Genomic DNA, 57,671 nt, shown 5'->3' with positions numbered 1-57,671 from the left:
CGGTGTATTCCTCACCCGTCTCCGGTGATGTATATATATTTCCCAATAACAGCAATACAACAACTGCAGCAATTGCCAGATAAAAAACTTTATTTGTTAATATCTTAGTTAGTTCTTCTCTAAACATTTGACACCTCTTTCGTTTTCTTCTCAATTAATTTACAGCTTCATATTGTATTCTACCTGTCTGCATATCAACATAAAAAATATAGTTTGTATCATCATTATCATTAGTGCATTCCACTTTCCATGCAGGCTTGCCTTCCCAATTTTCAGTATTAAGTATATTTCCATCTAATGCATTTCTAAGATAAATCATCTCAATTGATTTAACCTCATATCTGGAATTACTTCCGATATTCTCTGATAATGCCTGTAAAGCACTATCAAGTGATACTATCTCTGTAATAGCCTTAGATGTCTTTATTAATTTATTATAATTATTAGGATTACCTATATATTCATCAATGTCATCCGTATCCACCATAATCGCCTTAAAATCATCAGTTTTATGACTACTTATTACACCAACAGAATTTATAGTTCCTGTATTAAATATTAATCCCTCATAACATCTTGTTAAAGAGAATTCAAGACATATCTTTCCTTCTTCCACTTCAAATACTTCTATTTTTGCTACTTTCCTTTTAACATCAGGCATACTATCATATGGAAGTCTGTTATTAAAATAATCTTCCGTAAAATCTATTGCCTGTTTTATTGTGATTGATTTTCCATCGAATAATGTGTAACTGTCATCTAAATTCTTATCATTTGGATAATATATCTCTATAGGCTCATAATCTTCTTCCGGATCTTCCGGAAAACCATTTTCTTTATTACGGAATGTAACTTCATATAATTTTCCTTTTATGAGTGTAACATTGAATTCCGGCGATACATAAATATATCTGTTATCACCCTTGTCCGACCATATTTTAGTGTATGCCAGACTTGGTAAATTATATTTTACCTCTTCCTTAGCCTTATAAGTTCCATTTTTAATCTTTTCTTTTAACTCATCATAAGTAATATAGATATAACCATTTTCCTCGGCAGTTAAAGTTGATACATCTATAAGTTCCTCCGGATCCAGAGTATCCATATCAAAGTAATGTTCAATTACCTTAACCTCTTCCTCCAATATGGTTTCTTCATCCTTAATTCCTCTATACGGTTCCGTATTCTCCGTCTCTTTAATCTCATATAATTTATCCACACCTTCTTCTGCTAAATTTATTGCAACATCTTTACCATGTAAATTTTCATAATAACCTTCTTCTATCTTATTAATAGCCTCATCTTTCTTATCTCGTATTTCTGATAGTGTCAGATATTCTAAATCGTCATTTCTTTCAACCTGATTATAATAATTCGAATATGATATTTCTTTATTATTCTTTATAATATATCCACCTATGTATATGCCCCATAACAGAACTAATATGGTTGTAATTCCGGTTATAATGTATCTTTTCTTCATACTGCTTTTTACCCTATACTGTATTGTATATTTCCTTTATTTTTACTAATTTATGTCTCTAAAAGATGTTCTTATTTCTTGCATATAATATGTTTCCATTTTTCATTTCCACATAAAAATATGTCTCTTTTGAATCATTACTATTTATTCCAGTTATTTTATAGCAAGGAATACCTGTATGTTCTGTACCCTCGCTTAAAGTGTCATTTATAATCTTAAGCCTATATATTACTTCTATTTTTGTGATGGTATATGATGAGTTATTGCCTATTTTATCTGACACTATATTTAATGCCTCTTCTGGCGAAACAATATTTTCTATAAGATTTTCTTTTGCCTCAACCCTGTCTGTGTTTCCATCATAAGTACCACAATATACATCTATATCATCTGTATTAATCATATATGCTATTGCCCTGTCCTTAGCATATTTATCATCACTATCCGTATCCCAGACAGTTCCGCCATATTCAAATGGTATTCCCTGATATTCTCTTGCTAAGTAAAACTGTAAAATATTCAAATCATCTGAGACCTTCAATACTTTAACATGGCAAACTTTCATTTTTACCTCTTTATTTGTTTCATAAGGCAGTTCTTCATTGAAATATTTTTCTGTTCTTTCTATTGCTTTTCTAATAGTTGCAGTTCCATCTTTTAATTGATATTCATCATCAATGTTTCCATCTAATTCATATTCTTTTATTACTTCAAAAACATTTTCCGGCTCTGCACTCTTATTATCCTTTTCTAAAGAATATATCTCGCCTTTATCAAACCATATTATATTAAATCCCGCATATACATGCGCATACTTATATGGCTTACTTTCATCTTCTATGTAATATGTAAGTCCCGGCATCTCTTTATTATCTTTATCAAAATATGTACCCTCTTTTATCTTTTCTATCATTTCCTTATATTCTAATCCAATCATATCATATAAATACTTTTCATCATAGTCTGTTCCTATATAATGCTTTATAAACTTTATCTCTTCATCAACTAATTCCTTAGGATCTTTTATATTTTTGTAAGGATATACACCTTTTACGGATATTTCATTAATTTTATCAACCGATGGGATAATGACCGATAAATCATTATCATATGAAATATTGTTATATTTATATTCTTTTATTTTATTACTGTCATATCTTCCATTTTTTAATTCATCAACACTTATATACTCTATGTTATTATTATTTTTTACTGTATTATTATCTTTTACTGATTTGTCTTTTTTATTATTAAATAAATTAAATGAAATATATCCCACTATAAATACACTTACTAATAATAAAATAAATATTATACTTTTTTTCTTCACACTAATCCTCCATGTCTGAATATTATAGGTACAGAATCAATTTCATTAATTATGTACCTATGTTAATGCATAGCTATCTTGTTATTGTTCCATATATATGTGTAGGCTTCGAATAGTTATTTAAACTAACAGAAAACTGTGCTGTTCCATTAGTGGAACTTTCAACAACAGTTACACTTGCTTTTTTTGCAGCATTACTTACAATCATACCTGATGACCCACTAAATTTTGTTCCATTCATAGGTAAAATTTTATTATATCCATTACCACCAATTGATGTAATTTCTGCTGTATACTTGCCTCTTGAGTATGATACTGTGCAATAACTATTTAATTGCTTATTTCTAGCATCATTATAATATGTATACCAATCATCACTTGCTGCATATGCATTTACCTTTGTTAATCCACCAACCATCAAAACAGCTAATAACATTCCACTAATTATTTTTTTATAAGCTTTCTTCATACGTCTCCTACCTTTCATTTTCATTTTTCTGATTATAATAGTTCATTAACTTCTCTGATACTTCAGGTTCACCCCACCAAGCCAAACATTCATCTCCAATAACGAATTTATCGCTTGTCTTTTTTGATGCATTGTTTAAGAGATTAATGATATTCTCTTTTATGTTCATCATAGATTTCACCTCCTTGTCCTAATATTTCTGAGCAATTACATTTTCCGACTCTGATTCAATTTATAATTGCATAAGTCAGAATTACTATAACTGCTTTGAATGAAAGTATTTACATTCAAATACCTTTATATGATGATTAGAATATTATATGTACATCTTCTTCGTATTCTGTTCATCACACACTTACTAATAACATAAATTTTGTTGAAATTCTATAATTCGGACTCAATCTGCCCTGAACTGCAATTCTCATGCCCTGAACGACAATTTTTTTATTTTTATAACTTTTATTTACCTCATACCATCAAAACAGCTAATAACATTTGCCTAATAATTTTTCATAGTTCTTTTTCATAAGTAGCCTCCTTTTTCTTCACATCTCTAAACAGTTTTATGCACTCATACGCAATATTTTCCACTAATATAAGGATTAATGACCAGCTTATAAGATTACTGTATTTCATCAAAATAATCTCTGATATCCAGATTAGTATAAAGCTGATTGTCACTTTAATTTTTAGCAGAATAATCTTCTTTTTATCCGTTATATGTCTTAATCTCGACTCAATTGGTGTATGAATTAAAACTGCCATATACGAAAATGCCTGTAATATAATACTTAGTTCTGATGATAGATATATTTTTTCTGACAGAAAAATTACACTATAGAAATATATGAATGTAACTATAAAACACTGATATTCTTTCTTCATATGAATCCCACCTGCATACAGCCTTATTGCCTTTAGCACAATCATTGAAATAATTAATTCCTTAAGACTTCCTCTTATAGCAAAAAATACTCCTATAAGTAATGTTTCTTCTACCTTACTAAGCAATATGCTAAGTCCAAATGATATTCTTTCGTAGTCAATATCAGTCATCTCTTTCGCATCTTTCGATGTTTTTTTCGATGCTTTAATTTTCCTTATATAGTTGTCCGTAATATGTCTGTTTATTCTATTCATCATACCCTTACTAATAACATAATTTTTTCTAAAATTCTATATTTTGACATCAATCTGCCCTGAACTGCAATTCTCATGCCCTGAACGACAACTTTTTAGATTTGACCTGTCTTTTAAAATCGAATATACTATTGGTTAATCTTAATACATTATCAATTTTTTACATTATTGATTCTCAATATGGTTTCAGGGAGGTATTTTGCTTAATGGAAATGTTTACTGATATAATTTTTAACGAATTTAATATTATTATAGAAATCATCTGCTTTTGTTTATTAATTTCAAATATGGCAAAGGAACATATACATTTTAATATTTCTAAATTAATTTTATTTTCATTATCTTTTCAGTCATATGTACTAATTGAATATTTTACTAATACATTTATTTCAAGAATCTTTACTATTCCATTTTTATTTCTGATTATATATGTAATATACAGGAAGAAATTTTTGCAAACGCTATATCTTGTTATTATTTCGTATTCAATGTTTGCTATATTAGGAGCATTTCTAATTGTCCCTTTTGGATTTCTGTTAACGGATATTTCTAATAGTTCGACAATGATTTTCGGTAATATTGCTTCATTGATAATTATTTTAGCAGCAACTCATTTTCTTGATTTTAGTCCTATTTACCAATTTATCCTAAAAAGGGATTTTTGGTTTAATGCTGTAATTCTTAATATTTTCATTGCTTTATTTGTTGTTATTACGGTTTCGAAGGTCGATTTAAAACTAACAATTGCTTATTATCCACTTATATTTTTCTATGTTGTTATAGCTGTACTTTTTAATATTGCTTTAATCAACTCAAAACATAAGATTATTGTCCAGGAGCAGATTATCAGACAATATAATGAATATTTACCCGTAATTGATAAATTAGTTGACCAGGTACGTGCCAGACAACATCAATATAAAAATGACTTAAATGCACTTAATTCCCTTGCTCTTACATGCGATAATCCTGATGAACTAAAATCAGAGATTCTCAAAAATATCTCTGTTTTATCTAATGAAAATACTCCATATTTTCTATTGGATTTTAATCTTAAATTAATTGCCGGATTTATTTATACCGAACACCTTAAAGCGGTTGCTAAGCAAATTAATATTTCTTATAATATACATAACTTTAATATTATTACTATTGTACCCGAGTACGTTCTTGTCGAATTATTAGGTATATTAATTGACAACGCAATTGAAAATTCATATACTAATGATATAATTTATATAGATATTAACTGTAGTAATAATAAGCTTAATTTCTCAATATCTAATCCCGGACCAGCTGTTACTCCGGAGATTGTGAAAAATTTCTTTAAAAAGGGCTACACTACGAAAAATATGGATGTAAACTCTCATGGTTACGGGCTATTTAACCTGAAAAATGCACTTGACGAATACAATGGAACAATAACTCTGGATAATGAAATTCTTGAACATAAACAATATATTAAATTTACTATTGTTGTATAATATCGATTTATCATATGTACTATACAACTATGAAATGGGGCTGAAATAATATCAATAGGATTATTTATTGCTTACTCATTTATATTAAAGATGCATTGTATTGAGGAAATGGAGATTAATATGAATATTTTAATAGTAGAAGATGATAATTTACAGGCAGAAGCATTGAAAATGATAATTTCAGAATATAATTCTTCATGGAATTTTTTCATTGCTAATGATACTATAATTGCTACTTCTTTATTTACAAATAATACGATAGATATATTTTTTCTTGATATTGAATTTACAAAAGAACCGGAAACTGATGGATTAATTCTTGCTGAATCAATACGAGCTAATCCTTTATATCAATCAACACCTATACTATTTATAACAGGGTATAAGGATAAAATATATAATGCCGTAAATACTATTCACTGCTTTGATTATATATTGAAACCATATTCAAAATCAGCTATTTTCAAAACACTTGATGACTTGTCTGCACCTAAGGCACCTTCTGCAAAATCCATTACTATTAAGGATTTTAATGGTGTTTATATTGTAATCTATTTTGAGAAGCTGATTTATGCAGAATCATATAATCATGGTGTTATGTTTCATACCGTTGATGGTGATTTTCACTATATCCGCCACTGCATAGCTGATTTAACTGATATTTTAGATTCTTCCTTTTTACAAATCCATAAAAAATATATTGTTAACAAATCATTTATAACCAGCTATGACAAAACCACCCGATATCTACATATAAATGGTGTGGCACTACCTGTGGGTCGAGTCTATAAACCTGAAGTTGACTATTATATTGATGAAAGAATACAGAATTAATATATTGTATTTGTACTATATGAAATTTTTTGAAATTTTTCATTTTTTTCACAAAAAGTACTTGCTTTTTTATTAATGTTAAGATATAATAAACTTCGCGTTAAAAAATGCGCTTCTAGCTCAGTTGGTAGAGCACCTGACTCTTAATCAGGGTGTCCAGGGTTCGAACCCCTGGAGGCGCACTAGAAGTACCAGTTTTGGAAGCTCGACTTCCGGGGCAGGTGCTTTTTTTGTGTTGTAATGAGAAGGATAAGGGGAAATGAGTGTCGAACGAGGAACTTGTTCACCAGGCGACTGCTTGTTTTCCCTTTAAATGCGGCGAATGCCGCAGAAGCGAGAAGAAGCGAAGCGGATTCGAGCTTGTCGTTCTCATGGATTGTTTCTCACTACTTTTTAGCCTCTTTTGCGAGATTTTAGATTAAAATAAATTAACTCTCATTTTTGTTCACATATTGTCTATATCCGATTTTGCCCACAAATTTGCATACAAATCTGTGGGCAAGCCCTTTATCTATGCTCTATTCAGTGTGATTTAATTTTCAAAATTTTTTCTTATCCCACTCCATGAATTGCATTTTCAAAGATTCCGACAGCTCGTTTTCTCGTCTGTCTTGTTACATGAGAATAAGTATTCAGCGTAATCTTAATATCAGAATGTCCTAATAACTCCTGTACTTCCTTCACATTTGCTCCTGCTGTCACTAAAGTAGTCGCATAAGTATGTCTCAAACAATGGAAATGAAAATGGCTGCTATCTGCCGTTGTAGCCGCTGCATACAGAAGCAGTGAAAAAATGACCAGTGACTACGATGGCATCACTCACGATTACACAAAAAAACGTGGTGTAGTGATGACAGAGATTTTATTATCAAGGAATGCTCCAATTCAATATTATAACCGTTCCCGATTGTGGAATGCCGTTGAAAAAGTTGAAAAAGCAAAGAACGCACAACTTGCAAGAGAAATAGAGGTTTCGATACCAAAAGAACTGAAATTCAGGGAAGGGTATAATCTTGTAAATGAGTTCTGCAATAGCAACTTTGTAGACAAGGGAATGATTGCAGATATCTGTTTTTATGATAAGGGTGACGGTAATCCCCATGCTCATATCATGCTTACAGTCCGACCGTTTAATGAAGATAGAAGTTGGGAAAGTAAGCAGAAAAAAGAGTACATTCTTGATGAGAATGGAGAGAAAATTTATGACAAAAAGAAACGTCAGTATAAATGCAAATCCGTTCCGACAACGGACTGGAATGACAGGGGGAACGTTGAAAAATGGAGGATGAGCTGGGCGGAGTGTAACAAATATCTTGAAAAGTCAGGACATGATGAGAGGATAGACCACCGTTCTTATGAACGGCAGGGACTTGAAATTTTACCGACAAAGCATTTGGGAACTGTGGCATCCCAGATGGAGAAAAAGAACATTAAAACTGACAGAGGGGAAGCCAACAGACACATCAAAATGGTTAATAAGATGATTCGGTTCTGCAATGAAGGGATTTTAAAACTCAAGGAAGAAGCAAAGCAGTTGGCACAAAGTGTTAAGGATAAAGTCATCAAAGTTGCAAGAAATCTGGAACAGTTAAGAAAAAATCTTTTGTGCATTATGTATTCAGAAAAGGATAATGATAAAAAGATTGAACAGTTCCGAAAATTTGTTCCAAAGGATATGGATGTTATTAAAAGAGCATACGACCTGATTAGAAAGAGAGAACGATTAAACGAAGAAAAGCGTTCCTATGAAACGGTGGTTAATGCCAGAAAGGAAAAGGAAAAACGCAAGGAACAGGCAGGGAAAGCGTTAAGAGAAGTTCAGATGGAGCTTTATCAGATAGACAGACAGTTAAGGGATTTGCCACAATTTTATAAGATGTATTCCATGTATGAAATGGAAGAATGTATCGAAAATAAAGAGCGGTATGGCAATGTAATATTAAGACTGGAAAAGATGGCAGATAAGATTGAAAGGAATCAGGCTATTGCATATCCGGAATATGATATTGCAAAGGATAAAGTTGAGCCGGAGGATACAGAAAAAGTTTCAGAAGAACGTTATAAAATCCGATCGGAGATGAATACGCAGGCAAGAGTCGAGCTTACGGATATTTACGGTAAAGAATTTGATGCAGAGTTGTTTGATGTAACTATGAAAGAAATGGATGAGTTACTGGAAGGAAAAGTGGTTGCAAGAGCGGAGAAAGAAAAAATTGAAGAAGATATAATGAACTTATCAAACGTTTATGTAAAATAAATCAACGTTGGTGCAAAAACTATTTACAGAAAAAATAAAAAAGGTATCCTATCAGTTGTCCGGGCAATACAAAAGTATATACGGAAAGGATTTACCTTTGTTTGGAAGATGGTATAAGTGGTTTTTTAGTTGGTTTTAAGCAAATAACCATAAATTTCCCAGATTGCATAAAATATGCTATAATTATATATTATATTTTACAATCTGGGAGGAATAATGAGTATACTTTGTAAAGTCATTACTGATATTTTACATATACTAGGAATAGTGTTGATATGTAAAGTTTATTTGAAGTTAAGAGAAAAAACAGGTGATAAATATAGGTATCTAAAAATACTGATAGTATCCGTTGTTGTTTCACTGATTATTAGTGTGATAAAAAACCAGACAATCGCATTAATAATCTATTTGTTATGCGTTGTAATAATCATGCAAATATGTTATGAAGAAAATAATAAGAAAATAATTGTATGTGCTATATGGGTATCTGTTATTGTAGAAATACTTGACATGTTGTCAATTTTACTGGTAGATATAGCAAGCGCAGTCATGAATTATAATAATGATTCTTTAGAAAATCTTTTTGCGGCATTGTTATCATTGAGTTTTATTAGTATGGTAAGTATACTTTTAAGAAGAATAACAGATGAAGGCATAAGAAAGGTTCATATAAAGTATCTGGCTCTTTTTACATTAAATTTATTTGCAGATTTCTGCATATTAGCGTTGATGACCCGTGTCACTCTTGAGGAAATTGCATATCAAAATAAAATTGCATATATCATTATATACATATCGGTAACCATAGGACTATTGATACAAATGGCATGTGTAATATTACTGTTGGTTTCAAGAAATATACACAAAGAAAAAGAATTAATTATTAAACAGTATCTTGAGGAACAGGTAAAACAGTATGAATATCTGAATGAGAGAGAAAAGGAAACAAAAAAATTCAGACATGATATCAGAGGACATCTTTATTTCTTAAATAAATTAAAGCAAGAAGGAAGAGACCAAGAGTTTGAGGAGTATTTTCAGGATATTATTGGAAAAGTAGATAATCTGGGGAGCAACATTAATGTAGGAAATGATATCGTTAATGCTGTTCTAAATAAAGCTTTTGTAGAAGCAAAGAGTAAAAATATAAAAATAAATGTAGCCGGGCATTTTCCTTCACAGTGTAATATTAGTGCTTACAATTTATGCACAATATTTTTTAATTTGTTGAGCAATGCAATAGAGGCAGCAGATAAAACAACGAAAAGGGAAATATGGGTGATATGCCGATATACGATAAAAGAAATAATTGTAGAAATAGGTAATTACTATTGTATTAACGATAAACTGGATAAGAACAGATTGCAGACAACGAAAAGTGAAAAAGAATATCATGGATGGGGGATGAAAAATGTAGAGGATAGCGTTGTGGATTGCAAAGGATTGATGGATATAGAAATTGTGGATGATAAGTTTATAATTTCCATAACGTTAAAAAATGAAGAAAGGGCATAGAAAAATGAAAATAGCAATTGTTGATGATGAAGTAAAATGGAGGAATTTGGCTTCAGATGTTGTAAAAGGCTATACAGAGAAAACGGATAAAATAGATACTTTTGAATCAGGTGTAGAATTTATCAAAAATAACGGAGAATATAATGTAGTATTAATGGATGTTGACATGCCGGAAATGGATGGCTTTGAAACTATAATGAATTATAAAGAACAATATTCGGAAAGCATCATTATAATTTTGACAACGCATCTGAATTGTGCAAGAAAAGGTTATCTGGTGGATGCATTCCGGTATGTGGATAAAACAAAAATGAAAGAGGAATTAAAAGAAGCTTTTGAAAAAGTAAGAGAGATTAATCGAAAAAACAGTTTCTCATTGACGGGAACAAATGGAAATGATACAAAAAATATTTTGGTTAATGATATTCTATTTATAGAAACCAATAAAAGAGGCTGTGTTATTAATACAATTGACAGATGTTATGAATGCAGTGAGAAGATTAATGATTTGGAAACAAAACTGGAAGAGTATGGTTTTTTCAAGTGTCATAAATCTTTTCTAATTAATTTGAATTGTGTGGAACATTTAGATAAAGAGTTTGCATATTTTGTGAAGGGTAAGAAGGCATATATTAGTGTTAGGAAATACACGGAGACGAAAAAAAGATATATTGCAGCAAAGAAAAAGTTTGCATCTATGTAAAAAAAACGACGTTTATGTCGTTTTTTTTAACGTTTGTGTAAAATTTATTGAATTTGTAATGATAAAGAAATATAGTAATAAGCGTTTCGAAACATTAAAAAATTTGTATTTTATACATAGCAAATGTATCTATTAAATTAAAGAACATTTAATAAGTACTCTATTAGAAAAAGAAAGAGGTTTTTACATGAAGAAGATATTATTGAATAAAGTGACAAAAATTATAGCAATTACTCTAGCAATGGCAATAACAGTTAGTAATATTAATGTGTCCGTGTATGCAGATTCAGGAGAATATGCGCAGAATCATTATGAGCAAGAGGAATATGGTATAACTTTTGATGAGTTAATTGATGAGTTGGATGATGATGTTGAGGTTGTAAACGGTCAATTTGTGCTTGAAATCTCTCAAAAGGAAATAGATAAGATTGGTCAGGAAAACTATGAGGCAATTTTAGCCGGGATGGAACAAGTTAATGATTTATTACAAACTGAAGAATATGACGTGACAGATAACGGAACAGTATATGAAATAAATGAAGATTTAGCTATTCAGGGAGGAAATGTTGATAAAGTTGTAGTTAAATGGTGGGGAATCAAAAGATATGCAAGCAAGAAGAGTGCTAAGAAAATAGTAAGCACATTTAATACAATAAGCAATTCTGCGTGGATGGTATCAGGAGGAACTGCATCATATACTGCTGCTGCCGCCTTGGCACCGGAAGGGCTGATTTCAAAGGGGTCAGCGGCAGTGTCAGCATTGATAAGCGGACTCTCAGCGGTTGGAGCTGGGTATTTTGGATTAATTGCTACGCGAATTGATGCAAAAAATGGTTCTAGAGGTGTTATAATCAATTTCACATGGGTTGGCATATTTACTGTAAAGAAGCAATAAACATGAGGAGAAAAATCATGATAGAAATAATCAATAAATATGGTATATATGGTAAGTATATATTTTTAATATGCATGATTATCTGCGTAATATTTTTTCTAAAGAAAAAAAGTATTATGCCAATTAATAATTTTAAGCCTTTATCAATAATAATAATAATTTTAGGAATATTACTATTTGTAGGAGTTGGAATTGCAGTTATAACGATTGTAACAAGTAACAATGAATCCAATTGGTACTTAAAAAAAATGAATTATAATCAATTGCTAAAATATTCAAAAGGTGATTCACAGACTATTGCGTTTATTGATTCAGGAATTTCTGATGCATATGCAAAGAAACTAGGCGATAGAATCGTGGGAAAATATAATGTTCTTGATGACTCAGGAAATACAAATGATTATAATGGTCATGGAACAGAAATGGTTAGCATTGCGTGTGGAGATGGTTACAATGAAGTTTATGGAATAGCTCCTAAAGCAAAAATAATAATTGTTAAAGCGATATCAGATGAAGGATTAACAAATAATGACTATTTGTTGAAAGCTTTACAGTATATTAGTAATTCAAAAGCTACAATTGTTAATATAAGCTTAGGAGGAATGAACTATAGTGAACAAGTAGTTAAACAAATTGCAGAAATGCAAAGACAAGGGATTACTATATTAGCAGCGGCAGGAGATTATGATAATAAAGATTTATTATTTCCAGCTTCGTTGGAGACAGTTATTGCTGTACAAAGTATTAACGAAAAAGGAATATTATGGGAAGAATGTAATATAACGATGGATAAGAAGGAGTCTATTGTTAAATATCCAGGTGTAGACATTGAATCTTTGACTGTTGAAAATGATAAGCTCATTTCGACTATTTCGAGTGGAACATCACAGTCTACAGCAATAGCAAGTGGTTATGCTGCTTTAATAAAGGACTATTATAAAAAACTTCATAAATCGGAAATTGAATATGATTACTTATTGGAGTTAATGAAAAATAATACTAATAAAAGTTATGTGAAATCCTTTGACTTAATAAAAAAAGACAATAGAAGATAAATAAAGCAAGTTATTAAATAATGTAATCATGATTTATGAATCAAGGTATTTTAGAATACGATATTATTGCCAGTCCCATTTAATTATAGGACTGGCAATAATTAATTAAAATTGAAAAGAAATTTCTTATAGAATCTACAAAATTTTGTAATCCATCGGGCGTTAATGCAAGTTCGGGAGCGTCCCAAAGTTTGTGTAAACCTCTAAACTGATGTAAGATAAAATTACACAGTTTGGAGGTTTAGTGTGAAAGAAAGTAGAGGAAGACCATAAATAGGCACACTTAAATAAGCTGTCTAAGGCAGGCAACTTTTTGAAGTGTTATAGAGTTAGGAAATTAGATCAAGAAGCTAATGGTTCATCAGGAGGAAGCAATCCTTCACGTTGTAATAGTTTCTTGGCTTACTTGATAGCTTTTGCTTTTTGCTTTTCAACAAGAGCTACAGGCATATCGATTTTGTAAAGATCGCTCGGATTCCACTGCTCACCAGTAGACAGCATATAGTATGTCCTTTCATTAAATTGTTAAAAATCAATGTAGTTAATAGTAATTACATTAGAGATATAACTCATGTTAACAAGGTTAAAAATTTATTGTAAATAAATTCAGTAACCGAATTTCTATAAACTAACTTTTGTACAATATAGGCTCCAACAACAAAAATCTTGCCCACAAAATTTTCTACTTTTTAAAAAATATTATATTTTGTTACTAAATTTCTTTAACAGGTTATAACACCTGAACTGCTGATAAATAAAGGCATTGTGACACATAATATAACAATATTTGAGGCGAAATAAAATTAAATAAAATTCATCAGGTCACACAGGGTGTCCAGGGTTCGAACCCCTGGAGGCGCACTAGAAGTACCAGTTTTGGAAGCTCGACTTCCGGGGCAGGTGCTTTTTTTGTGTTCACTGATTAATTTTTACTTATATTTTATGTTATATTATTTTTATGGAATAATCTCATTACAAGGTGATATAACTCCATAACTTTATCATAAATTTATTTTGCAACCTTCCGTTTATATGTTATACTTTTATATATAATTTATTTTATATTTCAGACATTTTTTACCATAGAAATGTAATGTCTGATATGGTATATATTTTGTTATATATCTATATATTCAGTATTTATTATATAAATTTCAAATTTTAAAGTGGAGGTAAAAATGGATAAACACAAATTCGAGAAGAACAAGAAATATTACACCATTTCTATGTATGTTCTTATTACTTTTATAGTTGCTATTATAGCATTTAAACTTATATGGAACTGGGGTTCTACACTTCGGACAGTACACAAAATTCTTGATGTGCTTTCACCATTTCTAATTGGCATTTTTATTGCTTACTTAATGAATCCTCTTGTTAAATTAATAGATGGCAAGTTACTTAAGAAAATTTTCAGGATTAAATCCGATAAAATCAGAAAATTTTTATCAATACTATTTTCATATGTCATCGTTCTTGGAATAATCGGAGTATGTATTTCTATTATTGTACCTGAGATATATTCAAGTCTTAAGAATATTTATGATGGTGTGCAGGGTTCTTATGACAAACTTGTTAATTTCCTTGATAAAACCAGTAAGGAACATCCAACCTGGGATATAGAATATATTACATCAGTTGTTAAGGATAACAGTTCAAAAATAATTGAATTTGTTCAGGGTTCTCTTGATACAATTCTGCCATTATTGTACAATACTTCTATGTCGGTTATTTCATGGGTTATTAACCTGATTATAGCAATTATGGTATCCTGCTATATGCTCATCGATAAGCAGCGACTTCTTACTAATTGCAAAAAAGTAATATATGTTATCTTCAAGAAGTCACATGCTGATAAGATATCACAGACATTAAGCGAATGTAATAAAATCTTTGGAAAATTTATCGTTGGTAAAACAATTGATTCAACCATAATAGGATTCCTGTGCTTTCTGTTTATGAACATTCTAGGTCTTAAATACTCAATGCTTATAAGCGTTATCGTAGGTATTACAAATATGATTCCATATTTCGGACCATTTATAGGTGCAGTTCCAGGAGTTCTTATATTACTTACCATTGATTGGAAATATGCTTTAGTTTTCGGTGTACTGATACTTGCCTTACAGCAATTTGATGGCTTATATCTCGGTCCAAAGATACTTGGAGAAAGCACCGGACTTCGTCCTGTCTGGATAATATTTGCCATAACTGTAGGCGGCTGGCTTGCCGGACCAATCGGAATGTTTCTAGGTGTTCCATGTGTTGCGGTAATCGCATTCCTTACAGACAGGGTAATAAACCGAAAACTTACTGAAAAAAATATTACTGTTGAAGATGTAACAGTCAAATAAATTATAATATGCGGATTGGAGAATAGTATGAAAATTTTAAATGCAGATAATTTCGAAAATGAAGTTTTAGAATCAGATATGCCTGTAATTGTTGATTTTTATGCAGATTGGTGTATGCCTTGCAAGGTTATGGCACCTGTTGTAAATGAAATTGAAAAAAAATATATTAATTCAATTAAGATGGGCAAAATTAATATTGATGAAAATCCTATGGTCGCACTTGACTATCGTGTTTTATCAATACCAACACTTTTATTTATTAAAGACGGTAAAGTGTTAGGCAGACTTGAAGAAGCCGTTACTAAAAATGTGGTCGAAACTAAGATTAAAAAATACTTTAACCTATAAAATATACCGAAAAGTACAATAAGATGTTGAAAATTTAATCCGAAATATACCTAATTGCGAATTATAGAGTTATAGGCCAAAACAGAGATATAGAACAGAGTATTTGATGTCTAATCCCCATCCATCAAACGCTCTGTCCTATATCTCTAAGTTATAATTCTCAATTTTCACTATCTTTTATTCTTTATGGAACCTTGATATCTATTATCCTAAATAATCTAAAATATTTTCTACTTTGGATTAAGTAAATTATATACTTCGTCCATAGACTTCTTAAAATTGCAGCAACACCTGTTGAACCATCTTTCATCAAAATGCCTGTGACAACATCTCCTTCTGCCACATCTTCTAATCTTACAAAAAAAACATTTTCTACCCATAATTTTCCCCTTTTCACAACTCCATATGTTTTCTAAAAAATATACTTAATAAAATTACCCTTAAAAATATATCTAATCTCTGTATTTTTCGAAAAAATTTAAGTATATCTATTTCATATGGTACCTATATCTTCCTATTATAATGTATTCATTTAATACTTTTTTGACATATGGCATATACACATATGATATAGAATATAGAATGTCGCTTGCGACATTCTCCTCCGAAGTGCGATCCTCGCGGAGCGTTTTTTACTTACCAGGACAATTTCAACGAAATTTCCTGGTAAGTAAAAAAGCAAGAGGTTATTTTCTCGAAGCTACAAGCTTGCAGATAGGATTTCCAAGTCCTACGAACTTCTCCTCGTATTCAGTCATCACATTCCCCTTATAGATATCGGCTTCCTTATCACTATGGAGGTCAAATGTATATTCATCAATCTTAAATGTTGTTTCAGGTATTTCCTCTAAAGAGAAATCAAACAAGTCTCTGTTATCTGTCTTGAATTCCACTTTGCCATCAGGTTTTAATATTTCATCGTATCTGGCGAAAAACTGTCTAGATGTAAGACGTCTCTTAGCATGTCTGTCCTTTGGCCATGGATCCGAGAAATTAAGATATATTCTGTCCACTTCTCCTTTTTCAAATGCATCACATATTTCTACTGCGTCCATTCTGATGTATATGAGATTGTTAAGTTCTATGTCCTTTCTCTTCTCAATTGCTCTGATTAAAACACTTGAATACTTCTCAATTCCGATGTAATTGATATCCGGATTTTGTAATGCAAGCTCCGTTATAAACTTACCTTTACCCATACCGATTTCAATTCTTATCGGATTATCATTGCCAAACACTTCATTCCATTTTCCTTTATACTCTGCAAAATCATTTATGGTAAATTCACTTTCTGCTATCGCTTCTCTTGAACCTTTTACATTTCTTAATCTCACTAAATTATACCTGCTTTCTCTCGTTTCTGATATATTATTATATATACTGAATTATTATATATACTAAAATGATACCTTATTATCTTTCAAAAAAAAAGTCCTTTTTTGAAAATTATCAATAAGCATATTTTCAAAATAGTGGTTGAAATTTTTATTTTAAAGGTGTATTATGCGTATAATTGGATTGAAAAAGGAGTGTGATTATACATGGAATATCAAGTTGAACAAGTTATTTCCGAATTATCCAAGATAGACAGTGCTTCTGAAAGCATACTTACTTCAGCAGATAAAGAGAAGGAAGATTATGCTAAGGAGATGTCTGAGAAAACAGAGTCTCTCGACAGAGAACTTGAAGAAAATGTTAAAAAACACATTGAAGAATTCAAAGTGAAACTTCAGGCAGACAATGACAAGATTCTCAAGCAGATGCGAGCAAACACAGAAAAAGATTTACAGAAATTAGACGATGCTTTTAAAACCAATCACACAAAGATGGCCGGGGATATTTTTGCCGAGCTTATAAAGGAGTGATTTGATGAGTAATCTATTAGCTTACAGTGGCCTTACAACTAAAGTTCGTGCAATGGAAAGCAATCTCATTACTCATGAAATGTTTACTGAAATGGCGGGACTGTCCTCAGTAACAGAAGTAGTTAATTATATTGGTAACCTAAAATCTTATAAAGACATCTTCAGTAGTGTTGACGTTAACGGATTGCATCGTGGTGACTTAGAACGCTACTTATTGTTATCCAGCTATAAAGATTTTGGTAAGCTTTATAATTTCGCCTCCGTCAAACAACGTAAATATTTAGAAATATATTTTATGAGATATGAAACACATATTTTAAAACAGGTGTTTCGCGAACTGACAGATAAGCATAAAGTAATTATGGATTTGTCTGTTATAAAGCCATATTTTGAACGTTTTTCTGATTTAGACCTTGATGCCATATCAAAATCTACTTCAGTAGACGAATGTGTTTTAGCAATAAGTAATACACAATATGCAGCACCTTTGAAGCATATACACGACTTGGGAAGTAATCCATCATTATTTGATTACGAGCTTGCATTAGATTTATTATATTTCGAGACAATGTGGAACAGTCGTGACAAATATCTGAAAGGAATTGACCATAAAGTCATAACCGAAGCCTATGGTTATAAGATAGACCTCTTAAATCTTCAATGGATATACAGAAGTAAAAAATATTATAATCTTAAACCTGCACAGATATATTCGATGCTCATACCTGTAAATTATAAATTAAGCAAAGCTCAGATAAAACAGCTTGTAAATGTGGATAACATAAACGCTATGTCTGAAATGCTTAAATCAACTTACTATGGTAAAACATATAACGATAGTGAATTAAATGATAATTCATACGAAACTATGTATGAAACTTACCTGAATAAAATATATTCATTATCATTTAGAAACAATCCTTATTCTCTTGCATGTGTCAATACATATCTGCACCAAAAGAATCAGGAGATAGCAAAATTAATATCTCTTACCGAGTGTGTAAGGTATTCACTTCCGGTATCAGAGATAAACGATATATTGTATAATTCGGAGGTGAAATGAGTTGATTGAAAAGATGAAATTCGTCAGTATCACCGGACCTAATGATGATATCGACAGAGTTATAAATCAATATTTATCAAAATATGAAATACATCTTGAAAATTCTATGTTGGAATTACAATCATCTAATTATGTTTCCCCTTATTTAGAGGCGAATCCGTATAAAGAATTTTTATCTAAAGGAAAGGAACTTCTTACGTATATAGATACAAAGGATATAACATATTTAGATAACATTACTGTCGAGATGGCAGATAACATTATATCTAAGACCAGCCGTCAGGTTCGTAAATATCAGAATAAGATTGCTGAACTTGAAGAAATTAAGAAGAACTTAGAGGACAGATATAATAAGATTAATCCATTTGTGGATTTGAATTATGATATAAGCAGTATTTTACATCTTAAACATATCAAATTCAGATTTGGACGAATTCCTAAAGAATATTTTTCAAAATTAGAAGATTATATGTCTAATAACGATAACTCCGTTTTTGAAAAATGTCTTACAGACAATGAATATGTCTGGGGTGTTTACTTCGTTCCTGTTGATGAAGCTAATAAAATTGATGCAACTTATACATCAATGCATTTTGAGAGAACATTTATCCCTGATGAAGTTAACGGAACCCCCGAGAAAGCCTGTGAAGACCTTACTAATAGAATTAATGATTTAAGTGTTAAGATAGAAGGACTTAATGAACAGGTTAAAGCCAAAGTTCAAAAAGAACAAAATGCAATTGTTACATCATATGAGAGAATTAAGATTGCATATGAGAACTTTGATGTAAGAAAGATGGCTACCCACACGAATAATGATGGCGAAATATTCTATATCATTTGTGGCTGGATGACTGAAAAAGATTGCGACAGATTCATAGGTGAGATTAAAGATGATGATAATGTCGTATGTATCGTAGAGGACCGTTCAGGAAGAAAAGACAAGACACCTCCTACAAAGCTTAAGAATCCTAAGATTTTTAAACCTTTCGAGATGTACATTAAGATGTATGGACTTCCTGCTTATAACGAATTAGATCCTACAATATTTGTTGCACTCACTTATTCATTCATATTTGGTGCAATGTTTGGTGATGTCGGTCAGGGATTAGTTTTAGTCATTGCTGGCTTTCTTCTGTACTACTTTAAGAAGATGGACCTTGCAGCAATTATTGGAACATGTGGTATATTCTCAACATTCTTCGGTTTTATGTTCGGAAGTATATTCGGTTTTGAAGATGTAATCCACGCGGTATGGTTAAAGCCAGTTGATGCAATGTCAAGTGTTCCACTTATTGGACGATTAAATACAGTGTTTGTCGTTGCGATAGGATTTGGTATGTTCCTTATCTTAGTAACAATGATTTTCCATATAACAAATGCAATTAAGAATAAAGACACAGAGAACATTTTCTTTGATACAAACGCACTCGCAGGTTTTGTATTCTATGGTTCACTTGTAGCTGTTGTGGCATTATTAATGGCTCACAAGAAAGTTCCTGCAGGTATTGTACTTGCCATAATGTTTGGTGTACCTCTTATATTAATAGCACTTAAAGAACCACTTACACATTTAATAACTAAGACAAAACCGGAAGAAAAGACAGGTATTGGAATGTTCATTACCCAGACATTCTTCGAATTATTTGAAGTTTTGTTAAGTTATTTTTCAAATACATTATCATTTATCCGTATTGGTGCATTCGCAGTCAGCCATGCATCTATGATGGAAGTTGTACTTATGTTAGGTAAAGCTGAAAGCTCATCACCTAACTGGGTAGTAATAGTTCTTGGTAACTTATTTGTAATCTGTCTTGAGGGACTTATCGTTGGTATTCAGGTATTACGTCTTGAGTATTACGAAATGTTCAGCCGATTCTACAGCGGCAGCGGCAGAGAATTTAAACCATTTAAACATGTAAGTAGTTTTTCTACTGAAAAATCTAAATAAATAAAACTGATTATTATCAGAATAACTTACGAATTTAAGGAGGATTAATTTATGTTAGCAGTAAAAATCACTTTAGCAATCGCACTTATTCTTAGTATTGTAGTTCCATTTGGAGCATATGCCATTGGAGAAAAATCAAGAGGTCATTATAAGAAGAGCCTCGCTATTAATATAATTTCTTTCTTCGGCATCTTAATTATTTCACAGATAGTAATGTTTACAGGTAATGTTTCAGCCGCTGAAGCTACTACTACAGCTACTTCAAGTGGTCTTGCAACAGGTCTTGGTTATATCGGTGCAGCATTAGTTACAGGCTTATCTTGTATCGGTGGTGGTATCGCCGTTGCAAGTGCAGCAAGTGCAGCTCTTGGTGCAATTAGTGAAGACCAGAGTATCCTTGGTAAATCACTTATCTTCGTAGGTCTTGCCGAAGGTGTTGCTCTTTACGGACTTATTATCTCATTCATGATTTTAAGTAAATTGTAAGATACAGGAGTGGAGACAAATGTAAAATAATACCAGGTATTATTTTATACAACATGAAATTACTTAAATCCTGAGTAATTTCATGTCTGTCCTGTCATAAAACGCTCCGGAATGGAGACCAGTATGAAGATATTTTTAATCAGTGATAACGTAGATACCCAGACAGGGTTGCGACTAGCCGGTATTGAAGGCGTAGTCGTCCACGAAAAAGGCGAATTAAAAGATGCCTTAAATAATGCCTTATCTGATAAAGAGATTGGTATTATTCTCATAACAGAGAAATTAAGTTTTGAGTTTCCTGAAATCATAGATGATATAAAGCTTAACCGTAAGCAACCACTTCTTGTCGAGATTCCTGACAGACATGGCAGCGGACGTCGCAGCGACTTTATTACATCTTATGTAAGTGAAGCCATAGGACTTAAACTTTAATGTTTTAGCCACATTTTTTAAGTGGCAGAATGCGAGGCAATATGAATATTAACGATAAATTACAACACTTTATGGAAGTTTCTATGAATTCTGCCATGCAGAAAAAAGCCAGTCTTGTTGAAGAATATAAAGAAGGCTTAAATATACAGTTTGAAAATTATAAAAAAGATGCTATTAAGAAATGGGAGATTCAGGAACATACCCAGATGGAAAGCATCAGACGTGAATTTAGTAAAGATTTTTCTTTACAACAGCAGCATATTCGAAGAAAACTTACTCATAAGAAAGATAATTTAAAAGAATTACTTTTTGATGAAGTACAGAAAATGTTAAATGACTATTTTGAAACAGAGGATTATAAGAATCTTCTGGTAAATGAGATAAAATCTTCTATTGAAATAGCACCTGAATCAGATATTACAATATATATTGACCCTTTAGATGCTGACAAAAAAGATTATCTCGAAGCTAAAACAGGTGTAGCCATATCTATAAGCAAATATTCTTTTGGCAGAGGAATGAGAGCAATTATTCCTGCCAGAAATATTCTTGTAGACAACTCATTTAATTACAAAATAAATGAAATAAAAACTGACTACACAATTACATTTTAGGAGGTTGCTCCATGAATAATGAATTAACAGGTAAAATTTATGGTATAAACGGACCGGTCATCTACATAAAAGGTCGTACCGCATTTAAAATGGGCGAAATGGTCTATGTTAGTGATGAGAAATTAGTCGGTGAAGTAATCGGACTTACATCTGAGATGACAACAATCCAGGTATATGAAGAGACCTCAGGTCTTAAACCCGGAGACCTTGTATATTCTACAGGTAGTTCTATATTCGTTACTCTTGCACCCGGTATCATTCACAACATATTCGACGGTATTGAACGTCCATTAAGTGATATTGCTAAACAGTCCGGTATCTATATTTCAAGAGGTATCAGTGTAGATTCCCTTGATACTTCTAAGAAATGGAATACTCATATTACAGTAGCACCCGGTGATGAAGTCCAGGGTGGCACAATAATAGCTGAAGTTCCAGAGACCTCTGCTATTGTTCATAAATGTATGGTTCCTCCATATATTTCAGGTACAGTTAAAAGTGTTGTATCTGATGGTGAGTATACTATTAATGAAACTATCGTAACCATAACACAGAAAGATGGTACAGACTTAGAACTTACAATGACGCAGAAATGGCCAATTCGAGTTCCACGTCCTATTAACAAGCGTTTCCCATCTACAAAGCCACTTGTTACAGGTCAGCGTATCCTTGATACACTCTTCCCTATTGCTAAGGGTGGTACAGCGGCTATTCCAGGTGGTTTCGGTACAGGTAAGACAATGACACAGCACCAGATAGCTAAATGGTCAGATGCTGACATTATCGTATACATTGGTTGTGGTGAGCGTGGTAATGAGATGACACAGGTTCTTGAAGATTTCTCTAAGTTAGTTGACCCTAAGTCAGGTAATCCTCTTATGGATAGAACCACCCTTATTGCAAATACATCTAATATGCCTGTGGCTGCACGTGAGGCAAGTATTTACACAGGTATTACACTTGCAGAATATTACAGAGATATGGGTTACCATGTAGCAATTATGGCAGACTCAACATCAAGATGGGCAGAGGCCCTTCGTGAATTATCAGGCCGTCTTGAAGAAATGCCTGCTGAAGAAGGTTTCCCTGCATACCTTGCAAGTAAGTTATCAGCATTCTATGAAAGAGCGGGTTATGTACAGAATCTTAACTGTACAGAGGGTTCAGTATCTATAATCGGTGCTGTTTCTCCACAGGGTGGTGACTTCTCTGAACCAGTTACACAGAATACTAAACGTTTCGTAAGATGTTTCTGGGGACTTGATAAATCACTTGCTTATGCAAGACATTTCCCAGCCATTCACTGGCTTACAAGTTATTCAGAATATTTATTAGACCTTGCACCTTGGTATAATGAAAATGTTGCAAACGATTTCGTATCTAACAGAAATGAGATTCTTGCAATACTTAACCAGGAAAGCAGTCTTATAGAGATTGTTAAACTTATTGGTAGTGATGTTCTTCCTGATGACCAGAAGCTGACACTTGAAATTGCCCGTGTTATACGTCTTGGTTTCTTACAACAGAATGCTTTCCATAAAGATGATACCTGCGTATCACTTGAGAAGCAGAATCTTATGATGAGAACAATTTTATACCTCAATAATAAAGCCCGCGCACTTATCGGATTAGGTATGCCAATGAGTGTATTAAAAGAAAATGATATTTTCGAGAAAATAATAGCAATCAAATACGACATTCCAAATGACCACTTGGAAATGTTTGATGATTATAAGAAATATATTGATACATTCTATGATGAAGTAATGAGAAAGAATGGATAGGAGGTATTAGAAAATGGCTATTGAATATTTAGGTCTTAGTGAAATAAAAGGCCCTCTTGTAGCACTAGAAGGTGTTTCTAATGCCGCATATGATGAAATTGTTGAACTTACATTAGATAATGATCCTCATAAGAAACTTGGAAGAATTATCGAGATTTACGAAGATAAGGCTATTATCCAGGTATTTGAGGGTTCTGAGAATATGTCACTTACAAATACCCATACAAAACTTACAGGACATCCACTTATGATTCCTCTTTCTTTAGACATATTAGGAAGAACATTTAATGGTATCGGTAAACCAATCGATGGTATGGGACCAATCATTTCAGATATAAAGAGGGATGTTAATGGTAAGCCACTTAACCCTGTAACTCGTGAATATCCACGTAACTACATCAGAACAGGTATATCTGCAATTGATGGACTTACAACACTTATTCGTGGACAGAAGCTTCCTATCTTCTCCGGAAATGGTCTTCCACATAATGAACTTGCAGCACAGATTGTTAAACAGGCTTCTCTTGGAGATGACTCTGACGAAGAACTTGTAGTAATCTTTGGTGCAATGGGCGTTAAACATGATGTAGCTGATTATTTCAGAAAGACATTTGATGAAAGTGGTGTATCTGACCACGTTGTAATGTTCTTAAATCTTGCAAATGATCCTGTTGTAGAAAGACTTATTACTCCTAAGGTTGCTTTAACGGCTGCTGAATACCTTGCATTTGATGAAGGTAAACACGTTCTTGTAATCTTAACTGATATGACATCATTTGCAGAGGCTATGCGTGAGGTTTCATCTTCAAAAGGCGAGATTCCATCACGTAAAGGTTATCCCGGATATTTATACAGTGAACTTGCAACTATCTATGAACGTGCAGGTATAGCTAACAACAGTAAGGGTTCTGTAACCCAGATTCCTATACTTACAATGCCTAATGATGATATTACTCATCCAATTCCTGACTTAACAGGATATATTACTGAGGGACAGATAGTTCTAGACCGTACATTACATGGTCAGTCAATCTATCCTCCAATTAATGTTCTGCCATCACTTTCACGTCTTATGAAAGATGGTATCGGTGAAGGCTTCACAAGGGACGACCACCAGTCAGTTGCCAACCAGTTATTCTCATCCTATGCGAAAGTTGGTGAAGCAAGAGCCTTAGCATCAGTAATCGGTGAAGATGAACTTTCTGATACTGATAAGAAATATCTTGCATTTGGTAACGCATTTGAACGTCATTTTGTAGGACAGAAAGACTACGAGAACAGAGATATCATCACTACCTTGGATTTGGGCTGGAAATTACTTCATATGCTGCCAAAAGAAGAACTAGACCGAATCGATACCAAGATTCTTGATAAGTATTATGATAATTATACAGATGATTTAGAGCTTAATTAATTGTATTTGAGAAAGGTATGGTATATATGAATCCAAATACATTCCCCACAAAGGGCAACCTTATAATTGCAAAAAACTCTTTAGCTCTTGCTAAACAGGGATATGAGTTAATGGATAAGAAAAGAAACATACTTATTCGTGAACTAATGGAGCTTATCTCAAAGGCAGAGAGTATTCAGAGTAAAATTGATAACACATATACAGAAGCATATAAGGCTTTGCAAAAAGCTAATATTGAAATGGGAATTAACGAAGTAAATGCATTTGCATATGCAATTCCTATCGAAGATTCCATTAAGATTAAAACACGTAGTATTATGGGTACTGAAATTCCTCTTGTCGAATATGACAATGAGAGAAAAGATACTCCTGACTATGCATTTTACAGTACCAGAGAATCTTTAGATGCTGCAAAGCATGGTTTCGAAAAGGTTAAAGAACTTACCATTGAACTGTCTATGGTTGAGAATTCTGCCTACCGTCTTGCTCACAATATTAAGAAAACGCAGAAGCGTGCTAATGCACTTCAGAATATTACAATTCCTGCATATCAGGAATTAACCACTACTATTTCAAATGCATTAGAAGAAAAAGAACGTGAAGAATTTACACGACTTAAGGTTATTAAGCGTATGAATTCCAGCAAACAAAGCCGATAATATACTTAAATGATATTTTAATATCAGGCTGATACGAGAGATAACCATACTTCAATTGAGGTATGGTCATTTTTCTGTTTAAACATATTTAACAATATATCTATATATTATGCAACAAAATATTTTTATATAAAACGTAACATTAATTAGTTGCATTTTTATTTTATATTGTGTATAATAATATCTATCAAATTGAAAGGCAGATTTTTCCTTATGAATAAAGTAAATAACGGATGCAGAACATCTTCTTCTCCTGCATTTTACAGATATATAAGTGTTTTATTAACATTAACCATAATTTTTTCAGTGTTTATCCACAATTCAGAGGTAAATGTTTACGCAGACGGTGAACAAAACTGGCCTGCCTACCCCGACATTTATGCTGAAACCGGAGTTCTGATTGAAGCATCTACAGGTGCAGTATTATATGATAAAGACTGCCACAAGAAGATGTATCCTGCAAGTATTACAAAGATTCTAACTACATTAATAGCATTAGAGAATGGTAATCTTTCAGATATGGTTGAATACTATCACTATGACATATATTCCTTAGAATCTGGTGCAGCTCACATTGCCAGACAGGAAGGTGAATTACTATCATTAAAAGATTCTCTTTATGCTGTTATGCTTAAATCAGCTAATGAAGCAGCTAATGCTGTTGCCGAATATGTAGCAAGAAAAAGTGATGCTTATGCCCAGAAGATATCCGAACTTAAGGCATCCGGCCAGGAATATGATGAATCAAAAGTTGCTATTTCTGTATTTGCAGATATGATGAATGCACGTGCCAAAGAGGCAGGTGCTACAGACAGTCATTTTGCCAATCCTCATGGTTTGTTCTTAGAGGACCACTACACTACTTGTTATGATATGGCTATGATTACGAGAGCTGCGGCTGCTAATGATGAATTTCTTAAAATAGAATCTAATACTACATATACTATTCCTGCTACTAATAAGCAATCGGAGACTCTGCCTATAGCTAACAGACATCAGATGATGTTTCCTAATAATCCTGTTTATTATGAAGGAATCCTAGGTGGTAAGACAGGATATGTTGATCAGTCAGGCACAACACTTGTTACATTCGCAAGACGTAATGGTATGACACTTATAAGTGTTGTTATGCGTTCTAACGGTGCAAATGTATATAATGACACAAAGTTATTATTAGATTATGGTTTTAATAATTTCTCACTTTCAAATGTATCGGAGAATGAAAAGAATTTCTCTTTTAGTAATTCAACTAACAAACTCGATACTGTTTTTGGTTCAAGTACACCTCTTATAGAATTAGGTACAGAAGGAAATGTTGTACTTCCTAAAGGTGTTACGCTTGCAGATTGTAAATCTGAATTAGACTTTTTAGATTCTTCAGAACAGACCGATGGTAAGATTGCTAATATAGCTTATTATTATGCGGACAAGAATGTCGGAGGAACTTCTCTTGTTCTTAATTCAAATGATAACTCATTTGAATTTGGTCCAAAGAAGAATACCAAATCTAATACAAGCAAGCCTAAGAAGGGATCCATAAATATAAATATCTGGATTCTGCTGACAATAATTATAATTATAGCAGTTATAATCTTAGTCATAAGATATACAAGAGTTATTCAAAACTTTAACCGAAAACGTAGACGTCGTAATAGAAGACGCAGACGTCAGAAACGTTCAGGCATACGTTAATATTTTAATAGAATTTTAATAGAAAAGAGGTAATATTATGGGTTGGGTAGCACCAATAAAGGACGATGAAACTTTAGAAAGATTTAAACAGGCATTAAGAAAAGTAGACGATAAATATTATATTATGTTTCAGATAGGTATTGGAACAGGTATGGCACTTCAGGAGATACTTAAATTAAAGAATAAAGATGTTAAAGGCAAATCTTCTATTTCTGTATCCATAGGTGCCAGAGAGATAATGACAACTTATGAATTTTCTGAAGAAGACCAGAAAATTATCGATGAATTAGTCAAAGGCAAGGATCCTGATGGATATCTTATACTTGGTCACACTAATTCTACTGCACCTTTATCAAGAGAACAGGCATACAGAGTATTTAAAGCTGTCGGTCAATCAGTTGGAATATCCGCAATTGGTGCCCAGACAATGAGAAAAACTTACGCCTGGAGATATTACAAATCTACCGGTGATATAACATATCTTCAGCATATGTTTAATCATGCTTCACCTGCCATAACTTATAGATACATCGGTGAGAAACCTAATATTCAGGTTGTATTAAGAAAAAATACTGCTGAAGAAAATGAGCGAAGCAGATATCTCTTATATCTTAATGATACAGGAAGAAAGAGATTAACAGCCGCTATCGATGAACTTTCAGCTATCCGTAATAAATTCGACGATCCTACTAATAATGATTCTTTCTATGGTTGTGTTGATTGTTTCTTAGAAGAACTTGATGGATTAATTGAGAATTATAAACAATCACTTCCGGATAACGAATAATGAGAATAAAGAATGTCGCTTGCGACATTCTCCGCCGCAGTGCGATCCTTGCGGAGCGTTTTTACTTACTAGGACAATTTCAACGAAATTTCCTAGTAAGTAAAAAACTTAGAATAATATTAAGTATTTTTCTTAATTATTATTCTAAGTTTTTTATTTAAAAATTAATCAATTAATTTTTATTACTTATTAATCCATTTTGATATATTGTCCCATATATCCCTTGAATCTGCACCACCTACAAATCCAAATATGACTAACAAAACATATATAGGAAAGCAGATTATATATTTAATAACTACAAATGTCTTTTTACGCATATCTCTTTCCTCTTATTTTATTATTTCTGTGTTTTACGCTTTTGCCTTCTCTTCTCTTTAATTGCTTCTTTTCTGCCAACTATATGATTATACTTCTCTTCATTTATCAGATATACTTTTCTTATTCCATAGTATTTCTCTTCATTATATAACTTCTTAATATTGATTATACCCTCTAACAGACCATGTTCTTCACATTTTGCTACACATAGATATTTCGACCCATCTGAAAACCATCTTATCTTCTTACGGCATTTTTTCATACATTCCGGACATCTGGTAATGTGAAGCTTTGTATTCTCTAACAACTCCTCTTTACTAGGAAATATAGGTGTAATATATTCATTATTTGTCCCTAAATCAATATCTTTTGCTATTCTCTCTGTCTCTGGCAGACAACAATGGTCGATTGAAATATATTTTCTTATATTTTCCTTATCTAATCTGCATAGAATTTCTGCTGTATACATTGCATCGCCTAATGCTCTGTGGTATACGCTTTTATGGTTAATCTTTAAGAAATTGACTGCCTTCTCTAACGACATCTGTTCGATTTCTTCTTTATATTCTACACTGAGAATCTTCTGTATATCTATATATTTAAAAGGATATTTCCATGGTATCTCTACATTATGGTATCTCATATTACATTGCAATTCATACAAGTCCTGATTACCATATGTACAGAATATATAATCGTCACCGCACCATCTCAAAAACTCTTTAATAACATATTTGAAATTCTTCTCATTAGTAAAATCTCTATCCTGCAATTTCGTAATTCCGGTGACTATTGGATGTATCTTCTTAAATAATTCAGGCTTTATCAATTTCTGATATGTACCTTTTTTCTTAAAATTATCATCTAATTTTACTGCACCAATCTCTATAATCTCAAATAATAACTGTGAATTATGGTCTTGTTTAATTGCCTGATTCCATTCTAAATCTAACACTATATAATTCATATTTGCACCACATTCTATCTGCTTACAATAATTTTTATATAATACCTACTGCATAATAATTATCACATAATACTTACTATGCTGCATTTATCATACATTTACATAGCACTTACCATATAATATCTTTATATAAAATACTGCAAACCCAAACTAAAGGTTTGCAGTATTACATTTAAGCGTTCCCGAGGTGATTTGAACACCCGACCTACCGCTTAGGAGGCGGTCGCTCTATCCAGCTGAGCTACGGAAACAATTTCGACATATCAAATTTTATCATATATATTATTCATCGTCAAGTAATTCCAGTTTACATAACTTTATATATATTTTTTTACTTATTAAACTTAACTCGTCCCTGCAACCATATTATTCCTTTGAATCTTCTTCCAATTTCAGGAACACCAAATAAATCCTTATCATTAATTGCAACTGTTATTATTACATCATTACATTCTAAATGTAATATATAGACGGTTTCAAATGTTATGCTGTTTCTGCATTTGTGAATATTAACAATTCTTCCAATTATTGAATATTTGTCAGATTGCAAACCATATGGCATGAAACATGTATCTATTACAGAATATAAGTTCTCGTTCTCTATTCTCTTATTTATTCTTGTATACATCTCCATTTCGTCAAAGGCTAATGACTCCATTGCATCCTGGTTTCCATCTCTTGCTTCAATAAACAAGTTTTGTTTATTTTTCTTCTTATCAGCATATTTATTTATATAGTCTTTGTTAACATTTGTAGGCAGAATAATTCTTCCTGACATAGAGAGTCCTGCAAGTCCTATTTCATAATCATCCTTTAGCTTATCCTTATAATTCATATATTCAATGCCATTTTGCAAATAAAAAATTATTGATATTCCATTCTCACTTAATGTATCACAAGCTGCTGAAAATGAAACATTATATACATTTGGTTCAATAGTTATTCCATTTTTATATTTTTCATAACTCATAGGCTTTACATATGGAAATACAGAATCAACTTCAAATTCACCATCTTCTAGAAATTCGCCTTGAATATACATTCCTATATACTCACCAAATTTGATTCCGACTTCCATAGTCTTACCTTTAGCTTCTACTTTATAATTATGATTTTCTTTGTAATCATTTATGGTATTCTTTACTATATTTCTAATTAATGTTTTCTCTTTACCATCTTTACGATTACTAAAACCAATTGCTTCAAAAAAATTATGCATCAATTATACCGCCTGTCTGTTTAACAATATTTTCGCAATATTTGGCGTGAGGGTTCAAGTCCCTTTTTCCATAATACTGTATTATTCTATTATCATTTATTATTCTATATTATCTCTTCGGCTCTTATTATATATTAATTCTTATCATATATAATATTAATATTATTCCATATAATTATCACAATTTATAGCTTTATCAACTGCCTCTTTTTCTTCCTCACCTAATAATATATATGACTCTCCTCTGATTATCTCTTTAATATATGTATAACAGCCTTCTCTGCTATGCATTGCATTAATTACAAAACCAGTATTCTCTTTATTAAGTAATGCTAATGCAAAACTTAATTTTCCACCCATCTCGTTAAATGCATCATACTTGACAATTCCAATTTTCTGGAAGGCAATCTGAAGATTCTCGTTTATTTCATCAAGTCTCTCATCTTTTGTTTTATCAAGGTCTATTAATTCGTCTACCTGTGAAAATCTCTTAGCAATTATGTTCTCAAGTGTCCTTCCATCTTTACCACTCATAAATTTCTTATATTTTTCATTCAATGTCTTAATTTTCTTATTTGTGGCTATTATATATATTAATAAACCTAAACAAATAACTAATAATCCAATAATAAAATATGCAGGATCAATTTCACCTATTCCTATCTTGTTCAATAACTCACTATTCATCTGTTAATTTCTTCTTTCTATTATTTTAACTAATTGTATTCTGATTAATTTTTTATATTCTGCATTTGTTTACTACCACTGTAAAATATACTTATTAACATATAATTTTATTACTTAATGCTATCTTTCTTGTACTTTACTATATGCTTATTATTTACTTATTATATACTTACTATATAGTAATTATGTAATTATTGCTGTGTACTCATAAATAAATCTAGTAATCTTTCAAGTTCCTTATCAGAATAATATTCTATTTCAATCTTACCTTTACCATTTGGTTTATGATTTACTTTTACCTTTGTACCAACTATTTCTTTTATCTTATTTTCAATCTCTTCATATACAAATGCATTTTCAACCTTTTCTTTTTTCTTCTCTGGCTTTTTATTTAATATACTCTTTACAAGTTTCTCTGTCTCTCTAACACTGAGTTTCTCGTCCATAATTCTTGTTGCCAATTGTATCTGTAAATCATTATCTTCAATTGGTAATAAGGCTCTTGCGTGTCCACTTGATATTAGATCCTCTATAACCATCTGTTGTACTTCATCAGTTAATTTTAATAATCGCATAGAGTTAGTAACTGCTGTTCTGCTCTTAGATACTCTTTCAGCTACCTGATCCTGCTTTAAATTATATTCTGTAAGCAATCTCTTGTATGCCAGAGCTTCTTCAATTGGGTTTAATTCTTCTCTCTGTATATTTTCAATTAAAGCAATCTCCACTGTTTCCTGTTCACTATAATCCTTAATAATAACAGGAACTTCTTTTAATCCTGCCTGTTTAGCAGCTCTCCATCTTCTCTCACCGGCTATTATTTCATAATAGTCGTTCTTTTTCTGAACTACTATTGGCTGAATTATTCCATATTGCTTTATAGATTCACTTAACTCTGTTAAAGCATCTTCATTAAATGTCTTTCTTGGCTGATTTCTGTTTGGTTCTACTGAATTAATTTTAACAGTAAATACTCCATCGTTCTTCTCTATATTATTATTTTTTTTTGCAGGTTTTATACTTAATTCTTCTGCATCAATTGTAGGTATTAAGGAATCTAACCCTTTACCTAGTCCTTTTTTTGAATTTTTAGTTGCCATACTTTATTATTCTATGTATTCTATTAATATCTAAATATTATTTAATTAATAGAGATACAATCCTCCATACTATATTTATGTTATTATTTATGTTTATTATTTATGTTATATTTATTATTATATTTTCATTTCTTTAGTATTTAGTAATTATTATTATGTTAGTATTCAATAATTATTATTTTAAATATTACTAATATATCATCAAAAATGTTTCACGTGAAACATTCTTAATATTAGAAATATTTAAAATTAATAGTATTTTTAATATTATTAATATTTCAAATATCTAAAATTGTTCAAAATCTATTTTTTTTTACTTTTACTTTTTCTTTATTAACTTAGATAGTTTACTTTTCTTTGTTTCTTTCTTATCAAAAATACTACTATCAAAAGAATTTACATCGAACTCTTTACCCTCATCATTATAAATGACTTCCTGTGCCAATAATCTATAGTTTTCAGCACCTACAGATTTAGAATCATATAAATTAATTGGTAAACCATGACTTGGTGCTTCTGCTAATCTGATATTTCTTGGTATTATTGTTTTGTAAACATTCTGTTTCAAATTTTTCTTTACATTTTCAACAACTTCCAATGACAAATTAGTTCTGGCATCATACATTGTAAATACAACACCCTCCATCTCTAACTCAGGGTTAAGTCTCTGCTTAACCAGATTAATTGTATGTATTAACTGTGATAATCCCTCCAATGCATAATATTCACATTGAATTGGAACTAATACTGTATCTGCTGTTGTCATTGCATTTACTGTTAATATATTTAAAGATGGCGGGCAATCGATAATTATAAAATCGTAATTATCTCTTATCGGTGTTATATATTTTTTCAATAAAAATTCTCTTTTTTCTATACCAATAAGGTCTATTTCTGCACCTGAAAGATTAACATTTGATGGTAAAACTGATAAATTATCCAATACATTTTCGATAAGACAATCAGATAACTCACATTCTCCAACAAATAATTCATATATTGTATTTTCAAGTTCATTTTTTTCAACGCCTAGTCCACTTGTAGCATTTCCCTGTGGGTCAATATCAACTACAAGCACTTTTTTACCTGCTTCTGCTAAACACGCTGATAAATTAATAGATGTTGTTGTCTTTCCGACACCGCCTTTTTGGTTAGCAATAGCAATTATTCTACCCATATCATTTCATGCATATTATAAATAATATTCGTTGATAATCAACACGAATTTGGATTAAATATTCTTGTATTTTATCATTTTACTGACATTTTTAATCCCATTAATTGAAAGATTTATTCTGCACGACTCCTTATATATTTCTTTCAGAAAATAATTATATCACGTATATAATTATTAATCTAGTAAAAGAAAATATAAAAATATTAAATTTATTGTGCAATATTTAATAAATCAGAGTAAATGTTTCACGTGAAACATTGTTTACCTTTTATACTACTATTATTAATTATTTAACAGATTAAATTACATAATAACTAAACACCATTAAAATTTTAAATAAAAGAATTTTATTATTTTCTACATTCTATATTATTAACTAATCTAACAGTAATTTTATTAATATTTCTAAACTAAAAGAGGTAATGTTTCACGTGAAACATTACCGTCTAATCCATCTACCATAATATTTAAAAATAAATTTGACTTAACACATATTAACATTAACTACTTCTTCTACATTAACTTACCTGATAAACAAGTTTAACTGTAGTTCCCATACCTAATGATGAATCTACTATTATCATTCCATTTAATAATGATGTTCTATACTTCATTATTGATATTCCATTAAGATTATTAGATAATAGAACATTATCGTCCTGCATTGTAAAACCATCACCATTATCAGTAATAACAATATTTATATTATATCTATTTTCATCTCCAACCAAAAAATTAATCTGGTGTAAATCACCATTATTAATTTCACTTTCTACTTGGTTGCTATCTGTTGAAATATCATCTATATTATAATCATTTTCCTCAACATTTATTTTATCAATTACTATATTAATATTAATAATTGTACCATTTGAATGACTTTCTGCATTATCAATTGCTTCCTTTATAATTCTTATAACATTTATTACATTCCATTTACTATCAAGTATCTTTAAACCACTATAGTTAAAAGATATCTTCATATTAATTTTTTTCTGATATTCTTTTATGAAGTCACTTATATTTTTATATAATCCTATTTTTTCAGAGTCATCTTCTGAATGTTTCACGTGAAACATTTTAGCATTTACTTTTTTTTCAATATATAAAAGTTCTTCTTTTATTTTTGTAATTTCTAATTTTGCTCTGTTAGAGTCCATATCTATCAAGTTCTCGCACAGCTCGATTTTATTCTGTACTTTTTCAATATCTTTCTTAACAATATTAGATATGTAATGGTTGTCTTTATTAATTTGCTGTTCTAATATTAATGTAGACTTCTTAATATTTTTTTCTTCTGTTTTCTTTACTTCTTTATCTATTAAATACTTTGTATTTTTAACATTATTAGCCAGTTGCTTTTCTATATCATATATTTCTTCTAAGGAAGCATCTATTTTACTTTTCTGTTTTTCTAAATTGTCTAATTTATCACGTAAGGCTTCTATCTCGATATTTAATTCTGTTTTCTTTAGATTTAACTTTTCTATTTCAACAACATTATTATCTTTGTCAAAATCATTTGGTGAAAAGATTTCATATGTTGTATCTATATTTTTACTCAGTTCTACAACCATATTTTCTATCTCTTCTATCTGATACAGATTTTGATTTATTTTTTCTGTTATTTCATTTATACTTTTTTCATTTTTACTTTTCTCACCTTTGATAAATGCTAAAATACTTTCCATATTCAACTCTCTCCTATACTATGATAGTGTGGCATTTTCAATAATTCTAATTGTCGCTAAAAATAGTCTACTACTTCTACTACTTAACCTCTCGATGATATTATAATAATATAATATTTCTATAATAATGGCTCTCTTGATGGTATACCTGATTTTCTTGGATACTTGTTGCTCAATTTGCTGATTTTATTGATTATAACAAAGTTTCTCTCTATTTCATCTGAATTTGGTAATTCCATAGTCTTAGTATCTGAAATATTTCCACCTAACTTCATTATTGCATTTTTTGCATTATTTAATTCTTCATCAATATTTGCAGCTTTATATGATACAAACTTACCGCCTACCTTGATAAATGGCAGACAATATTCAGATAATGTTGAGAGATTAGCTACTGCTCTTGATACACATAAGTCATACTGTTCACGATATTCTGCATCATGTCCAAAATCTTCAGCTCTTCCATGTATACATTCAACATTTTCAAGTCCTAATTCATCAATAACTTCATTTAGAAAATTAATTCTCTTTTTTAATGAATCTAATAATGTAATCTTCATCTGTGGAAATACTATCTTTAGTGGAATTCCCGGAAAACCTGCTCCTGTTCCGACATCTATAAGACTATCTACATTACTTAAGTCGATTACCTTATAAGATAAAAGACTGTCTGCAAAATGTTTTATTATAACATCTTCATATTCTGTTATGGCAGTCAGATTCATCACTTTATTTTTCTCAACAAGCATCTCATAATATTTGATAAATTGCGAAACCTGCTTGTCTGATAATTCTATATTAATTTTTCTAAATGTATCTGTTAATAAATCAAGATTATATTCCATTATTGCTCCATATCATATTTTTACTTATTTCAATTAAATTAATTCCAACTAAACAACTAATCTTCTTTGTTTTTGTTTTCTTTATTCTCACTATTCTCTCTGTTTTGTCTATTCTTCATATAATTGAACTGCTCAATATATACTAACAGAACTGATATATCTGCTGGTGTTACACCTGATATTCGCGAAGCCTGTCCAATTGAAATTGGTTTACATAACTTTAATTTTTGTCTTGCTTCGTTTCTAAGACTCTTTACGTCGTCATAATCTATTTCTTCACTTATCTTCTTATTCTCAAGCTTCTTATACTGCTCTACCTGTTTCATCTGGCGTCTAATATATCCATCATATTTAATATTTATATTAACCTGCTCTATTACATCATTTGGCAGCTCTTTTCTTTCACTATCGAATTCTGCTAACATATCATAGTCTAATTCAGGTCTCTTTATTAATTCAGCCAATGTTGTTCCTGTCTTTAAAGGTGTGCTGTTATGTGCTTCTAAGAATTCCTGCATTTTAGGATTAGCACCGACATTGATTTTATTAAGTCTGTCTATCTCTTCTTCAATAAGTCTCTTCTTATTGCATACCTTTTCATACATTTCATCACTTACGAGACCTACTCTGTGACCGATTTCAGATAATCTTAAATCAGCATTATCCTGTCTTAATAATAATCTATATTCTGCTCTTGAAGTCATCATTCTGTATGGTTCGTGATTCTCCTTAGTAACGAGGTCATCGACTAAGACTCCTAAATATGCCTGTGAACGGTCTAATATTACCTGTTCTTCTCCTTTTACTGACAGTCCTGCATTAATACCTGCAAGTATACCCTGTGCTGCAGCTTCTTCATATCCTGAACTTCCATTAAACTGTCCACCGCTAAACAGACCCTTTATCTTCTTGAATTCCAATGTAGGTTTTAACTGCATAGGATTAATACAATCATATTCAATTGCATATGCATTTCTTACTATTTTAACATTTTCCAGACCTTTTACTGTTCTATACATTGCATACTGTACGTCCTCAGGAAGCGAACTTGACATTCCACCAAGATACATTTCATTTGTATATAATCCTTCTGGCTCTATAAATACCTGGTGTCTGTCTTTGTCAGCAAATTTAACTACCTTATCTTCTATGGATGGGCAATATCTTGGTCCTGTTCCCTCAATCATTCCTGAAAATAATGGTGAACGGTCCAAATTATCTCTGATAATCTTATGTGTCTCCTCATTAGTATAAGTAAGCCAGCATGACACCTGTTCTTTCTGTACTGATTCAGGGTCCGTCGAAAATGAGAATGGGACAACTCTTTTATCTCCGAACTGCTCTTCCATTTTAGAGAAATCTATTGAACGTTTATCAGCTCTTGCAGGTGTTCCTGTCTTGAATCTGAACATCTCTATTCCATTTGCCTTTAGTGAATCTGTCAAATGATTAGCAGGCTGTAATCCGTTTGGTCCTGTTGGATTGCTCACATCTCCATATATACATCTTGCTTTTAAATATGTTCCTGTACATAGAACAACTGCCTTAGCATAATATGTTGCCCCTGAAAATGTCTTAACACCTTTTATTACGCCGTCTTCTACTATAAGTTCTGTAACTTCAGCCTGTCTTATAGTAAGATTATCCGTATTTTCTAAGGTTTTTCTCATCTCATGTGTATAGTTATGTTTATCAGCCTGCGCTCTTAATGAATGTACTGCCGGACCTTTAGACACATTTAACATCTTCGACTGGATAAATGTTTTATCAATATTTTTACCCATTTCTCCGCCTAATGCATCTATCTCACGTACAAGATGTCCTTTAGAACTTCCACCTATATTAGGATTACATGGCATTAAAGCTATACTATCTACGCTTACTGTAAACATTATTGTATTAAGTCCCATTCTTGCACAGGCAAGCGATGCCTCACAACCTGCATGACCTGCACCTACTACGACTATATCATATTCTTCACACACATTTGACATTGTTCTTTACGACCTTTCATTTATTTACCCATACAAAACTTGCTGAAAATCTCATTTACAAGGTCATCGGATACCGATTCACCTATAATATTACCCAGCACTTCATATGAATTCATCAAATCAATAGAATAAAAATCTTCCGGCATTCCGTTATCTATACTTTCATTAACCATCTTAAGACTTTCAATTGCTTCTGTTAATGCCTCTTTATGTCTTAGATTAGTTATATAGATTTCATCATTAAATGAAATCATTCCATCATAGAACATCTCTTTAATTCTATTTTCAAGTTTATCTATTCCAATATTATCTTTAGCAGATATTTCTATTGGTTCTGTATCAATAATCTTCTTAATATCTTCACTTGTTACTATACACTCTAAATCAGTTTTATTCAATAAAACAATCGATTTTTTATCGGAAATAAGCCTGATTATCTCTTTATCATTATCGTCCATAGGAACAGATGCATCTACCACATATATAATTAAGTCTGCATCGGCTGCTATCTTCTTTGAACGCTCTACACCAATCTTCTCTACGACATCTTCTGTCTCTCTTATTCCTGCCGTATCTATAATATTTAAGTGTAATTCTGATAAGCTCATTGTTTCTTCTAAAGTATCTCTTGTTGTACCCGCAATTTCAGTAACTATTGCTCTGTCTTCACCTAATAAAGTATTCATTAAAGATGATTTTCCTGCATTTGGTTTACCTAAAATTACTGTTTTAATACCCTCAGAAATTATCTTACCATTATCTGATGTGCTTAATAATTTATCTAAAGTAGAGATAATCTTCTCTACATCTATTTTCAATTCTTCACCGTAATCGTCTATGCTCATATGCTCAGGGTCATCTAATGCTGCCTCTATAAATGCAATGTGATAAATAATTTTTGATCTTATATCCTTTATGACGTTACTGATGTTACCTTTTAACTGTGAAATTGAAGCATTTAATGCCATATTATTCTTAGCATTAATTACGTCCATTACAGCTTCTGCCTGTGATAAATCTATTCTTCCATTTAAAAATGCTCTCTTAGTGAACTCACCTGGTTCACTGCATCTTGCACCATTTCTTAATAATAATTCAAATATTTTTTTAGTAATTAATACACCGCCATGACAGTCTATCTCTACTACATTTTCCCTTGTATATGTGTTAGGTGCTTTCATAATTATTACAAGAACTTCATCTATTATTCGTCCATTTTCAACTATATTTCCATAATGAACAGTATGAGAAGATACTTTTTCTATATCTTTACCTGATCTATAAGGAACAAATATTTTCTTTACTATACTTATGGCATCTTCGCCGCTTACTCTTACTATTCCAATGCCTGAATTACTCATTGCTGTTGAAATAGCAGCTATAGTTTCGTTCTTAAACATATATTAACCATACCTTTCTGGTATATTTTTTCAAGGTAGATAAACCCGATAAGAATGTAAGTTCATATCGGGTTCATCATAATAAATGTATTTCTTCTATATGATGTTAATGTCATATTACAACACTAACTCTATTATATTACTATTTCTTAAGTAATACAATAATATGTCTGTAAGGTTCTTCACCTTCACTCTTTGTTGTTACATATTTATCGTTCTGAAGTGCAGAATGAATAATTCTTCTCTCATAAGGATTCATTGGCTCTAAAGAAACAGCTCTCTTTGTTCTCTTAACCTTGTATGCAATATTCTTAGCTAATTCTTCAAGAGTTGCTTTTCTTCTCTCGCGGTAATTTTCAGTATCAACCTTTACTCTTAAGTATTCCTTGCTTTCTTTATTAACTACAAGACTTACAAGATACTGTATAGAGTCGATTGTCTGACCTCTTTTACCTATGAGCAATCCCATTTCTTCTCCTGAAAGATTAATGTCCATTGTCTTATCTTCTTCTGAAAAATTTATATCAATGTTTACAATAAGATTCATTGCTTTGAATACTTTTTCAAGAAATTCTCTCGCAGCATCTTCTATAGTAACTTTCTTTCTTGCCTTAATCTTAGCAGGTTTCTTACCAATACCAAGAATACCATTGCTGCCAGCTTCTATTACTTCGTATTCTAAATTATCACTTGTAGTTTCTAATTCTATTGTTGCTGATGTAAGTGCATCATCAACAGTTTTACCTGTAAATTCCTTGAACTCCATAACCTTTCCCTACTTTCTGTTTTTGTCTTCGTAATTTTTAACCATATTTGCTTTTGCAGCCATACTTCCTGGTTTATATTTTACGTCCTGACTGTTAACTTTCTTAGTATTTACGTTAGCTTTGCTCTTAATTGACTTTGTACTTGTAGTAGCTGCTGATGCTACTTTATTAACGTCTATTCCTTTTTTCTCTTTCTTCTTATTTGCCTTCTCTACATTAGCTTTAATAATATCCTGAACGTCTACTTTCTTAAAATATGCATTTATGCAAATCTGAATAATTATCTGGAATATACCTGTACATACCCAATACAGACCAAGACCTGCAGGAACCGTAAATGCGATGAATGTTGACATTAAAGGTAACATTACATTCATTACTTTCATTGAATTACCCATTGGATTCTCTGCCATCTGCTCTTTATTGGCACTCATTGAAATCTTTACGCTTAACCACTGTGTTAAGAATGATAAGATAGGGATAAGTATTGCAATACCCATCATTGTGTTTGGAGACTGGCTTAAGTTAATTGGTCCAAACTCATTAATCTTCATTACTTTCTTTTCACTTGATTTAATAACTTCTGATTCGCTTGAGTCAATATATTCTGAAACGTCTTTATTCTTAACTGCTTCAACAAATTTTTCTAAATCTTCTTTTTCGCTCTTATCAGCATCAGCTATAAATTCTTCCCACTGATCATCTTTAATTACTGATAATTCATTTACAAAACTGTCAACATTAGCATATGAATCTTCTAAATCATCCCATTGTGATGTCTTATATTTAGCTAAAACATCTACAACTTTCTTCTCTTTAACAGAAGTAAATGAATCAAGCATATCATCTATATATTTATATTCATCTTTTCCATCTTTACCAACAACATATTTATCATATGCCTTGTCCATATAATTAAAATAATCATAATCAGCTACGATTGCCTTACTTACAGGCACATAGTAATTATAAATCTGTGGAACATATCCTGGAATACTGCTAATAATGTAATACAATGAGAACATAATTGGCATCTGGATTAATAACTGCAGACAACTACCTGTTGGAGATGTACCGTATTTCTCATATACAGCCTGAGTTTCCTCATTCATCTTAATCATTGATTCGTTGTCACGTTTACCTTTATACTTCTTCTGAATCTCCTGAAGTTCAGGATTCATTAAAGTAGATAATTTTGAGAACTTCTGTTGCTTTACTGTTAAAGGAATCATTAATAATTTAACAATTAATGTGAACATGATAATACATAAACCGATATTCTCAATATTCAGACCTTTGCTAAATAATACATATATCCCTTCCATTACTTTACCTAGCAACTTAGCACACCAGCCAATAATAGGCGCACTATTCTGGGTTAAAATAAAATTAAACAATTTTCTCCTCCTTTATGGGACAGGATCACAACCACCCTTTGAAAACGGATTGCATCTTAATATTCTTTTTAAAGCCAAAAACGTACCTTTAAAGGGTCCATATTTTTCAATTGCTTCCAACGCATATTGTGAGCATGTTGGAATAAACCTGCAATGAGTATGTCTCTTAAGTGGTGACAAATACTTTCTATAAAACTTTATTCCACAAATCAGAAATTTCTTTAATAATTTTGATATTGCTCTAAAAATATCGCTAACTACCTTCAAAGTTACACCATCTCTTCTTTTAATAATCTGTGTAATCTGCATAAATGCAGAAACGAACTAAGTATTTCTTTGTATTCGGCATCTTTTGCCTGAACTCTTACTACTACTACAATATCTACATTATATTGGAACTTTTCTTCATTCAATCTGAAGCTTTCCCTGATAAGTCTTGTCAGATGATGTCGTACAACACTGTTGCCAACTTTCTTACTAACCGATATTCCAATTCTGTTTTTATTATTTTCTGTTCTTATTACATACATAACAAGATTTTTGTTAGCATATGACTTACCATTATTATAAATGTATCTGAATTCTTCATTTTTCTTAATCGAATTAAATCTTTTCACTTAAACCACCATATAAAAAGTAATACTACTTTTCTTTATTAAAGAAGAAAAGACCACATAACTGCGGTCTTAATCTTAAGCTGATAATTTCTTTCTTCCTTTTAATCTTCTTGCTGCTAAAACTTTTCTTCCGCTTGCAGTACTCATTCTCTTTCTGAAACCATGAACTTTAGATCTTGATCTCTTCTTAGGCTGGAATGTCATCTTCATTTCACATGCACCTCCTCTTCATATATAGTTCAATGCATTAACCTGGTGATAAGACTCAAAAGTTAATGCTTAAAACATCAAATTGGAAAATATCGTTACAATTATATGGTATGAAGCCTTATAAGTCAAGCATTTTTTCAATGATTTATCCCTAATAAAAGTTAATTTATAAAAAGTTGTCCACTTTACATAACTTATGAAATAATTTACATAATTTTATCCACAAATTGTGGATAACTTGTGGATAACCGTTCATATTTTTAAAAAATCTCTTTTATTTTAGGGATATCTCGTCCCTCTTAATAATGTGTATTACAAAATATACATTATTAACAAGAATATTATTGTAAACTAATTTTCTAATATCTTAACATTAATTATTAACATCTTCAATATTTTTTCATATAACATTATCAACCTCATAAAAAACCACTATTTTAGGGTTATTTTATCTTTTATTTAAAAAGTTTTCCACTTTATCCACAACTTTATCCACAATTTTGTTAATTTAACTATTTTTTTCTTTCTTCTATATATAATGTTTTTAATAAACAATACATAATATTAATCTTATTATTTTGATTGAAAATTTGTCAATTATGTTATAAAATAAATATATCTGTAACTTTGCGCTTTTTTCAACAATACAGTTTTTTTAAAGTTTAAAAGGATTGTTTTCTATCATATATAATCTGACAATCCAGCAACTTTCATACAGAATAGAAAAAGCCGAATTTATAGCTTAGAAAGGCATGGTTTTGATTTATGTTAGAGATTTTACAAAGTAAATGGAACGAAATATTAGATTATATTAAATATGAATACGATATTGCTGATGTTTCCTTTGATACATGGCTTAAACCACTCAAGGTACATTCAGTAAAGGATAAGGTAATTACTATTGTTGTTGAAGAAAGCCTTGGCGTTAACTACATTAATAAGCGTTTCTATAAATATTTTAAGGTAACAATAGCTGAATTTCTTGGGGAAGAATATGAAATAGTATTCATTTCTCCTGATGATTTGGACAATTATTCAGTAGACAGTAAGTTAGAAAGCCACGATTCAGCATCCGACGCAAACCTTAAAGCCAGAATAGCTGAAGCAAACCTTAATCCAAGATATACTTTTGATACATTCGTCGTAGGTGGAAGTAATAACTTTGCCCAGGCTTATGCACTTAAAGTAGCCGAAGCACCTGGTGAAATATGTAACCCTCTCTTCTTATATGGAGGTGTTGGACTTGGTAAAACTCATCTTATGCACTCTATAGCTCATTATATATTAGAACATAATGCCAATGCCAAAGTCCTCTATGTTACAAGTGAAGCATTTACAAATGAACTTATTAATGTAATTCGTAATGAAAACCAGAATGCAACTATGGAATTCCGTAATAAATACCGAAATATAGATGTTTTACTTATTGATGATATACAATTTATTATAGGTAAAGAAAGATGTCAGGAAGAATTCTTCCATACATTTAATACTTTATATGAAGCTAAGAAGCAGATAGTTATTTCTTCTGATAAGCCTCCTAAAGAGATGACTACATTAGAAGAAAGATTACGTTCACGTTTTGAATGGGGACTTTCAGTAGATATATCTTCCCCTGAATATGAGACAAGAATGGCTATTTTACAGAAGAAAGCTGAACTTGAGGGATATGATATTGACAATGAGATACTTCAATATATAGCTACTAATATTATATCCAATATCCGAGAACTTGAGGGAGCTCTTACTAAGGTAGTAGCTTATTCTAAGATTTCACCACTTAAGATGGATATAGAATTAGCTAAAGAAGTTCTTAAAGATTCCATCTCTCCTAATACTGTTAATGAGATAACATGTCCATTAATTATACAGATGGTGGCTGAACATTTTAATATATCACAGACTGATTTAGCTTCTAAGAAGAAGAGTCAGAATATAGTTATTCCAAGACAGATAGCTATGTATCTCTGCCGTACTTTAACTGATGAATCTCTGTCAGCTATTGGTGCACTTCTCGGTAAACGTGATCATACAACCGTAATCCATGGATATGATAGGATTGCGGCTGATATTAATACTAATGACCAGATTAAGAATACAGTTGAGGTCCTTAAGAAGAAGTTGATGCCTAACTAATTTATTCACATTAATGGCTTTGTGAGGTTCATAACCATGTGAATTTGATGTTGATTAAATTTTTTAATCCTTTTTCACAAAATTGCCTATGTTGACAAAATATGACTTATACAAGTGTGATTAACATACTGCTAACACATTTTTCAGACTTCGAAAATAGCTTATTTAAAGGGATTGAGGCACTTTTAAACATTTCCACAGCCCCTATTACTAATACTACTAAATTTAATTATATATATATATATGGGCATAAAGCCCGGAAGGAGATATTCACAATGAAGTTGGTTTTTAAAAAATCTAATTTGACAAATGCAGTTAATATAGTTTTAAAAGCAGTTCCATCTAAAACTACAATGTCTATTCTTGAATGTATATTAATTGATGCATCTACTAATGAGATTAAATTTACAGCTAATGATATGGAATTAGGAATTGAGACTCTTGTTGAAGGTGAGATAATCGAAAAAGGTAAGATAGCAATTGATGCTAAGATTTTTTCTGAAATAGTTAGAAAACTTCCTGATAGTGAAATTACTATCTCTACAGACAATAATTATCAGATGCTTATAACATGTGAGAAAGCCAAATTCAATATTGCAGGTAAGTCAGGAGAAGATTTCTCTTATTTACCAATGATTGAAAAAGATAAATTTATATATCTTTCACAGTTTACATTAAAAGAAATAATAAGACAGACTATTTTCTCAATAGCTGATAATGATAATAACAAGATTATGACAGGTGAGCTTTTCGAAGTTAATGGTAACGAACTTAAGGTTGTATCATTAGATGGACACAGAATTTCCATTCGTAAAGTAGAACTTAAAGATTCCTTTGATACAATCAGTGCGATTGTACCTGGTAAGACACTTACAGAGATTTGTAAGATTTTAAATGGCGGTAATGATGACGAGGTCAGAATATTCTTTACAATGAATCACATTGTATTTGAATTTGATAATACAGTAGTTGTTTCAAGATTAATTGAGGGAGAATATTTTAAGATTAATCAGATGCTTTCATCAGATTATGAGACAAAGATTAATATTAATAAAAAAGAGTTTCTTGATTGTATCGACAGAGCCACACTTCTTATCAAGGAGGGTGACAAGAAACCAATTATTATTACAATTCAGGACGGAGAACTTGAACTTAAGATTAATTCCGTAATGGGTTCAATGAATGAGAATATTACAATTACAAAAGAGGGTAAGGATATTATGATTGGCTTTAATCCTAAATTCCTTATTGATGCACTAAGAGTAATTGATGATGAAGAGATTACAATTTATCTTCTTAATGCCAAAGCACCATGCTTTATTAAGAATGATGATGAGTCTTATATCTATCTTGTACTTCCTGTAAATTTCAATGTAATTAATAATTAATCAAATGTTTAAGGCAGAATTTAAACAGAAAGTGTTGTGAGATTATGTATACAATAAATCTAAATGATGAATTTATTAAACTTGGACAGGCGCTTAAGGCTGCCGGTCTTGTAAGCTCAGGAGTTGAGGCAAAGATTGTAATCATTAATGGTGAAGTTAAGGTTAATGGTGAAGTTGAACTCCAGCGTGGTAAAAAATTGAGAGATGGAGATGTTGTAAGTTATAACGGTGAAGAAATTAAAATAGTTGGTTAGATAAATGATAATAGAATCTGTTAATTTGGAAAATTATAGAAATTATAAAAATCTTTATATGGAATTTGATGATGGAACAAATATTCTCTATGGCGATAATGCACAGGGTAAGACAAATATCTTAGAAGCATTATATATGTGTGGGACAGCTAAATCTCACAGAGGAAGCAAGGACAGCGAGATAATAAGATTTGGTAAAAATGAATCTCATATCAAATTAATTGTTAAGAAGAATGATGTTCCATATAGGATTGATATCCATCTTAAAAAATCAAAGTCTAAAGGAATTGCCATAAATGGTATGCCGATTAAGAAAGTCAGCGAGCTGTTTGGCATAGTTAATGTAATATTCTTTTCACCGGAAGATTTAGCTATTATTAAAAATGGTCCTGCTGAAAGAAGAAAATTCATTGATATGGAATTATGCCAGATTGATAAATTCTATGTTCATAATATCGTTAATTACAACAAGATTTTAACCCAGCGTAATAAGCTTCTCAAGGATTTAAGCTTTAATTATGACAATAGTCTGTATGCCACATTAGACATATGGGATATGCAATTAGCAGATTATGGTAATAAAATCATAAAAAGGCGGGAAGAATTTATACATCAGATAAATGAAATCATTTGCGACATACATAACAGATTATCTGGTGGCAGGGAAAGTATTCATCTGGTATATGAACCAAATGCGATATATGAAAATCTATTAAAAGAGATTACAGACAGCCGCAACAGAGACATAAAACTTAAGACAACCACAGTTGGTCCACATAGAGATGATTTAGGATTTTATATAAAAGATATGGATATCCGCAAATATGGAAGTCAGGGACAGAAGAGAACAGCAGCACTTTCATTAAAGCTATCAGAGATTGAACTGGTAAAGAAGATAATTAATGATGAGCCTGTATTATTGTTAGATGATGTAATGTCGGAATTAGACAGTAACAGACAGAATCAGTTAATAGAGAGTTTAGACGGAATACAGACAATTGTTACATGTACCGGATTAGACGAATTTATAGAAAACAGAGTAAATGTAAATAAAATTTATAGAATTATAAATGGAACATATAAACTGTATGAGGAGGTCAAGAACGAAAAATGAGTGAAAACAGTAACGTAGACAATCAATATGGAGCAGATCAGATACAGATACTAGAGGGACTTGAAGCTGTAAGAAAAAGACCTGGTATGTATATCGGAAGCACATCATCTAAAGGTTTACATCATCTTGTATATGAGATAGTAGATAACTCTGTAGATGAAGCACTTGCAGGATATTGTTCGGAAATTGATGTACAGATTAATGCAGATAACTCAATAACTGTAAAGGATAACGGAAGAGGTATCCCTGTCGGAATAAATCATAAGGCAGGACTTCCGGCAGTAGAAGTAGTATTTACGATTCTTCATGCAGGTGGAAAGTTCGGTGGTGGAGGATACAAGGTATCCGGAGGACTTCATGGTGTAGGTGCATCAGTAGTTAACGCACTTAGTGAATGGTTAGAAGTTACTGTCTGCAGAGAGGGTAAGATTCACAGACAGAGATACGAAAGAGGTCATTCGACAGGCCCGCTTACGGTAATTGGAGAATGTCCTATAGAGCAGACTGGTACAAGTGTAACATTTTTACCTGATAAAGAGATATTTGAAGAGACGATTTATGATTATGATGTATTGAAGATAAGATTAAGAGAGATGGCTTTCCTTACTAAGAATCTTAGGATTATCCTTAGAGATGACAGAGAGGAAAAGAAAGAGAAAGTATTTCATTACGAAGGCGGTATAAAGGAATTCGTAACTTATTTAAACAAGGGCAAACAACCATTATATCCGGAGATAATCTACTGTGAGGGAACGGTTAATGGAGTAGCAGTAGAAGTTGCATTGCAGCATAATGATTCATATACAGAAAATGCATATGGTTTCGTTAATAATATAAATACACCTGAAGGAGGAACTCACATCGAGGGCTTTAAGCGTGCCATTACAAAGACATTTAATGATTACGCAAGAAGTAATAAATTATTAAAAGACAGTGAGCAGAATCTTACAGGTGAAGATATAAGAGAGGGACTTACGGTAATAGTAAGTGTCAAGATTGAAGAACCACAGTTCGAGGGACAGACTAAGCAGAAGCTTGGTAATACAGAGGCAAGAAGTGCTGTAGAATCAGTAGTATCAGAGAAATTAACATATTTCCTTGAGCAGAATCCTAACGTAGCTAAACTTATCTGTGAGAAATCAATTTTAGCACAGAGAGCAAGAGCTGCAGCCAGAAAGGCAAGAGATTTAGCCAGAAGAAAAACAGCATTAGAGGGTGCAAGCCTGCCAGGTAAATTAGCAGACTGTTCAGATAAGAATCCTGAAAACTGTGAGATATATATAGTCGAGGGAGACTCAGCCGGAGGTTCAGCTAAGACAGCACGTTCAAGAGCAACCCAGGCTATACTTCCACTAAGAGGTAAAATCTTAAATGTTGAAAAGGCAAGATTAGACAGAATACTTGGTAATGCCGAAATTAAGGCAATGATTACAGCATTTGGTACAGGAATACATGAAGATTTCGATATTTCAAAATTAAGATATCATAAGATAATAATTATGACCGATGCCGATGTAGACGGTGCTCATATTGCAACATTACTTTTAACATTTTTCTATAGACTTATGCCTGATCTGATAAGAGAAGGACACGTATATCTTGCACAGCCACCTCTTTACAAATTAGAAAAGAATAAGCAGGTATGGTATGCATACAGTGATGAAGAACTTAATAAGATTCTGTCAGAAGTAGGAAGAGACCAGAATAATAAGATTCAGCTTTACAAAGGTCTTGGTGAGATGGATGCAGAGCAGTTATGGGAGACAACAATGGATCCTGAGAAGAGAATACTGTTAAGGGTTGCCATCGATGAGGAAAGCCAGTCAGAGATAGATTTGACATTCACAACTCTTATGGGTGACCAGGTAGAGCCAAGAAGAGAGTTCATTGAAGCAAATGCAAAATATGTATCTAATTTAGATATCTAGCCTTAAAAATAATCGCAGGCCAAAATATGAAATTTTGCCCGCGATTTCTACGACACAAACGTCGTAGAAATAATGATTTGTATTAAAAATGAATTACTAACTATAAAAAGGAAAGGTAGTAAATAATATAATGGACGAAAAAGAATTTGATAAAATCCATGAGGTTGATTTAAAAAAGACTATGGAAAAATCTTATATCGATTATGCCATGAGTGTTATTGCAGCCAGAGCATTACCAGATGTAAGAGACGGTTTGAAACCGGTTCAGAGAAGAGTATTATACTCGATGATAGAATTAAATAATGGTCCTGATAAACCACATCGTAAATGCGCCCGTATCGTAGGTGACACAATGGGTAAATATCACCCACATGGTGACAGCTCTATCTATGGTGCGTTGGTTAATCTTGCACAGGAATGGTCAACCAGATATCCACTCGTAGATGGACATGGTAACTTCGGTTCAGTCGATGGAGATGGTGCGGCTGCCATGCGTTACACAGAGGCAAGACTTAGCAGGATTTCCATGGAAATGCTAGCAGACATTAATAAAAATACAGTTGATTTTGTTCCAAACTTTGATGAGACAGAGAAGGAGCCAACTGTATTACCTGCACGTTTTCCAAACCTTTTAGTAAATGGTACAAGTGGTATTGCCGTAGGTATGGCTACAAATATACCACCACATAACCTTAGAGAGACAATCAATGGTGTCGTTAAGATTATCGACAACAGAATTGAAGATAAGGAAACACAGATTGAAGAGATTCTTGATATCGTAAAAGGTCCTGATTTTCCTACAGGAGCTACGATATTAGGAACAAGAGGAATAGAAGAAGCCTACAGAACCGGACGAGGAAAGATAAAAGTACGTGCGGTTACTAATATTGAGCCAATGGAGAATGGTAAGAACAGAATCGTTGTCACAGAACTTCCATATATGGTTAATAAGGCAAAACTTATAGAGAAGATTGCAGAACTCGTTAAGGAGAAGAAAGTGGACGGTATCACGGATCTAAGAGATGAGTCTGATAAGTCAGGAATGAGAATTGCAATCGAACTTAGAAGAGATGTTAATCCTAATATAGTTTTAAATCATTTATATAAACATACCCAGCTTCAGGATACATTCGGAGTAATTATGCTTTCATTAGTTGATAACCAGCCAAGGGTACTCAACTTATATGAGATGCTTAATTATTATTTAATCCATCAGGAAGATGTAGTAACCAGAAGAATTAAGTATGATTTAAACAAAGCAGAAGAGCGAGCACATATTTTACAGGGCTTAATGATAGCACTTGATAATATCGATGAAGTTATTAAGATTATCAGAGGTTCGAGAACAACCCAGATAGCTAAAGACAGTCTGATGGAAAGATTTGAATTAACAGATGCACAGGCACAGGCTATCGTAGATATGCGACTCAGGGCATTGACAGGTTTAGAAAGAGAAAAACTTGAAAATGAATTAAGAGAGCTTGAGATAAAGATTGCTGAATTAAAGGCAATTCTTGCTGATGAGAAGAAATTATTAGGTGTAATCAGAGAAGAAATATTAGTAATCAGAGATAAATATGGTGATGACAGAAGAACATCCATCGGATATGATGAAGATGATATTTCTGTTGAAGATTTAATTCCTAATGAGAATACAGTAATTGCAAGAACTAATCTTGGTTACATCAAGAGAATGACTGTAGATAATTTCAAGAGTCAGAATCGTGGTGGCAAGGGAATTAAGGGAATGCAGACAATTGATGATGATTACATAGTAGACCTGCTTATGACATCTACGCATCATTATCTGATGTTCCTTACAAATATGGGTAAAGCCTACAGATTAAAGGCATACCAGATACCGGAGGCAGGAAGAACAGCCAGAGGTACAGCTATAATTAACCTTATGCAGCTTCAGCCTGGCGAGAAGATTTCAGCCGTAATTCCAGTTAAGGAATTCAGTGACAGAAAATTCTTATTTATGACAACTAAGAATGGTATCGTTAAAAAGACACCATTAATAGACTTTGCAAATATGAGAAAAACAGGACTTCAGGCCATCAATCTTAAAGATGATGATGAGCTTATCGAAGTTAAGACAACTAATAATAACAGAGATATCTTCCTTGTGACGAAATATGGTATGTGTATCAGATTTAATGAGAAAGATGTCAGAAAAACAGGCCGTACTTCAATGGGTGTTATAGGTATGAATCTTGAGCCGGGCGATGAAATAGTCGGTATGCAGATGAATAACCAGGGTGACTCATTATTAATAGTATCAGAGAATGGTCTTGGAAAGAGAACATCAATTGATGAATTTAAACTTCAGAAACGTGGTGGTAAAGGCGTAAGATGTTACAGAATTAATGATAAGACAGGATATGTTGTAGGTGTTAAGGCTGTAAATGACGACCATGAGATTATGATGATTACAAATGAGGGAATCATTATACAGTTCAAGGTTAATACGGTTTCGGAAATTGGCAGAAATACATTTGGTGTCAAATTAATTAACATCGATAAAGACGAAAATATTAAAGTTGCCAAGATTGCAAAAGTAAGAGATAACCCACGAGATATAGAAGATAAGATAGTTAAACTTATCGATGATGATTCAAAGAGTGAGAATAATACTTCAACGGAAGCTTCTGAAAATGCAGATAATACAGAAAATGAATAGAATTAAGAATGCATAAGTGAAGATATTATAGATAAGAACTCTAAAGAATAAAATTAGAATAAATTATTTTTGTGGCTGTGTGTATACACAGCCACTTCATAAATAAAAATATATGATTGGCTATGTATCAGTTAAAATTTCTGAATATATCAAGAATAAATATAAAAAATACAAGGAAAGGATATGCAGTTCTGACTTAAGTAGGTCAGACATAATGAGAAATATCATAAGCATCAGGTATAGAGATGAGAGAATTAAACGTATCAGTAATTACTGATAATATTAAAGAAATGTGTATTGAAGCAAATCATTTTCTGTCACAGGATATGAAAATATGCTTAAACAAGGCATGCGAAACAGAGAAAAATGAACTTGGTAAAAAAGTATTATCTTCGCTTGAAGAAAATTTAAAAATTGCCGAAGAGGATATGATACCAATCTGTCAGGATACGGGAATGGCAGTAATATTTATAAAAATAGGTCAGGACGTACATCTTACAGGGGGCAAGTTAGAAGATGCCATAAACGAGGGCGTAAGAAGAGGCTATGTTGATGGATATTTAAGAAAATCAGTTGTAAAAGATCCATTAATCAGAGAAAATACTAAAGATAATACACCGGCAATAATCCATTATGAGATAGTTGATGGAGAAGATGTGACAATTACAGTTGCTCCAAAAGGTTTTGGAAGCGAAAATATGAGTCGTGTATTTATGTTAAAACCGGCAGATGGAATTGAGGGCGTGAAAAATGCAGTATTAACAGCTATCAAAGATGCAGGTCCTAATGCATGTCCGCCAATGGTCGTAGGAGTAGGTATAGGCGGCGACTTCGAGAAATGTACTATTTTATCTAAGAAAGCATTAACCAGAAATGCAAATGAACATTCAACAATTCCATATGTTAAAGAATTAGAAGAGGAATTATTAGAAAAAATCAATTCATTGGGTATAGGTCCGGGTGGACTTGGCGGAAGTAACACAGCATTTGCGGTAAATATTGAGACATATCCAACACATATTGCGGGACTTCCTGTTGCAATTAATACATGTTGCCACGTTAACAGACACGTAACAAGAATAATATAATGTTCAAAATAATATAATATTTTGCGAAATGGAGACCAGAGAGAAAAATGGAAAAATATATAAAAGCTCCACTTGATGGAGAAGAGATAAAAACACTTAAATCAGGTGATTATGTATATATAACAGGAACTATATATACTGCAAGAGATGCAGCGCATAAGAGAATGTATGAAACATTGAAAGCAGGAGAAAAACTTCCAATAGAATTAAAGAACAATGTAATATATTATATGGGACCATCACCTGCAAGAGAGGGAAGACCTATAGGTTCAGCCGGTCCTACTACAGCGAGCAGAATGGATAAATACACTCCTGATATGTTAGATTTAGGTTTAAAAGGAATGATAGGCAAGGGTAAAAGAAGTGATGCAGTAAGGGAAGCCATCATAAGAAATGGAGCAGTATATTTCGCTGCCGTTGGTGGAGCAGGAGCATTATTATCAAAAAGTATTAAATCAAGTGAAGTTATAGCATATGATGATTTGGGAACAGAAGCCATAAGAAAATTAGAAGTTGAAAATTTTCCGGCAATAGTTGTTATAGATTCAGAGGGTAATAATCTGTATGAGATGGTATTACAGTAGGTAGGATTATGGAAAGAATTATATTAATGATAATTAAGAGAATATTTATTGCTCCATATTGGTTATATCTTATATGTAAATATGGAAATACAGAAAAATATTCAGAAGAAGAGAGATATCGTGTACTAAGTAATATTGTTAAAAAAGTAAATCGTGCAGGAAATGTTAAGATAATAAGCGATGGTGAGGAAAATCTCCCTAAAGAAAATGGATATGTTTTATTTCCAAATCATCAGGGATTATTTGATGCCTTAGTATTATTAGAGACAAACAAGCAACCTATAACATTTGTTATGAAGAAAGAAATTGAAAACCAATGGTTTATCAAGAAGATAATTAAACTGTTACAGGCTCAGATTATAGACAGAGATGATATAAGACAGTCAATGGGTGTAATAAATACAATGACAAAAGAAGTAAAAGAGGGAAGAAACTATGTTATATTTGCAGAAGGTACAAGAAGCAGAAAAGGTAATGAACTATTAGACTTCAAGGGTGGAAGCTTTAAAAGTGCCGTAAATGCAAAATGTCCAATTATACCGGTAGCAATAATGGACTCATACAAAGTATTTGACAGTAAGTCCATTAAAAAGGCAACTGTAAGAATGGCATATTTGAAACCAATTTATCCTGAAGAATACAATAAAATGAAAACTACAGAAATTGCATGCATAGTAAAGGAAAGAATTGGAGAATATATAAGAAGTACAGAAGCGAAAATAAATGAATAATATATATGAATCATTTAAGCGAAAATAAACAAATAAAATAATAAGAAGAATTAAAGTGAAAATAAATGAATAACATATATGTAAAGTTAGTAAACCGCATAGTAAGTATATAAATATAATGATATATAATCCATAAAATCAAAGCAATAAAAAGAATATATAAAAAATACAGATTAAATATAAAAAATAATTGACAAAGGGGTGTCAATCAAGTATAATAACCTTTGCGTCACGATGATGCACATAGATTTAATAACAATTTAATATGAATTATAGAAGAAATTCAGATATGGAGAAATACTCAAGAGGCTGAAGAGGCGCCCCTGCTAAGGGTGTAGGTCGTTTGCGCGGCGCGAGGGTTCAAATCCCTCTTTCTCCGTTCGATAGTTAAAAATCTTAAAAAAAGATAAAAAAGTGCTTGACATAATAAGTTAAACATGATAAACTATCACAGTTGCTGCTAAAGAGTAACAACAAAAAAGAAAAAGAACTTTGAGTGCGAGTTATTAATTGGATAACGAGCAAAAGTTCAAAATATGAACATTGATAACTGAACAGTAACATAAATCCAACCCTGAAAATTCTAAAAATTTTCAGCGAACATCGTGTAAACGATTTCCAAAAACAGTAAACACAGAAATGTGTCGGATTAAAATAGCTAACGTTATTTTGAATCTGGATTAAACAATTTTAACGAGAGTTTGATCCTGGCTCAGGATGAACGCTGGCGGCGTGCTTAACACATGCAAGTCGAACGAAGCAATTGCGACAGAAGCCTTCGGGTGGAAGATGCAATTGACTGAGTGGCGGACGGGTGAGTAACGCGTGGGTAACCTGCCTTGTACAGGGGGATAACAGTTAGAAATGACTGCTAATACCGCATAAGCGCACAGTATCGCATGGTACAGTGTGAAAAACTCCGGTGGTACAAGATGGACCCGCGTCTGATTAGCTAGTTGGTAAGGTAACGGCTTACCAAGGCAACGATCAGTAGCCGACTTGAGAGAGTGATCGGCCACATTGGGACTGAGACACGGCCCAAACTCCTACGGGAGGCAGCAGTGGGGAATATTGCACAATGGGGGAAACCCTGATGCAGCGACGCCGCGTGAGTGAAGAAGTATTTCGGTATGTAAAACTCTATCAGCAAGGAAGATAATGACGGTACTTGACTAAGAAGCCCCGGCTAACTACGTGCCAGCAGCCGCGGTAATACGTAGGGGGCAAGCGTTATCCGGATTTACTGGGTGTAAAGGGAGCGTAGACGGTATGGTAAGTCAGATGTGAAAGCCCGGGGCTTAACCCCGGAACTGCATTTGAAACTATCAAACTAGAGTGTCGGAGAGGTAAGTGGAATTCCTAGTGTAGCGGTGAAATGCGTAGATATTAGGAGGAACACCAGTGGCGAAGGCGGCTTACTGGACGATAACTGACGTTGAGGCTCGAAAGCGTGGGGAGCAAACAGGATTAGATACCCTGGTAGTCCACGCCGTAAACGATGAATACTAGGTGTCAGGGAACAATAGTTCTTTGGTGCCGCAGCAAACGCATTAAGTATTCCACCTGGGGAGTACGTTCGCAAGAATGAAACTCAAAGGAATTGACGGGGACCCGCACAAGCGGTGGAGCATGTGGTTTAATTCGAAGCAACGCGAAGAACCTTACCTGGTCTTGACATCCCAATGACGCCTCTTTAATCGGAGGTTTCCTTCGGGACATTGGAGACAGGTGGTGCATGGTTGTCGTCAGCTCGTGTCGTGAGATGTTGGGTTAAGTCCCGCAACGAGCGCAACCCTTATCTTTAGTAGCCAGCAGTTCGGCTGGGCACTCTAGAGAGACTGCCAGGGATAACCTGGAGGAAGGTGGGGATGACGTCAAATCATCATGCCCCTTATGACCAGGGCTACACACGTGCTACAATGGCGTAAACAAAGGGAAGCAAAACTGTGAGGTTGAGCAAATCCCAAAAATAACGTCTCAGTTCGGATTGTAGTCTGCAACTCGACTACATGAAGCTGGAATCGCTAGTAATCGCAGATCAGAATGCTGCGGTGAATACGTTCCCGGGTCTTGTACACACCGCCCGTCACACCATGGGAGTCGGATATGCCCGAAGTCAGTGACCCAACCGTAAGGAGGGAGCTGCCGAAGGTGGAGCCGATAACTGGGGTGAAGTCGTAACAAGGTAGCCGTATCGGAAGGTGCGGCTGGATCACCTCCTTTCTAAGGAAAGAAGAAGTAAGGAATGGAAAAGAAGTTACTGTTTGGTTATGAGTGTTCATATAAAATAAGAATGTAAGTGAAACCTCGAAAGCACAGCTTTCTTGGTCGCGACTGCGTCGCTTATATTTCATACATTAAACAGTCATTTACAGACAAGTCTGAAACAACTGTTTAATATACGAAATGCACTTACTTATGTACACGCGAAATTTCTGGTGGTGATGCGCTAAGGGGACACACCCGTTCTCATCTCGAACACGATGGTTAAGACTTTAGCGGCCGATGGTACTATACTGGAGACGGTATGGAAGAGTAGGTGGCTGCCAGATTAAATGGGGGCGTAGCTCAGTTGGGAGAGCACCTGCCTTGCAAGCAGGGGGTCAAGAGTTCGAATCTCTCCGTCTCCATTGAATCAGAAATGATTCATATGTGCGGGAACACGTAAAACTAATGTACCTTGAAAACTACACATTGAAATATCTTAATTAGTAAATCTGAAAAGATTTAACAATTCAAGACATCCGAGGTCATATGAG

General features: G+C 32.3%; 53 protein-coding genes, 4 tRNA genes and 2 rRNA genes (1 of these 59 running past the window's edge). 34 read left to right on the top strand and 25 right to left on the bottom strand.

Annotated elements, in window-relative coordinates; genetic code table 11:
* The 6 genes from OCV48_RS12275 to OCV48_RS12250 form a co-directional block, all read right to left on the bottom strand.
* On the bottom strand, positions 1-127 hold the start of the coding sequence (locus tag OCV48_RS12275; protein ID WP_021983298.1) for an ABC transporter permease. Its footprint begins 713 nt before the window's first position; the window shows 127 of its 840 coding nt (coding positions 1-127); it begins with the start codon at positions 125-127; its stop codon lies off the left edge, out of view.
* A 27-nt stretch (positions 128-154) separates the two neighbouring features.
* Positions 155-1,483 (bottom strand): PepSY domain-containing protein, encoded by a 1,329-nt coding sequence (locus tag OCV48_RS12270; protein ID WP_021983299.1) that lies wholly within the window; start codon positions 1,481-1,483, stop codon positions 155-157.
* 58 nt (positions 1,484-1,541) lie between these two features.
* On the bottom strand, positions 1,542-2,813 hold the full coding sequence (locus tag OCV48_RS12265; protein WP_262559815.1) for a PepSY domain-containing protein: 1,272 nt from the start codon (positions 2,811-2,813) through the stop codon (positions 1,542-1,544).
* Between the two features lie 73 nt (positions 2,814-2,886).
* Entirely contained in the window at positions 2,887-3,282 is a 396-nt protein-coding gene (locus OCV48_RS12260) for a hypothetical protein (RefSeq protein WP_021983301.1), read from the bottom strand.
* 7 nt (positions 3,283-3,289) lie between these two features.
* Positions 3,290-3,454 carry a hypothetical protein gene (locus OCV48_RS12255; RefSeq protein WP_021983302.1) on the bottom strand — a complete coding sequence of 55 codons (165 nt, stop codon included), beginning with the start codon at positions 3,452-3,454 and terminating at the stop codon, positions 3,290-3,292.
* Between the two features lie 338 nt (positions 3,455-3,792).
* Positions 3,793-4,422: an accessory gene regulator B family protein gene (locus OCV48_RS12250; RefSeq protein ID WP_021983303.1), complete on the bottom strand. Its 630-nt coding sequence runs from the start codon at positions 4,420-4,422 to the stop codon at positions 3,793-3,795.
* 452 nt (positions 4,423-4,874) lie between these two features.
* On the opposite strand from OCV48_RS12250, the gene OCV48_RS12245 reads away from it, so the two are divergent.
* The 3 genes from OCV48_RS12245 to OCV48_RS12235 all read left to right on the top strand — a co-directional run bounded on the left by OCV48_RS12245 (position 4,875) and on the right by OCV48_RS12235 (position 6,922).
* Entirely contained in the window at positions 4,875-5,906 is a 1,032-nt protein-coding gene (locus OCV48_RS12245) for a sensor histidine kinase (RefSeq protein ID WP_262559812.1), read from the top strand.
* Between the two features lie 120 nt (positions 5,907-6,026).
* On the top strand, positions 6,027-6,740 hold the full coding sequence (locus OCV48_RS12240) for a LytR/AlgR family response regulator transcription factor (protein WP_021983305.1): 714 nt from the start codon (positions 6,027-6,029) through the stop codon (positions 6,738-6,740).
* A 109-nt stretch (positions 6,741-6,849) separates the two neighbouring features.
* Positions 6,850-6,922, top strand: a tRNA-Lys gene (locus tag OCV48_RS12235).
* A 370-nt stretch (positions 6,923-7,292) separates the two neighbouring features.
* Here the strand turns inward: OCV48_RS12235 and OCV48_RS12230 are convergent.
* The gene (locus tag OCV48_RS12230) at positions 7,293-7,520 is read right to left on the bottom strand and encodes a tyrosine-type recombinase/integrase (protein ID WP_394803288.1); all 228 of its coding nucleotides are present in this window, start codon (positions 7,518-7,520) and stop codon (positions 7,293-7,295) included.
* Between OCV48_RS12230 and mobQ the strand changes: the two genes are divergently transcribed.
* The 7 genes from mobQ (at position 7,489) to trxA (ending at position 15,867) form a co-directional block, all read left to right on the top strand.
* A complete protein-coding gene (gene mobQ / locus OCV48_RS12225) occupies positions 7,489-8,997 on the top strand; it encodes a MobQ family relaxase (protein ID WP_262559824.1) in 1,509 nt (502 codons plus the stop codon). The genes OCV48_RS12230 and mobQ overlap by 32 nt on opposite strands.
* A gap of 216 nt (positions 8,998-9,213) precedes the next feature.
* Entirely contained in the window at positions 9,214-10,512 is a 1,299-nt protein-coding gene (locus OCV48_RS12220) for a GHKL domain-containing protein (protein WP_021983307.1), read from the top strand.
* Between the two features lie 4 nt (positions 10,513-10,516).
* Positions 10,517-11,215: a LytR/AlgR family response regulator transcription factor gene (locus OCV48_RS12215; RefSeq protein WP_021983308.1), complete on the top strand. Its 699-nt coding sequence runs from the start codon at positions 10,517-10,519 to the stop codon at positions 11,213-11,215.
* A 187-nt stretch (positions 11,216-11,402) separates the two neighbouring features.
* Positions 11,403-12,110, top strand: a complete 708-nt coding sequence (locus tag OCV48_RS12210) for a hypothetical protein (protein ID WP_021983309.1) — start codon at positions 11,403-11,405, stop codon at positions 12,108-12,110.
* 17 nt (positions 12,111-12,127) lie between these two features.
* Positions 12,128-13,165, top strand: a complete 1,038-nt coding sequence (locus OCV48_RS12205; protein ID WP_021983310.1) for a S8 family peptidase — start codon at positions 12,128-12,130, stop codon at positions 13,163-13,165.
* A 1,178-nt stretch (positions 13,166-14,343) separates the two neighbouring features.
* Positions 14,344-15,519 carry an AI-2E family transporter gene (locus tag OCV48_RS12200; RefSeq protein WP_147592086.1) on the top strand — a complete coding sequence of 392 codons (1,176 nt, stop codon included), beginning with the start codon at positions 14,344-14,346 and terminating at the stop codon, positions 15,517-15,519.
* 27 nt (positions 15,520-15,546) lie between these two features.
* Positions 15,547-15,867 carry a thioredoxin gene (gene trxA, locus OCV48_RS12195; RefSeq protein ID WP_147592085.1) on the top strand — a complete coding sequence of 107 codons (321 nt, stop codon included), beginning with the start codon at positions 15,547-15,549 and terminating at the stop codon, positions 15,865-15,867.
* A 184-nt stretch (positions 15,868-16,051) separates the two neighbouring features.
* On the opposite strand, the gene OCV48_RS12190 is transcribed toward trxA, so the two are convergent.
* Positions 16,052-16,264, bottom strand: coding sequence for a hypothetical protein (locus OCV48_RS12190; protein WP_147592084.1), 213 nt, complete (start codon positions 16,262-16,264; stop codon positions 16,052-16,054).
* A 289-nt stretch (positions 16,265-16,553) separates the two neighbouring features.
* Positions 16,554-17,201, bottom strand: a complete 648-nt coding sequence (gene trmB / locus OCV48_RS12185; RefSeq protein WP_147592083.1) for a tRNA (guanosine(46)-N7)-methyltransferase TrmB — start codon at positions 17,199-17,201, stop codon at positions 16,554-16,556.
* A 207-nt stretch (positions 17,202-17,408) separates the two neighbouring features.
* Between trmB and OCV48_RS12180 the strand changes: the two genes are divergently transcribed.
* From OCV48_RS12180 to OCV48_RS12130, 11 genes are all read left to right on the top strand, one after another.
* Positions 17,409-17,732 carry a hypothetical protein gene (locus OCV48_RS12180; RefSeq protein WP_021983315.1) on the top strand — a complete coding sequence of 108 codons (324 nt, stop codon included), beginning with the start codon at positions 17,409-17,411 and terminating at the stop codon, positions 17,730-17,732.
* A gap of 4 nt (positions 17,733-17,736) precedes the next feature.
* A complete protein-coding gene (locus tag OCV48_RS12175; RefSeq protein WP_021983316.1) occupies positions 17,737-18,795 on the top strand; it encodes a V0D/AC39 family V-type ATPase subunit in 1,059 nt (352 codons plus the stop codon).
* 1 nt (position 18,796) lies between these two features.
* The gene (locus tag OCV48_RS12170) at positions 18,797-20,746 is read left to right on the top strand and encodes a V-type ATP synthase subunit I (protein ID WP_147592082.1); all 1,950 of its coding nucleotides are present in this window, start codon (positions 18,797-18,799) and stop codon (positions 20,744-20,746) included.
* A 51-nt stretch (positions 20,747-20,797) separates the two neighbouring features.
* Positions 20,798-21,232: an ATP synthase subunit C gene (locus OCV48_RS12165; protein ID WP_147592081.1), complete on the top strand. Its 435-nt coding sequence runs from the start codon at positions 20,798-20,800 to the stop codon at positions 21,230-21,232.
* A 123-nt stretch (positions 21,233-21,355) separates the two neighbouring features.
* Positions 21,356-21,664: a V-type ATP synthase subunit F gene (locus OCV48_RS12160; protein WP_021983319.1), complete on the top strand. Its 309-nt coding sequence runs from the start codon at positions 21,356-21,358 to the stop codon at positions 21,662-21,664.
* A 41-nt stretch (positions 21,665-21,705) separates the two neighbouring features.
* Positions 21,706-22,278 carry a hypothetical protein gene (locus OCV48_RS12155; RefSeq protein WP_147592080.1) on the top strand — a complete coding sequence of 191 codons (573 nt, stop codon included), beginning with the start codon at positions 21,706-21,708 and terminating at the stop codon, positions 22,276-22,278.
* 11 nt (positions 22,279-22,289) lie between these two features.
* Entirely contained in the window at positions 22,290-24,062 is a 1,773-nt protein-coding gene (locus OCV48_RS12150) for a V-type ATP synthase subunit A (RefSeq protein WP_021983321.1), read from the top strand.
* A 13-nt stretch (positions 24,063-24,075) separates the two neighbouring features.
* Complete coding sequence (locus tag OCV48_RS12145) at positions 24,076-25,476, top strand: V-type ATP synthase subunit B (RefSeq protein WP_021983322.1); 1,401 nt, start codon at positions 24,076-24,078, stop codon at positions 25,474-25,476.
* A gap of 26 nt (positions 25,477-25,502) precedes the next feature.
* The gene (locus OCV48_RS12140; RefSeq protein ID WP_147592106.1) at positions 25,503-26,135 is read left to right on the top strand and encodes a V-type ATP synthase subunit D; all 633 of its coding nucleotides are present in this window, start codon (positions 25,503-25,505) and stop codon (positions 26,133-26,135) included.
* 213 nt (positions 26,136-26,348) lie between these two features.
* Positions 26,349-27,827: a D-alanyl-D-alanine carboxypeptidase family protein gene (locus tag OCV48_RS12135; RefSeq protein WP_147592079.1), complete on the top strand. Its 1,479-nt coding sequence runs from the start codon at positions 26,349-26,351 to the stop codon at positions 27,825-27,827.
* Between the two features lie 37 nt (positions 27,828-27,864).
* Positions 27,865-28,614, top strand: a complete 750-nt coding sequence (locus OCV48_RS12130) for a tyrosine-type recombinase/integrase (protein WP_021983325.1) — start codon at positions 27,865-27,867, stop codon at positions 28,612-28,614.
* A 182-nt stretch (positions 28,615-28,796) separates the two neighbouring features.
* Here OCV48_RS12130 and OCV48_RS12125 read toward each other — a convergent pair whose 3' ends face one another.
* The 16 genes from OCV48_RS12125 to rpmH form a co-directional block, all read right to left on the bottom strand.
* Complete coding sequence (locus tag OCV48_RS12125; protein WP_262559804.1) at positions 28,797-28,934, bottom strand: hypothetical protein; 138 nt, start codon at positions 28,932-28,934, stop codon at positions 28,797-28,799.
* Positions 28,935-28,954: 20 nt separating this feature from the next.
* On the bottom strand, positions 28,955-29,902 hold the full coding sequence (locus OCV48_RS12120) for a 3'-5' exonuclease (protein ID WP_147592078.1): 948 nt from the start codon (positions 29,900-29,902) through the stop codon (positions 28,955-28,957).
* 177 nt (positions 29,903-30,079) lie between these two features.
* Positions 30,080-30,153: transfer RNA gene (locus OCV48_RS12115), tRNA-Arg, on the bottom strand.
* 80 nt (positions 30,154-30,233) lie between these two features.
* The gene (locus OCV48_RS12110; protein WP_147592077.1) at positions 30,234-31,121 is read right to left on the bottom strand and encodes a DUF3881 family protein; all 888 of its coding nucleotides are present in this window, start codon (positions 31,119-31,121) and stop codon (positions 30,234-30,236) included.
* A gap of 162 nt (positions 31,122-31,283) precedes the next feature.
* On the bottom strand, positions 31,284-31,808 hold the full coding sequence (locus OCV48_RS12105; protein ID WP_147592076.1) for a DUF4446 family protein: 525 nt from the start codon (positions 31,806-31,808) through the stop codon (positions 31,284-31,286).
* A gap of 191 nt (positions 31,809-31,999) precedes the next feature.
* On the bottom strand, positions 32,000-32,908 hold the full coding sequence (locus OCV48_RS12100) for a ParB/RepB/Spo0J family partition protein (protein ID WP_147592075.1): 909 nt from the start codon (positions 32,906-32,908) through the stop codon (positions 32,000-32,002).
* Between the two features lie 319 nt (positions 32,909-33,227).
* The gene (locus tag OCV48_RS12095) at positions 33,228-34,085 is read right to left on the bottom strand and encodes a ParA family protein (protein ID WP_021983400.1); all 858 of its coding nucleotides are present in this window, start codon (positions 34,083-34,085) and stop codon (positions 33,228-33,230) included.
* Positions 34,086-34,603: 518 nt separating this feature from the next.
* Entirely contained in the window at positions 34,604-35,776 is a 1,173-nt protein-coding gene (locus tag OCV48_RS12090; protein WP_147592074.1) for a sensor histidine kinase, read from the bottom strand.
* A gap of 119 nt (positions 35,777-35,895) precedes the next feature.
* The gene (gene rsmG, locus OCV48_RS12085; protein ID WP_147592073.1) at positions 35,896-36,621 is read right to left on the bottom strand and encodes a 16S rRNA (guanine(527)-N(7))-methyltransferase RsmG; all 726 of its coding nucleotides are present in this window, start codon (positions 36,619-36,621) and stop codon (positions 35,896-35,898) included.
* A gap of 56 nt (positions 36,622-36,677) precedes the next feature.
* Positions 36,678-38,615, bottom strand: coding sequence for a tRNA uridine-5-carboxymethylaminomethyl(34) synthesis enzyme MnmG (gene mnmG, locus OCV48_RS12080; protein ID WP_147592072.1), 1,938 nt, complete (start codon positions 38,613-38,615; stop codon positions 36,678-36,680).
* Between the two features lie 20 nt (positions 38,616-38,635).
* A complete protein-coding gene (gene mnmE, locus OCV48_RS12075) occupies positions 38,636-40,015 on the bottom strand; it encodes a tRNA uridine-5-carboxymethylaminomethyl(34) synthesis GTPase MnmE (RefSeq protein WP_147592071.1) in 1,380 nt (459 codons plus the stop codon).
* A gap of 142 nt (positions 40,016-40,157) precedes the next feature.
* A complete protein-coding gene (jag, locus tag OCV48_RS12070) occupies positions 40,158-40,781 on the bottom strand; it encodes an RNA-binding cell elongation regulator Jag/EloR (protein ID WP_021983395.1) in 624 nt (207 codons plus the stop codon).
* Positions 40,782-40,790: 9 nt separating this feature from the next.
* On the bottom strand, positions 40,791-42,179 hold the full coding sequence (gene yidC / locus OCV48_RS12065) for a YidC/Oxa1 family membrane protein insertase (RefSeq protein ID WP_147592070.1): 1,389 nt from the start codon (positions 42,177-42,179) through the stop codon (positions 40,791-40,793).
* Positions 42,180-42,191: 12 nt separating this feature from the next.
* Positions 42,192-42,446, bottom strand: a complete 255-nt coding sequence (yidD, locus tag OCV48_RS12060; protein ID WP_262559798.1) for a membrane protein insertion efficiency factor YidD — start codon at positions 42,444-42,446, stop codon at positions 42,192-42,194.
* Between the two features lie 2 nt (positions 42,447-42,448).
* Positions 42,449-42,796, bottom strand: coding sequence for a ribonuclease P protein component (gene rnpA / locus OCV48_RS12055; protein ID WP_021983393.1), 348 nt, complete (start codon positions 42,794-42,796; stop codon positions 42,449-42,451).
* A gap of 75 nt (positions 42,797-42,871) precedes the next feature.
* Positions 42,872-43,006, bottom strand: a complete 135-nt coding sequence (gene rpmH, locus OCV48_RS12050; protein ID WP_021983392.1) for a 50S ribosomal protein L34 — start codon at positions 43,004-43,006, stop codon at positions 42,872-42,874.
* Positions 43,007-43,771: 765 nt separating this feature from the next.
* Between rpmH and dnaA the strand changes: the two genes are divergently transcribed.
* The 13 genes from dnaA (at position 43,772) to OCV48_RS11985 (ending at position 57,542) form a co-directional block, all read left to right on the top strand.
* Positions 43,772-45,142 carry a chromosomal replication initiator protein DnaA gene (gene dnaA / locus OCV48_RS12045; protein ID WP_021983391.1) on the top strand — a complete coding sequence of 457 codons (1,371 nt, stop codon included), beginning with the start codon at positions 43,772-43,774 and terminating at the stop codon, positions 45,140-45,142.
* 275 nt (positions 45,143-45,417) lie between these two features.
* A complete protein-coding gene (dnaN, locus tag OCV48_RS12040; protein WP_021983390.1) occupies positions 45,418-46,530 on the top strand; it encodes a DNA polymerase III subunit beta in 1,113 nt (370 codons plus the stop codon).
* A 44-nt stretch (positions 46,531-46,574) separates the two neighbouring features.
* Positions 46,575-46,784, top strand: coding sequence for an RNA-binding S4 domain-containing protein (locus tag OCV48_RS12035; protein WP_021983389.1), 210 nt, complete (start codon positions 46,575-46,577; stop codon positions 46,782-46,784).
* A gap of 4 nt (positions 46,785-46,788) precedes the next feature.
* Positions 46,789-47,898 (top strand): DNA replication/repair protein RecF, encoded by a 1,110-nt coding sequence (gene recF, locus OCV48_RS12030; protein ID WP_147592068.1) that lies wholly within the window; start codon positions 46,789-46,791, stop codon positions 47,896-47,898.
* Complete coding sequence (gene gyrB / locus OCV48_RS12025) at positions 47,895-49,826, top strand: DNA topoisomerase (ATP-hydrolyzing) subunit B (protein WP_147592067.1); 1,932 nt, start codon at positions 47,895-47,897, stop codon at positions 49,824-49,826. The genes recF and gyrB overlap by 4 nt, the downstream gene beginning before the upstream one ends.
* Before the next feature lie 130 nt (positions 49,827-49,956).
* The gene (gyrA, locus tag OCV48_RS12020; protein WP_147592066.1) at positions 49,957-52,509 is read left to right on the top strand and encodes a DNA gyrase subunit A; all 2,553 of its coding nucleotides are present in this window, start codon (positions 49,957-49,959) and stop codon (positions 52,507-52,509) included.
* 245 nt (positions 52,510-52,754) lie between these two features.
* The gene (locus OCV48_RS12015; RefSeq protein WP_147592065.1) at positions 52,755-53,597 is read left to right on the top strand and encodes a fumarate hydratase; all 843 of its coding nucleotides are present in this window, start codon (positions 52,755-52,757) and stop codon (positions 53,595-53,597) included.
* A gap of 47 nt (positions 53,598-53,644) precedes the next feature.
* Positions 53,645-54,181, top strand: coding sequence for a Fe-S-containing hydro-lyase (locus tag OCV48_RS12010; RefSeq protein ID WP_147592064.1), 537 nt, complete (start codon positions 53,645-53,647; stop codon positions 54,179-54,181).
* An 8-nt stretch (positions 54,182-54,189) separates the two neighbouring features.
* A complete protein-coding gene (locus tag OCV48_RS12005; RefSeq protein WP_021983383.1) occupies positions 54,190-54,912 on the top strand; it encodes a lysophospholipid acyltransferase family protein in 723 nt (240 codons plus the stop codon).
* Positions 54,913-55,203: 291 nt separating this feature from the next.
* A tRNA-Ser gene (locus tag OCV48_RS12000) sits at positions 55,204-55,291 on the top strand.
* Positions 55,292-55,601: 310 nt separating this feature from the next.
* Positions 55,602-57,135 (top strand): 16S ribosomal RNA (locus tag OCV48_RS11995).
* Positions 57,136-57,346: 211 nt separating this feature from the next.
* Positions 57,347-57,464, top strand: a 5S ribosomal RNA gene (rrf, locus tag OCV48_RS11990).
* A 5-nt stretch (positions 57,465-57,469) separates the two neighbouring features.
* Positions 57,470-57,542 (top strand) — tRNA-Ala (locus tag OCV48_RS11985).
* Positions 57,543-57,671 lie beyond the last annotated feature (129 nt).

Source organism: Bovifimicola ammoniilytica (assembly GCF_025567085.1).
Classification (GTDB): Bacteria; Bacillota; Clostridia; order Lachnospirales; family Lachnospiraceae; genus Bovifimicola; species Bovifimicola ammoniilytica.
The sequence above is the reverse complement of the archived record's forward strand: the minus strand, read 5'-3'. Positions and strand labels throughout refer to the sequence as shown.

Bases quoted from the DNA above. Each gene is read 5' to 3' on its own strand.
- OCV48_RS12015 (WP_147592065.1), top strand. From the start codon at position 52,755: ATGAGAGAATTAAACGTATCAGTAATTACTGATAATATTAAAGAAATG.
- mnmE (WP_147592071.1), bottom strand. From the start codon at position 40,015: ATGTTTAAGAACGAAACTATAGCTGCTATTTCAACAGCAATGAGTAAT.
- OCV48_RS12035 (WP_021983389.1), top strand. From the start codon at position 46,575: ATGTATACAATAAATCTAAATGATGAATTTATTAAACTTGGACAGGCG.
- OCV48_RS12240 (WP_021983305.1), top strand. From the start codon at position 6,027: ATGAATATTTTAATAGTAGAAGATGATAATTTACAGGCAGAAGCATTG.
- OCV48_RS12215 (WP_021983308.1), top strand. From the start codon at position 10,517: ATGAAAATAGCAATTGTTGATGATGAAGTAAAATGGAGGAATTTGGCT.
- OCV48_RS12250 (WP_021983303.1), bottom strand. From the start codon at position 4,422: ATGAATAGAATAAACAGACATATTACGGACAACTATATAAGGAAAATT.
- OCV48_RS12175 (WP_021983316.1), top strand. From the start codon at position 17,737: ATGAGTAATCTATTAGCTTACAGTGGCCTTACAACTAAAGTTCGTGCA.
- OCV48_RS12160 (WP_021983319.1), top strand. From the start codon at position 21,356: ATGAAGATATTTTTAATCAGTGATAACGTAGATACCCAGACAGGGTTG.
- OCV48_RS12005 (WP_021983383.1), top strand. From the start codon at position 54,190: ATGGAAAGAATTATATTAATGATAATTAAGAGAATATTTATTGCTCCA.
- trxA (WP_147592085.1), top strand. From the start codon at position 15,547: ATGAAAATTTTAAATGCAGATAATTTCGAAAATGAAGTTTTAGAATCA.
- OCV48_RS12100 (WP_147592075.1), bottom strand. From the start codon at position 32,908: ATGGCAACTAAAAATTCAAAAAAAGGACTAGGTAAAGGGTTAGATTCC.
- dnaA (WP_021983391.1), top strand. From the start codon at position 43,772: ATGTTAGAGATTTTACAAAGTAAATGGAACGAAATATTAGATTATATT.
- OCV48_RS12010 (WP_147592064.1), top strand. From the start codon at position 53,645: ATGGAAAAATATATAAAAGCTCCACTTGATGGAGAAGAGATAAAAACA.
- gyrA (WP_147592066.1), top strand. From the start codon at position 49,957: ATGGACGAAAAAGAATTTGATAAAATCCATGAGGTTGATTTAAAAAAG.
- dnaN (WP_021983390.1), top strand. From the start codon at position 45,418: ATGAAGTTGGTTTTTAAAAAATCTAATTTGACAAATGCAGTTAATATA.
- rpmH (WP_021983392.1), bottom strand. From the start codon at position 43,006: ATGAAGATGACATTCCAGCCTAAGAAGAGATCAAGATCTAAAGTTCAT.
- OCV48_RS12220 (WP_021983307.1), top strand. From the start codon at position 9,214: ATGAGTATACTTTGTAAAGTCATTACTGATATTTTACATATACTAGGA.
- OCV48_RS12205 (WP_021983310.1), top strand. From the start codon at position 12,128: ATGATAGAAATAATCAATAAATATGGTATATATGGTAAGTATATATTT.
- OCV48_RS12130 (WP_021983325.1), top strand. From the start codon at position 27,865: ATGGGTTGGGTAGCACCAATAAAGGACGATGAAACTTTAGAAAGATTT.
- OCV48_RS12140 (WP_147592106.1), top strand. From the start codon at position 25,503: ATGAATCCAAATACATTCCCCACAAAGGGCAACCTTATAATTGCAAAA.
- OCV48_RS12110 (WP_147592077.1), bottom strand. From the start codon at position 31,121: ATGCATAATTTTTTTGAAGCAATTGGTTTTAGTAATCGTAAAGATGGT.
- OCV48_RS12105 (WP_147592076.1), bottom strand. From the start codon at position 31,808: ATGAATAGTGAGTTATTGAACAAGATAGGAATAGGTGAAATTGATCCT.
- OCV48_RS12095 (WP_021983400.1), bottom strand. From the start codon at position 34,085: ATGGGTAGAATAATTGCTATTGCTAACCAAAAAGGCGGTGTCGGAAAG.
- OCV48_RS12090 (WP_147592074.1), bottom strand. From the start codon at position 35,776: ATGGAAAGTATTTTAGCATTTATCAAAGGTGAGAAAAGTAAAAATGAA.
- OCV48_RS12260 (WP_021983301.1), bottom strand. From the start codon at position 3,282: ATGAAGAAAGCTTATAAAAAAATAATTAGTGGAATGTTATTAGCTGTT.
- OCV48_RS12270 (WP_021983299.1), bottom strand. From the start codon at position 1,483: ATGAAGAAAAGATACATTATAACCGGAATTACAACCATATTAGTTCTG.
- OCV48_RS12255 (WP_021983302.1), bottom strand. From the start codon at position 3,454: ATGATGAACATAAAAGAGAATATCATTAATCTCTTAAACAATGCATCA.
- mnmG (WP_147592072.1), bottom strand. From the start codon at position 38,615: ATGTCAAATGTGTGTGAAGAATATGATATAGTCGTAGTAGGTGCAGGT.
- OCV48_RS12180 (WP_021983315.1), top strand. From the start codon at position 17,409: ATGGAATATCAAGTTGAACAAGTTATTTCCGAATTATCCAAGATAGAC.
- OCV48_RS12135 (WP_147592079.1), top strand. From the start codon at position 26,349: ATGAATAAAGTAAATAACGGATGCAGAACATCTTCTTCTCCTGCATTT.
- OCV48_RS12125 (WP_262559804.1), bottom strand. From the start codon at position 28,934: ATGCGTAAAAAGACATTTGTAGTTATTAAATATATAATCTGCTTTCCT.
- OCV48_RS12120 (WP_147592078.1), bottom strand. From the start codon at position 29,902: ATGAATTATATAGTGTTAGATTTAGAATGGAATCAGGCAATTAAACAA.
- OCV48_RS12165 (WP_147592081.1), top strand. From the start codon at position 20,798: ATGTTAGCAGTAAAAATCACTTTAGCAATCGCACTTATTCTTAGTATT.
- recF (WP_147592068.1), top strand. From the start codon at position 46,789: ATGATAATAGAATCTGTTAATTTGGAAAATTATAGAAATTATAAAAAT.
- gyrB (WP_147592067.1), top strand. From the start codon at position 47,895: ATGAGTGAAAACAGTAACGTAGACAATCAATATGGAGCAGATCAGATA.
- OCV48_RS12150 (WP_021983321.1), top strand. From the start codon at position 22,290: ATGAATAATGAATTAACAGGTAAAATTTATGGTATAAACGGACCGGTC.
- OCV48_RS12200 (WP_147592086.1), top strand. From the start codon at position 14,344: ATGGATAAACACAAATTCGAGAAGAACAAGAAATATTACACCATTTCT.
- OCV48_RS12145 (WP_021983322.1), top strand. From the start codon at position 24,076: ATGGCTATTGAATATTTAGGTCTTAGTGAAATAAAAGGCCCTCTTGTA.
- jag (WP_021983395.1), bottom strand. From the start codon at position 40,781: ATGGAGTTCAAGGAATTTACAGGTAAAACTGTTGATGATGCACTTACA.
- OCV48_RS12155 (WP_147592080.1), top strand. From the start codon at position 21,706: ATGAATATTAACGATAAATTACAACACTTTATGGAAGTTTCTATGAAT.
- rsmG (WP_147592073.1), bottom strand. From the start codon at position 36,621: ATGGAATATAATCTTGATTTATTAACAGATACATTTAGAAAAATTAAT.
- OCV48_RS12210 (WP_021983309.1), top strand. From the start codon at position 11,403: ATGAAGAAGATATTATTGAATAAAGTGACAAAAATTATAGCAATTACT.